Genomic DNA, 55,185 nt, shown 5'->3' with positions numbered 1-55,185 from the left:
GTGATTGACACCATCACGTCCTCCGGAGCTATAGAACAGCGGTCCTGCAGGTTATTGGCAATTTTTTTATACAGCTGTTTTTTCTGCTCTGCTGTACGTGTTTTACTGATCACCTGAATAACTACAATATTATTTGTCCGTTCAAAGCCGAGCCCGGTATCTTCAATATACATTTCATACGGCTTATGCTGATTAATTATCTGATAGCGGTCTCGTTCCGGAACTTCAAAGCTTTCTACGACTGCATCATGTATGGCGTCTGCGACCAATTTTAATTCTTCTTCCGTGCGTCCCTCGATAACATCCATTCGTATTAACGGCATCGTAACCCTCCTTCAGGAAATTTCATTTTATTTTGACTTCAGAAGCTTTGCCTGCGCTGCCAAAAATATTCCTATGCTTTAAAACGTTCGCTTTGGCTCCCTTCATCTCGCCCTAATGCAGGTCAAATAGTTTTGATAGACTCTCTTCGAGGTGCACGTATCGTTTACCTGCACCGTTATCTTATTGAATGTCGATGCTCACTTTTTCGTTTGTGCAGCTGATACCGCTTTCACAAAATTATAAAAATATAGTTAAGCGCTTAACTAATTATAAACACATTCAACTGGCTATTCAATACTTCCCTGCATATAAAAAGACTCCGAAGGGGATCTTCGGAGTCCAGGCATTATTCTCTTGCCGATTTGTTAATATCTTCATCCATGTTTCCGGTAGATCCGATCGTTGGAAGATCGCTGTCGCTGTACTTGGAAGCATCGGTAGCGCTCTGATACTCTTTTGTTTTAGTATCATTATTATCGTCAGAACCTGCAACTTCGTCTTTAGCTTCTTTTACCTGGCTGCCGGCTTCTTTTAATTCTTCCCCGGCATCCTTTGCCGTGTCGCCTACGCCTTTCAACTCTTCGCCAGCTTCTTTCGCTGTCGATACTACTTCTTCTGAGTCATCCTTCACTTTTTGCACCTGGGCGATCAGATCTTTGCCGTAATTATTATATACCTCCTGAAGCTGGGTACCAATTGTTTTTGCCAGCTCTGTAGCGTTCTGGATACGTTCCATGAAGTCATCCTTATTCACTGCATCACTGTTTTTGGCATTTTCCTTGTACTGACTGGCCGTTTCTTTTGCCTCTGAAGACTTTTCCTTCACCGTGTCACGGGCTGAACGATTTAGAAATACTGCCCCGATCCCTGCAATGATTACAGAAGCTATAATAATTGGTAATTTACTGTTTTGCTGCTCTGGCATATGTTTCTCCCCTTTATTCTCAGTATCCTTCGTTAATAGAACCTATCTATTCCTTACCTTTATCTTTTCTTTAGTAAACGTGAATTTCTGCGGAAATGTACACTTATTCATACGCCCTGAGAAATGTTTAGCTTTTGGTTACAGGTGAAATATGAAAGAGTGTGCTGAAATTACAAAGGAGTGACGTTTAAATGGCAATGAATCGTGTAACACTTGGAAAATCTGAAGTCACTGTAAACCCTCTTGGCCTTGGAACCAACGCAGTAGGTGGACATAATATTTATCCTGACATGCTCGATGAGGAGCAGGGAAAAGCGTTAACCGCGACTGCCATCGATAACGGCGTGGCTCTCCTGGATACAGCTTTTATTTACGGACCGCGCCGTTCAGAAGAACTTGTCGGTGAAGTAGTAAAAGAAAAAAACGCCCGTGAAAAAGTAGTTATCGCGACAAAAGCAGCCCATAAATTTCTCGATAATGGGGACACTGTGATGGACAACTCTCCGGAATTTTTAAAACAATCCGTAGATGACGCACTCCGCCGCCTTCAAACGGATTATATTGATTTGTTTTATATTCATTTTCCGGATGAAGATACACCGAAAGATGAAGCCGTCGGTGCTCTGCAGGAAATGAAGGAAGCCGGAAAAATCCGTTCCATCGGCGTATCAAATTTCACTCTGGACCAGCTGAAGGAAGCAAATAAGAATGGGTATGTGGACGTAGTACAGTCCGAATATAACCTATTGAACCGTGAAGTGGAAAAAGACATTCTTCCATACACTGCAGAAAACAACATCACCTTCGTTCCTTATTTTCCACTTGAATCCGGGCTGTTAGCCGGAAAATATGATGAAAATACGACATTTAACGATATCCGTGCCCAAAAGCCTAATTTCCAGGGAGAAACATTCAAAGAAAATCTCCGTAAAGTCAATGAAGTGAAAAAAATCGCTGATCAAAAAGGCGAAGAAACAGCCCACGTCGTTCTCGCCTGGTATCTGCATCAGCCTTCGGTTGACGTTTTGATTCCAGGAGCCAAAACCTCTGATCAAGTAGTCAATAACCTGAAAACCTCCGATGTGGAACTGACGAAAGAAGAAGTAGAACACATCAGCAGTATTTTTTCCTAAAAAAAGAAGCTGGAGCCAAAATGGCCCCAGCTTCTTTTTTTCATCAGGAAAGCTTTTCGAGAGTCGCCTCTCCGGCCACCCCGTCTGCAGTTAGTTCTTCATACTTCTGGAAAGCTTTCACCGACGAGGTGGTGACTGAACCGTAAACCCCGTCTGTTTTCCCGCTGTGAAACCCTTCCTGCTGGAGAGCCTCCTGAAGCTCCTCCACCTCTTCTCCCCGGTCTCCTGGATGCAGCGTTTCACTCCCCAGAGAGGCATCGGCCTGTGCAGGTACAAATAATAATAAAGCAGCGAGCATGAACGCTGATATTCCTCTTTTCATTACAATCCCACGCTTTCTATCGTCTGATCCTATTTTATTGTAAGCACGGGGCCCGGACAGAACAATGGCTATTACAGAGTTGTAAACAATACGTAACCCTCTGTTCATACGTGTAATTTTATAAACTTTCCCTGCCGGACTGAATTAGAGCACACCGTTTCTGCTGAACGGTGTGCTCTAAGTATAATTTAGAAGCTCCCGGCCCCGATGTAGCGCGGAGCCCAGTATGAATTACTCATGCTGCTGATGGTGACGCCTGTCGAGGATCCTGCGTGAATGAATTGATTATTTCCAATATATATTCCATTGTGCGAGGCTCCCGCTTTGTAGGTAGTGAAAAATACCATGTCGCCTACCTGCGGGCTTGACACTTTTTTACTCGCAGCATACTGCTGGGCCACCGTACGTGGAAGGCTCGTTCCATTTTGCCTGTATACATACTGGGTGAATCCGCTGCAATCGAACCCCCTTGTCGTCGTACCTCCCCATACATAAGGCACACCTATAAACTGTTTCGCTGCATTTATCAGTCCCGATACACTGCCTGAAGAGCCTGAGCTTACTTTTTCCGGAGAGGAGCTCGTGCCGCTTTTCACCGAAGAATCGCTTAATGCTTTCCATGTATTAGAACCAACGATGCCATCAGCGCTCAAACCAGCTGCCCGCTGCAGGGCCTTTACTGCCCCTGCTGTCTGCGGACCAAACTGGCCGTCCGCTGTGCCCGAAAGAAATCCTTTGCTTTTAAGCGTCTGCTGCATACTTTTTACATTGCTTCCCGTATCTCCCTGACGGAGCGTTTTAGATGAGGTGCCGGAAGAAGATGTATCCGGTTTGGCAGCACTTGAATTATTATTTTTATCCGAGGCTTTAAAGCTGCTTAACGCTTTGAACGTATTCGGGCCGGCTACACCGTCAACGCCGATCCCGGCTGCCTTTTGAAACGCAATGACTGAAGACTTCGTGGCCGGGCCGAACTCTCCGTCGAGCGATCCAGCATGAAAGCCTTTACTTTTCAATTTTGTCTGGAGATCCCGGACATCGCTTCCTGAAGCACCTGCCTTTAATACACTTGAAGATGAACTGGAGGAACTGCCAGTATCTTTCGAGCTTTTTTCGGGCGAAGCTTGGTTTTTGTTTAAGCTCATTTTGGAAAATGTATTCGATCCGGCTATACCATCAGAGGTGATACCCGCTGAACGCTGAAAGGCCTGCACGGATCCTGCGGTCGCCGGTCCGTATATCCCATCCACCGAACCGTTATGATAGCCATTTCCCTTTAACCAGTCCTGCAGTTCTTTAACTTCCGAACCCTTCGAGCCCTGACGTAGTGTTTGATCACCTAACGCAGCATCTGCTGCAGTCGGAGCTGCAAAAACTACTGTTGCCGCAGCAACAATCGCTGCTGGATATGCATATTTTTTCATACATTTTCGCTATAAACTTTTGTACCGCTGCTCTGAATAAGCGCAATGCGAAAAGCCCGAGCGAATCCACCCCCCATTTGATCATGTGCTGCGATGCCTGACTCTACTGTTGTGTATAAAGTAGTATATAAGTGCCAGGGGGCATAGACAATATACTCAATACATTTGTATTGAAACTGTAACATTGGGATAAATAATCATAATATGGAAATTTAAAGTGTCTTTAGTATCAAAATTAGTTAACTATCAAGGAATTTCATGATTAGCATGCTGCGAAGGCACATTTGAATTATTATTAAGTGCCTATTAGTTAATTCCTATTTTTCTTTTTCTGATGTTAAATATTCTTCCACTGCTTTTACTACCTCTTCCGTAGAAGCCCTGCCTCCAAGATCTTTCGTAACCGTTCCTTCTTTGATGACATATTCCATAGCGTTCATTAATGTTTGCGCTGCCTTGTTTTCTCCGAGATGCTCAAGCATCATTTGAGCTGTCCACAGCTGGCCGATTGGATTTGCCAGTCCCTGCCCTTCAATATCCGGGGCGGATCCATGCACCGGCTCAAACATAGATGGATATTTTCCATTTATATTAATATTGGCGGCCGGCGCAATACCAATGCTCCCCATCAAAGCGGCGCCAATGTCTGTCAAAATATCTCCGAATAAGTTGCTTCCGACAATAACATCCATTGTCTCCGGCTTGGTAACAAAGGCTGCTGCCAGAGCGTCAATGTGCTCTGCCCTGGTCTTTATTTCAGGATGGCTTTCCTTCACCTCGTTAAACACTTCATCCCAAAATGGCATCGAAAACACAATCCCATTGGATTTCGTTGCAGAAGTTACATGCCCGCTGCGGTCTTTTGCCAGCTGAAAGGCATATTCCATGGCTGCCTTTACTGCTTTTTTGGAAAATACGTTGTTTTGAATCGCAATTTCGTCTTCCCCTCTGTACATTCGTCCTCCGACTTCGCTGTACTCACCCTCGCTGTTCTCTCTGACCACCATTAGATTGAACTGGTTCGGATTCGCAAGCGGAGAAGCAAGCCCTTCAAACTGGCGGGACGGCCGGACATTGATCTGCTGCTCGAAGCCGCGGCGAATATTAATTAAAAGCCCCCACAGAGAAATATGATCCGGAACGAGATCCGGATGACCGACCGCTCCTAAAAACACGGCGTCAAAAACTTCAAGCTGCTCCAGCCCATCCTCTGGCATCATTCTTCCATGCTCAATATAGTAATCGCAGCTCCATGGAAATTCTGTGACACGAAGCTCAAAGTCTCCCTGCACTCTCTCAAGCGTTTTTAACACTCTCCATGCAGCCGGTACAACTTCTTTGCCTATTCCATCTCCTGCAATTGACGCAATCGTATATGTATTCATTTCTTCATCTCCTTTTTAGTGTATGCACTTTCATTTTTCCATTTCTTTATACGTTTGTCATCTTTTCTTTCTATGTCTACTTATGCTTTTAGTAGCAAATGCCTTTTTTGATTAAAAACAAACTTCTAATTTAGAAATTATTTCTAAATTCAGAAACGACATTCCTCCTATTACTTACATAGGACTTTTCAGCCATTCAAACGTAAAAAAGAGCCTTTTATCAGGCTCTTTCACGTACAAGATGAATAACATCTTTCCATGCTGCAGCGGCTGCTCCTGTTGGAGAGGACGCGCCTCCGGAAACGAGGAGCCTTCCCATCGTATCTGTGGAAAAAAGCACTGCTTTCTCGGCACCGTCAACGTTGAAAAAAGGATGCTCCACTGGAAGCAGCCTGGGTTCGATGGAAACCGTGGCTCCATCCGCTGTCTTTTGCGCTTTCCCAACTAGTTTCCACTTTGATTTCCCCTGCTCCGCCTGCTTCCATTCAGCCTCGGAGAGCTGGTCCAGACCACGCACCGCAATACTTTTCCAGGTTACTTCCTTCGCAAGGCAGGCTTTGGTCAGAAAATACATCTTCAGCGCCGTATCTTTTCCCCCGATGTCCTCAGAGGGGTCTGCCTCGGCTTTACCTTCCTTTTTTGCTGTTTCCCACGCCTCCTGCAGCGTAATATTTTCAGCCGCGATCCTTGTCGCAATCATATTGCTGGTTCCGTTCAGCAGTCCTTCGATTGTATGTATTTCCGCTCCGGCTAAGCTGTACAGAGCTGTGTCCACAGTCGGGAGAGCAGCAGCTGCCGCTCCGCTGTATTTTATTGATCTTCCGGACGCTTCAGCAAGCTCGTGCAGATCGTCCCAGGCATAGGCAAGCGCTCCTTTACTGACGCAGACCACGTCCACCCCATGCTTTAACGATGACTGTATGAGCGGCAGGCCCGATCCTCCGGTTAATATATCAGTTTCTGCTGCATCAATGAATATATCAGCCTGGCTGTCCGCCCACAGCTGGTCTACATTTCTTGGCGGCAGCGAGCCGTCATCCACACGGCCGGTTTCCTCTTTTACTTCCAGCAGTTGTTTTAGATCCAGTCCGCCGCTATGCACTACAGCCCCGCTTCGGTCGAGCACAGCAGTAATTTTTATATGTACCCCGTACATGCGCTCCCATTCTTTTTCTTTATTCATCAATACACGGACCGCTGCTTGTCCAACAGCCCCAAACCCGGATAAAACAATATTCATGCATTTTCGCCCTCCCCCTGGCTTTAAAGCCCAGATGACTTTATTATACTAGAGAATTTTTCAGTAATGAGCACCTTTTTTGAATAACAATACGCAGGAGGTGTATAATTTTCTATGACCCAATTACCAGCAGGACGTGTCATATAAAGGAGAGATTTTCATGCCAGCATTTAAAGATATGCCTCTTTCAGTATTAAATTTATCCCCGGTAAACGAAGGGGAAACAGCGGGAGATTCATTTGCAAAAAGCCTCGAGCTGACTCAGCATGCCGAAAAACTCGGCTACAACCGCTTATGGGTCGCTGAGCACCATAACATGGAAGGGATCGCGAGCTCGGCTACTTCTGTACTACTCAGCTACCTGGCCGGAGGAACGTCAAGCATCCGTCTTGGCTCGGGAGGTATTATGCTTCCGAACCACGCCCCGCTCGCGATTGCTGAACAGTTCGGCACACTCGAAAGCCTGTATCCGGGACGCATTGATTTAGGTCTCGGACGGGCGCCGGGGACAGATCAAACGACAGCTGCAGCCCTCCGCCGTCATGTAAACAGCGGAGAAGACTTTCCAGCCCGTCTTGAAGAGCTGCAGAGGTATTTCCAGGATCCAGCTAATATGGCCATCCCTCCGCAGGTAAAAGCCGTGCCGGGCGCAGGCCTGGATATTCCAATCTGGCTGCTTGGCTCCAGCGGATTCAGTGCCCAGCTTGCCGGACAGTTGGGGCTTCCGTATGCATTCGCCGGCCACTTTGCAGCCGAGAATATGAAAGCAGCCCTGCAGCTGTATTTGGATTCTTTCCAGCCGTCTGAGGTACTGGATGAACCCTATGCCATGACCGGGATCAATGTGATCGCCGGGGAAACAGATGAGGAAGCCGACTACCTTGGTACTACAATGAAACAGCAGTTTCTCAGCTTAATACGCAATCGTCCGGGGAAAATACAGCCACCGGTAGAAGATATGGACGCACTCTGGACGTCCCAGGAAAAAGCGATGATGGCACGCTGGGACGCCGGCACGATCCAGGGCGGACCAGAATCCGTACGCCAGCAGCTCGAAGATTTTTCTTCGAGCGTTCCGGTTCATGAAATTATGATCAGCGGCAGTGTGTACGATCAGACGAAACGCCTTCGTTCCTATGAGCTCATTAAAGAGGTACAAAAACAATCAACCGCCACTACAGCTTCGATTTAATAAAAAAGGCCGCGCCTGTTCGCTTTACGGCAACAGGTGCGGCCTTTTTTTATTTCGGGCGTTCAAGCGTAAACAATTCCCCAAGCTTGGAATAATCATTTCCTGCCAGACGTGCGACCGGCTTCAGCTTATCGGGAAGAATATAATTGTGTTCACTGTCATATACGCCCTCGGAAACATGGATACATATAATTTCTGCAAATATGACATCCTGAGTAATTTTTCCTTCAGCATTTTGAAGCGGTACGTGCTTATGCAGCCGGCATTCAAAGCGGATATTTGCTTCTTCGATACCCGGTACTTCCACCATTCTGCTCGGCACCGTATGTAGAACAGTGTGCTCGAGTTCATTTTCCTCCGGCGGGAGCGTGGCTGCTGTAATGTTTAAATCCTCTACAATACCTTCATCGCTTATGTGTACCACCAATTCCCCGCGATCTAAAATATTTTTTGCACTGTCCTTTGGTTTCCCTTCTTTTCTCGTAATAGATATCATTAATACCGGCGGGTCCGGACTTACCGCATTAAAAAAGCTGAACGGTGCTGCGTTTAATGTTTCGTCTTCTGCCATTGTGGTGACAAAGGCTATCGGGCGGGGGATGACCGAACCGGTCAATAGCTTATACACTTCTTTTACCGGCAGATCATCTGGATGCAGTTCATGCATAGTATACAGTCTCCTTTTTTCGAATATTTTATACGTATTCCCCGCCAGAGTCCATTTCAAAAGAACTGCCGGAAATAATTTCCCTTGGAATTTTGCATGCAGTTGGTATAATAAAACAGTGCGTCTAAAGGAGAGTATAAACATGATAGGAAAAATTGCCTCTACGGCTGTATATGTAGAAGATCAGCAGCGGGCAAAAGAATTTTGGACAGAAAAAATAGGATTTGAGGTCCGGCGCGAAGACCCGCTTGGGCCAAACGCGTACCGGCTCGAGGTAGCAGCCCCTGGAGCGGAAACAGCACTGGCTATCTACCCTAAATCCTACGTTATGAACTGGCAGGAGCTGAAGCCATCAATTGTTTTTGAATGCGACAACGTGCACGCCTCCTACCAGTGGATGAAAGCCCAAAATATTGTTTTTGATGAAGAACCAACAGAGATAAATGGAATTACTTATGCAAGCTTTCGCGATGAAGACGATAATGTGTTTCTGTTAAAAAGCTGACAAGCGCTGCCGATACGGCAGTGCTTGTTTTATGCTTCCTTCCAGTCATCAGCAGTCATACCGTACACATCGACATCCTCGTAGCGGCTCCATTTCCAGACGTCCTGGCGCAGCGTGCCTTCATAACGCATGCCGATTCGCTTTAACACTCCGGCCGAAGCCTGATTTTTACTCATAACAGGAGCTGTCAGCCGGTTCGTTTTTAATGTGTGGAAGCTGAAGTCGCGTACCAGCGCCGCTGCTTCACTCATATAACCGTTCCCCCAGTAATCCGCCCCGAGCCAGTACCCAAGCTCGCCGCGGCGGTATTCAGGCTGCACGCGCACCGTAATGTTTCCCATTAATTCATCTTCATCTTTTTTAGTAACAGCAAACGGGAAACGGGAGCCTTCTTCCATCCAGGCTGGATGATGTCCGATCCACCACCGTGCATCTTCCTCTGTATACGGGTAGGGGAGCTCCAGGGTCGTTTTTGCAATACGGTAGTTGTTGGCAAGCTCTGCTAATACATCTATATCTTTTTCCGAAAAAGGCCTTAAAAGCAGCCGGCTGCTTTCTAGCTGCACGATGGTCCCTCCCTCTATGATTTTCTCATGGTCATCTCAGCCTGGCCCCGGTCAAAACGAAGGTTTGCAAATGCCCCGTTAATAAACGTCCACTGCGGGGGCATGTGGCCAATATCAGCGTCATACCAGACAGGAAGGCGGCCGCCGAACAGCTCCTTCAGGCTGTCCTCCATGGTAAAACCTTCTGTATCATTGTATCCTTCGGGCCGGCCCAGAAGTATGCCGGCAGCGTTGTCCAGCCACCCGGCCTGCTGCAGCTGCCAGAGGGAGCGGTGCATTTCTGCTGCATCCATGCCTGTAGATTCCAGGTACCAAATGACTTTTTCTGAACGCCACTCCTGTACCCGGTCCAGAGGAGTGCCGACAAGACGCGGGAGCGTATTCAGGCAACCGCCGAGCAGACGACCACTCAATTCATCCGTATTCGCCCCTTCAAGATGCTTCCAGGACGTCTTTGTATCGAGCACAAATCCTGAGCCGGGCTGCTCAAACGCCTTCTTCCAGGACGACTGATAATACGAGCTTGAGTGCTGATAAATGGCTTCGCCCAGCGGAGCTTTTAAAGCCCGTTCCCATTTTTTTGTCACGTCGTCCCAGATAGGCGCAGCCAGATCAAACAGATTCGTGCCATGAGCCGAAGCCGTTCCGGTCATCATCGTGTAGGCAAAGGCAAGTGTACTCGTATCAGAGTATCCTAGTATCCAGGTGGGCGGCAGTTCACGAAGCCATTCCCATTCCAGCAGGGGCAGAATATCTATAATTCTTTCCCCTCCCCACGGAGGCATCACTACTTGTACCTCCGGGTCTGCCAGTGCCATCATCAACTCCTCAGCTCTTTGAAAACGATCTGTACTTGCTGCCTTTTGCTGCCTCCAGGCCGTTTCTCCCACCCGTACGTGAAACCCTCTCGTACGGACTTTTTCTACTGCCTGCTGAAGCACCCCGTGTAAAGACGCAGGTACTCCGCTCGACGGAGCTGTTACATAAATGGTATCTCCCTTTTTTAGAGCTTCAGGGTACTTCATACTCCACCTGCTTTCTTTACCTGATTTTTTTCATAAGCACAGTGTGCCGCCATTTTTATTCAACAGAATATTGGGAAAAATTTTTAGCTGTGGTACAATAACCAAATATTATATTGAAGGTGGTCCTCATAAATGAAAGCTATTTTGCTGGGCCTTACAGCAGCCCTCTTTTTTTCTGTCACATTTGTTTTGAACCGTTCGATGGAGCTTTCCGGCGGCCACTGGACCTGGAGCGCGTCGCTTCGTTATTTTTTTATGCTGCCCATGCTTATCGCAATCGTCGGAGCACAGAAACGGCTTCGCCCCGTCTTTCATCATCTCCGCGCCCGTCCTTCCGAGTGGCTTCTTTGGAGCACAGTCGGTTTTGGACTCTTTTACGCCCCCATAGCCTTTTCCACCGTCTATGGTCCTGGCTGGCTTGTCGCCGCCACTTTTCAAATTACCATCATTGCCGGGTCGCTGCTTGTGCCTTTTTTACATAAAACATCCGGATCGAAGCAGCGCATCCCGCTCCAGAGCGTACTAATCTCTTTAGTGATTCTTGCGGGAGTGTTTATTATGCAGGCTGAACATGCTTCAGCGGTGCCGCTACTGAATGTCTGGCTCTGTGTTCTTCCCCTTCTGCTGGCTGCCTTTGCCTATCCGCTTGGCAACCGGAAAATGATGCACGTGGCCGGAAACGGACTCACTACTTTCCAGCGGGTGCTTGGCATGACTATTGCGAGCATGCCCTTTTGGATTATTTTAGCATTGTATGGAGCTTCCGTACACGGACTTCCCGGCAGGTCTCAGATTTCCCAGTCCTTCATCGTTGCTGTTTCCTCCGGAATCATTGCTACTGTCCTGTTTTTTTACGCCACAGAACTAGTGAAAAACGATACTGCTAAATTAGCTGGAGTCGAAGCGACTCAGTCTGGGGAAGTGCTGTTTGCCCTTATCGGTGAAATGCTTCTGCTTCATACAGCAGCACCTTCGGCCTTGACGTTCTCCGGCATTGCGCTCGTGCTCGCAGGCATGATTCTTCACAGCCTCCGCGCCGCCTTGGCAGCGAGGAAAATGAAAACTGCAGATATATAAGAAGCTCCGCCTGTTTCCAGGTGAAGCTTCTTTGTTTAATACAGCCTGATTTTTTTCAGATCAAAGGAAGGGATTAATTCTTCTTCCATCGCTCGTCCAAGCAGGGTTTCCACAGCGGCGTACCCGTCCTCACCAAGCTTGCGGGTGAATTCGTTAACATACAGCTCGATGTGGGACTGAGCCACCTCCGGTGACATCTCCTGAGCGTTTTCCATGACAAAATCACTTGATGCCTCCGGGTGCTCCCAGGCGTATTCCACAGAGCGCCGGGCATTATCTGCGAGCGCCTGCGTATCTAAATGGCGGCGGGCAATGATCGCTCCAAGCGGAATTGGGAATCCCGTGTCCCTTTCCCACCAGCTGCCCATATCCTCTACAAGCGACAGGCCATAATTATGGTACGTGAATCTGGCTTCATGAATGACAAGGCCGGCATCTATTTCGCCGTCCCGGACTGCCGGCATAATATCATCGAAAGGCATCACTTTAATTTCTCCAACACCTTCAGGAATCACTTTGGATGCCCATAAACGAAACAGCAGATAAGCTGTGGACCGTTCACTCGGAACCGCTACCGTTTTTCCGATCAAATGCTCGGGCGTTTTTTCGCCTTTTGTTAATACTAAAGGGCCGCAGCCGTACCCAAGGGCACCACCGCTCGGAAGAAGAGCATAATCTTCAAGCACCCACGGAAGAGCCGCGTAGGAAATTTTCATCACTTCCGGCCCTTCTTTGTTTGCAGCCCAATGGTTAGTGATATCAATGTCTGCAAATGTGACCTCCGGAGCTTCTGTATCTTTTAACAATCCATGCGTCCAGGCATGGAACACGAACGTGTCGTTCGGACACGGGGAAAAAGCTATTTTCATGATGATGTAACCTCCTGCAATATAAGTACAGCCGATCGCAGAGAATCCAGTGCTCCCGGTATGTTCCAGGCGTCCCTGTCTCTTGGCCCGACTTCATTTGATATGGCGCGTAATTCCATTACCGGAATTCCGAAATAGCTGGCGGCCACTGCCACGCCGTAGCCCTCCATTGCTTCTGCCGCAGCATCTTCATATAAAAACGCCCGCTGATTCACCGTTGCCTGTGTACCGGTTACGGTTGACACAGAAAGCACCGGGGCTTCAACAGCTGAAATCCCCTGTTCCGCAAGACGCCGGACTAACTCAGGCGTGTATTTTTTTTCTGCCTGGAAACGTGTCGGCCCCAGCCCAAGCTTTTCCAGCGGAGCAAATCCTTCCTCTGTTTCTGCCCCCATATCCGCGGCGACGATTTCGCTGGCTGCCACAATATCACCCAGCCAGGCTTTATCCGGAAATGCACCCGCAATACCGGCGTTTATAACTAGATCATAGTCTTGTTCAGCAAGCAGCAGCGATGTCCGGACACTCATCTGTGCTGCTCCGACACCGCCTACCTGCACCTCCCAGGCGTCTTCTGCCTCCACTGCTGCCTGCAGGGCTTCTTTTTCTGCCTCTACAGAAACCATTACCAGTACAGATGGTTTTTTCTCCATGCGCTTCCCTCCAAGCCATAATCAAGCTTCTGCTGCCCGCCTATAAAAAAGACACGAGCGCAGATGGCTCCTGTCATTTTATTATGAACCTTTTACCGCAAAATTTCCAGAAATGCGGTAACCACCGGCAGGGGAATTAACGCAGCTTCTCCCACTCCTCTTCGAGCATGCTCATCTCCACAAGAGACCAATAGGTGTTTCCTACAAGACGAAGATCCCGTTTTACCCCCTCGCGCTGAAAGCCGGCACGCTCATAGCAGCGCAAAGCGGAAGCGTTAAAATCAAAAACTCCGAGCGCCACCCGGTGCAGCTGCAATTCGTCAAAAGCGATCCGGCACACCTCCCGGACCATCCACTGCCCGAGACCCACACCGCGCATCGTTTCCTCTCCCACGAGCACCTTGCCTATCCGCCCGGAACGATCGTGGTAGTTAATGGCCCCAAGCGATATGTGACCGACGGGGACACCTGTCGTTTGATGCAGGGCAGTATAGACAAGCCGTTTAGGATTATCTCCCTCCTGCTGTCTGCGGTAATCATCGAGCTGCTCTGCATTCAGCGGGTATGTAAAAGCTTCTCCGCTCCACTGCTTTAAAAAATCGGCCGACGGCACCCACTCGATTAACCTGTCATAATGCTCCCGCTTAAAGGGTACCAGTTTCACCTCAGCAATCGCGTTATTCAATCCAGACACCTGCCCTGTGTTAATATTGTCTGTCTATCATATGCGATACAGATAACCGCCCGCAACCGTCTTCAAACAAAAAAACCGGCGCAGACAGCGCCGGTTTCACTTAAGATGCTTCTTCTTTATTTAAGGAGGCGAATACGTCTATCCCTTTAGCTTCGAGATATTCGATCGCTTTTCGCACAGGCAGCTTTCCGAGTCCGAATTCATGCTGAACCACTTCTTCGATTTCTTCAATCGACTGCAGATCTCTTTTTTCCGTAGTTCCGTCTGGATGATAAATGCGCATCCGGTTATTTTTCAGCGTAATGTTTCGCGTTGGCTGCCACATCTGCAGTCTCAACAGCGACATAAACATAGCGTCTTCCCGGTGGGAATGCTCTACCATATCGTTAAGATATTTCTGGCTTCTCGGCTGGTCAGCGTTAAATACCCACTGATCTTTTGTCAGCGTCCCTTTTATATATCGTTTAAATTCATACAACTGGTTTTCTTTATCCACCGGACTGATGACAATTTTTTCATCATGATACATATAAATATTCCGGTCGGACCTCTCCAGGCGCACCGGTGAAAAAATCGGTGCCGAAACGGCACAGTCCACGAGAATACGCTCGCCCTGCAGCCTGACAACAGTCGCAATGTGTTCCGGACCCATGTTAATGTTGTAAGCATCAAAGCCTAAATCCTGAAGTATAGCCGCCACCTTCTGATTAATGGTAAAACACGTTCCGCCGAACTTGTATTTTTCGAAATTATCGACAAAGCTCTGCGTGTCCGGCGTGTAATTTTTCCAGGAATTTTCCCGGTGGTATATTAGTTTGCTCGCATTTTCAAATGGAAAAGTAAACAAGTGAGCGTTCATAATTTTGGCCAGATAAGAAAAAGAAGGTTCCTCCACCGTCAAACGTAGGGATTTCAAATAGCGCTTCGTACTGCTTTTAACCATGTTCACCACTCCTATTTATCTGGATTATCTAAATATATCTTTTATTGTGTTCCTGCTTGGATTTTTATCATATCATTATTTTCTGAAAATTTCGAGTAATTAGAGGGTGATATAGAAATTACTTTGTCATATTTTCTATCATTACCCTTTCTTGTTTATATTATTCCTACGTATTTTTTCGATAAAACCTATTCAGAAGAAAAAATATGTTAAATAAATTCACATAAAATGAAAAAGAAGCCGTTTAACGACTTCTTTACTGCTTTGGCACACGTATTCCTAAAGCTGTTACAAAGCTGGCAGTGTAAATCAAAGCGAGAACACCGAAGGCCCATTCGACAGACACAGCCTGGCTTACTGCGGTGCTGAGCACCGGCCCGATACTGGCACCGATAAATAAAATAAATGTATACAGCGACGTTGCAACCCCTCTCACTTCAGCACCCACCTGGTTGATGAGCGCAATAATCGCAGGAACGATTAAACCAGCTCCGACCGTAAACAGTACGCTCCATGTTACAAGCAGCCATAAGCTGTCGGTCGCGATCATCAGCAAAAGTGAGAGCGCTCCGATACCGAGACCGGCGCGAAGGATAAACGGAGTGCCGACATGCCTGCTCCATTTCCCTGTGAAAAAAGCAACACTGATGCCTAGCAGCCCCGTGGCCCGGACGTATAAAATGTCGCCCTGGCTTAGTTGGAATGCGCTCTGCAGGTACTGCCCGAGCGAAGAATACATCCCCACAAAAACCATCAGCACCGAAAAAGTGACGATAAAGCAGAGCAGCAGGCTCTTGTTTCTGGCCGCCGTCTGCAGCTGCGAGAAAAAAGACGGCTTACTGCCCGTTTTTCCTTTCGACGGATCTACCGGAAGCAGACGCCACATTAAAATAAAGGTGAGCACATACACAACACCGAGCAGCAAAAAGGCCCAGTGCCAGCTGGCTGCCTGAATGGCGGCACTGCTCCACGTCTGCCCGAAAATCCCGGCAATTAAAAAGCCGGCGCTGATAAACCCGATAACCGAACCTCTCTTAGCCGGTGCAAACATATCTCCAATGTAAGCGAGAGCCACTGGAGAAAATGAAGCCGCCGCGAGTCCCTGGAGAGCCCGGCCGATAAGCAGAGCAGAAAAGGTCGGCACCCAACCGATCAGCAGGGTGACAACAGCGAGCACAAGCAGACCCGTTACGATCGTACGTTTTCTCCCCGCCCGTTCCGATAACGGTCCGTACAGCAGGCAGCCAGCTGCAAAAAAGATGGAAAAAACACTCCCTGCCCAGGCAGCTTCCCCGGCAGAAATGCGAAATGCTTCCGAAAAAGTTGGTATCAGCGGTATTGTCATGTACAAACTCGACATCACAATCAGCCCTGACCAGAACAAAAGCCCGGTCGTCAATCGTTCGGAGCGGAGTTCACTTGTTTCGTACTGCATATGCTTTTCCTTCTTTCAAGTGATATTTTTCCATTTTGGAATTTCGTTTCATTTCTTCCGGCAAAAGGAATAGAAACGAAGAAATTAAAGGAGGTAAATACTATGTATGACGCGATCGTAATCGGGAGCGGTTCGGCGGGCATGACCGCTGCAGGAAACTTAAACGGAGCCGGATGGAATACAGCAATAGTGGATGAACGTCCCTACGGCGGCACCTGCGCCCTGCGTGGATGCGACCCGAAGAAGGTGCTCATCCATGCTTCAGAGGTTCTCGACCAGGCCCAGCGCCTGCAAGGCCTTGGTCTTGAAGGCAATTTATCCATCCACTGGGAAGATTTAATGAATTTCAAGCGCACGTTCGTCCAGGGCGTGCCGGAAACTATCGAACAAAGCTTAAAAGACAGCGGGATCGACACCCTGCACGGACGCGCCCGTTTTATCGACCGGGAAACGATAGAAGTAGGTGGCCGCCATATTAAGAGTAAAAAATTCGTGCTCGCCACCGGCGCAAGCCCTGCCACTCTTCCGATTAAAGGATCTGAACATATGCTCAGCAGCGATGATTTTCTCGAACTCGATCAGCTGCCATCAAGCATTGTTTTTATCGGGGGCGGTTATATTTCCTTTGAATTTGCCCACCTTGCCAAACGGGCGGGAGCCGATGTTCATATTCTACAGCGCGGAGATCGTGCATTGAAAGGATTTGATACTGAGCTTGTCCAAAAGCTCATTGACTACTCCGAATCGATCGGTGTGCATGTACACCTGCATACCGAAGCAGACGAAATACGTCCCGAGAGTCAAGGCTATCAGGTTTATACGAATACAGAATACACCTTTTATGGCGATATTATCGTTCATGGCAGTGGCCGTACACCGAACGTACAAACGCTGGATCTGGAAAAAGCAGACGCTGCCTATAATAAAAAGCAGGGTGTGACTGTAAATGAATATCTGCAGAGCACGACCAATGAAAATATTTATGCTGCCGGCGACTGCGCCGATACAGCCGGCAGCCCGTTAACTCCATTAGCCGGCTTTGAGGCAGGCTGCGCATCCACCAACCTGCTCGAAAACAACAGTACGCCCATTCAATACGGACCGATCGCTTCTGCAGCATTCACCGTGCCCGGTTTAACAGCGGTAGGTCTGACAGGCGATGCTGCCTCCGCCCGCGGACTTTCTACAGTTACTGAAGACGTCAGCTCGTGGTTTACGTACAAGCATAAAAATGAAAAAACAGCTTTTGTAAAATTAATTATTGATAAAGAAAAAGATACCGTTGTTGGTGCCCACGCATTAAACAGCGATGCTGCCTCGTTCATTAACTATATGACGCTTGTCATCCAGCACGAAATCCCGGCGAGCTCTTTATCCCGGACGATGTTTGCTTACCCGACCAATGCTTCGGATCTTCAGTATTTCGTTTAGCTTTTCCTGGGAAAAAATACATGCCGGGCTTCAAAATGGTCATGACTGAGGTCGAGCAACCCGTATGAGAACATCGCCGCTTTACGCTTATCTGTCGGTGACCCCGGGTTAAACATCAATGTTTTTCCAGCATACCGCAGGTAAGGAATATGGGAATGACCGAAAATAATAATATCCTTTTGGCCGGGGGCAAACGCTTCTCCGGCCCTTTTTTCAGTTGTCCCTTTTTCGCCGTGCCCGTGCACGATACCTATACGCCACCCTTCAAGCACGACTTCCTCCTTTTCATTCACGATATCTTTCATATCGTCTCCGTCCACATTTCCATATACTCCCGTAAGCGGAGCATACTGTCTTAAATCTTCCCACACGCCCGGGTCCTGCCAGTCTCCGGCATGAATAATATAATCAGCCTCTGCAAACTCCTTATAAAGCTCCTCCGGCCACTTTTTTGCCTTTTTCGGCATATGGGTATCGGCAATCACCAGTATTCTCATCCAATCCTCCTCATAAAAAAGAGCTCCGAGTTTCTCGGAGCCCCGTCTCTGTTATTCCGGATATTCCTGTGCCTCTGTGGAATTATCGGCTGGCGTATTCGGCTTGCGCACAATTGCCATAATGCCTGCCACCACGAGCAGGACAAAATGAACAATTGCAAACAAGCTGACTGCTATAAAGCCCGCAATCGCCGCAAGGAAAAACAAAATGCCGGAAGCGACAGAGCGTTTATTGCGCTTCAACAGAAAGACGCCTATCACCGCCAGGATTGTTGCGACCGCTGAAAAGATAATCAGGCTGATTCCCAGATTTGTAGCCTGCGCAGCCACCTCCTGAGCATTCAGCGTCTCTCCTGTTCCTTCCTCCTGAATCATCTGATTTGCTTCCTCTATCGCAGAGACGTCCACAAATAGAAAAATAATTCCTAAAACGATGCCGAGGCCGCTTAAAACAGCCGCAATAATTCCAAGCACTTTTTCTGCCGTACGTTTCACCATAGGCGCACACTCCTCTTCATTTACTTTCAGTTATTTTGTTCCCTGTCTATACCGGGATTCAAACAACCTTCGTTAACCGGTTACGCTGATTTCTCTTTTTTTGAACATCCACACCGCAAACCCCATAAAAATCAGCCAGTACACAATCAGGACGACAACGGAAAAACCAAGCGTCATACTCTCCACCGGCGGTCCACCACTTGTAAAGTACTGATTCAGGTTCGTGTTTGCAAACAGCAGGTACTTCGGCCAGTCGTAGGCAATAGCCAGAGTACTTGTTACACCGGCGCCCACTACGTATAACAGAACACTGATGGCAATCGCCATCGCTTCACTCCGGAAAATGGCTGAAATGGCAAAAGCCAGTGTCGCAAGCATGACAAAATTCACTGAGCCGGTCAGGTAATCGATCGCAAGGGCAAGCACCTGCGGCCGTTGTTCGACCTCTCCGTCCGTGTAGATTAACTGGGTGGAAGGTTCACCAAATCCAAAGAAAAGAGCTCCCAGGATAAATGAGGCCCCGAAAAGCAGAGCGAGCATTGCAATAGCATAAAGGATCACTGTGAGGTATTTGGACGTTAGTATCTTAATCCTGGACGGCGGGCGGACCAGCAGCAGCTTAATAGTCCCGCTTTTAAACTCAGAGGAAATGATCGTAGCCGCTACAATAATAACAAAAATACTCAGCAGATCGAGCAGCCCTGCGTTCGTGCTCATGAACGACCAGACGCTTTCCCCTGTCGCGCTCTGCGGCGGGAGATCATTTTGAATACGGTATTCGTCTTCCGCAATTCTCTGCTCGTAGAACTCCGCTGCAGCCCCGCTGTCCTCGAGCGCCTGCTGATCTTCTTCAATCCGTTGCTCCAGCTGAGCTTTCCACTGCTCTTCAGACGGTAGCTCTTCCGCTGACGGCTGATTAGTGAGGGAATAAATAAGAACACCTACCACTCCGAGCAGCAGAATCGCCGTCATCACCCATGTACTGATACGCCAGAACAGCTTCATCCATTCGTTTTGAATCAGGCGGATCATGAGGAGCCCTCCTTCGACGTTGCTTGAAGAAACCGGTCTTCGAGCGTTTGTTTGTCTTCTTTTGCTTCGTAAAGGTCAAATCCGGCTTCTATGACATAGCGCAGCAGGGCAGGGACATTCTCTTTTTCTATGTAGATCGTCAGCCGTTGGTCTGCTTCTTCTATTTTCAGATCCGGATAAGCTTCTTTCACCACCTGCATGGCAGCCTCCAGCTTCTGCGGACCTACATCAATCTGGTAAGGAAGCTGGCGCCCTTCTTCTTCTGAGACGCGCTGATCTTCAATGTTAATCAGCTTACCGTCCTGGATAATTGCGAAACGGTCGCACATCAGCTCCATTTCTGAGAGCAAATGGCTCGAAACAAGCACAGCAAGCCCTTCCTCCTCGGCAAGCCGGCGCAGGTAAGCCCGAACCATTCGAATCCCTTCCGGGTCCAGGCCGTTAGTTGGCTCATCCAGAATCAGCAGCTTCGGCCGGTGCAAAAGCGCCTGGGCGATACCGAGCCGCTGCTTCATTCCTAACGAAAACGTCCGCACTTTTTTCTTTTTCACATGCTCCAGCTTTACAAGTCCGAGCAGTTCGTCAATGCGTTCGTGATCCACCTTGCCATTCATCCTGGCAAAATGGACCAGATTCTTTTCCGCTGTTAGATGATTGTACATTTCCGGGTTTTCCACGATGGCTCCAACCTGTTTAATCGCCTTCGCGTATGATTTTTGGATGCTGTACCCGTCGATAAGAATATCTCCGGACGAAATAGGGGCTAGTCCGACCATCATACGGATCGTCGTCGTTTTTCCCGCGCCGTTCGGTCCAAGAAAGCCAAAAACCTCTCCCGGCTCGACAGAGAATTTCAGATCTTGAATGATCTGTTTACCGTGAATACGCTTATGTACATCATTCACTTCTAAAATCGATGACATGGTTTCCTCTCCTTACTTATAGGCATTCAACCCGTTCATTTTCCTATTTTTGGAATGTATATGTCAATGTTTTCTTTCGTTTTTACGTAATACATGTCCTGGCGTTTCAAAAAGCCGGCGTCCGCTGTATACGGTACCGGCTTTAAGGGAAGCTTTCTTATTTACTGAATGTCAGCTGTTTTTTCCATCTGCGGCTGATCAGCTTGAAATTTTGATACCACTTCCGCGCTTCCTGCTCCTCGAGGTCCCATTCAGCCCCCGCTGCAAGAAACAGCTCAACTGCATCCTTCCAGCTGCTCCATCCTGCAGCATCGCTGTGAAAAAGCAGATAACCATCCGGCCGTACGAGCATAGATTCCCCCGGCCCAATTAATTGCCTGAATTCCCTGCTTAAATGCCTTTCACTCCAGCATAAAATATCATCAGGCTGTCCCATCGTCGGTGTCGGCGCGACTAACGCAGGCTGTACCATGCTGCCAAAATACGGCGCGGACTTACGAATCCACCTCTTAATAAACGCATATTCCTTATCAATCCGGCTGCCGCTTGTGCGCATCACAAATAAAAATTTTCCTTCCTGCAAATGCTCATATAACCTGGTTTTACGGTTCTCAAAATCCGTTAATGCTGCATCAGGCACTCTGTCTCCTGGATGCAGTACGCCTTCACGCCTGAGCTCTTCCTTCAACGGCGGTGCCGACGCCCGGTATCTCACAGACAAATGCGACAGTCGGCGGATAAAGGCCTCCGGGAGCTGTTCAATCATCTCCACCATTTTCAGCGTTCGGTTTCTTGCCTGCACAGCAATCGGCTTTTGCACAGTCAGGCTTCGAACCGTCCAATCCGTCGTCCGGTTAACTTTTCTTGCGACTGGAAGCCGTTCAGTCTCATATGACTTAAGCAGTGTTTCCGGGCAGGCCCTTGCACATACCATTCCAAGCTTCCAGCTTAAATTAATGCTGTCCTGGATGCCTAGATTCACACTCTGGCTTGTCATCGGGTGATGAGCATGTGCCGCTTCACCGACTAAAAACACGTCCCCTGCCCGAAACTCTTTTGCCTGATGAAACACAGCCTGCTTCGACTGCACCGTCACCGCCTTTTGCATTGACAACGGGCGGCCAGTGATTTTTTGATAGAGCCCCCGCAGAGAAGCTTCCGTATTTTTAAGGCGGGCGTCTGGGTTGTCGCGGTCGATCATCATGATTCTTGCCTGGTGACCGGGAAGGTCTGCGGCAAACATAATTCCTTTTTTATTAAACATCATGGACGGAGCATTGTTTGTCATCCGCTGCTCTGTATTAATATCTGCCATTATTAATTCAGAGCCGCCCTCCATTTTGCATTTAATGGAAGCAAGCTCCCTGACAACACTTTCAATCCCGTCGGCCCCGACGACATAATCAGCAATTATCCGCTCCTCCATATTATTTTTTTCGATTAACGCTTCTGTTTTTAAACCATTCTGCTTCAGCTGCGTAATGCGCGTGCCCCATTCCACAGATGTTTTCACTAACGCACGCTGCAGGACACGCTGTACATCACAGTTAGCGAGCGACAATACATATGGATACAAAGATTCTTCTTTCAAAAAATCGAAGGAGGGAGTAAAAATCTTTTTTCCTTCGTAATTGAATTCCAGTGAATGATAGGGTATACCTATCTCCAGCAATGGCTTTGTCAGTTTAATGCTTTCTAGCATTTCCAGCGTCCGCGCATATAGAAGCAGTGCTTTTGGTTCGTGGGCAGGGGACTTTTTAGCTTCAAGCAGTCGGACATTTACATCATAGCGTTCCAAAGCCCGTGCCAGCACAAGTCCTTCGATGCTTGTACCGGCGATAATAATATTCGTATGACTCGTAACCATCTCTCCAGCCCCCATCCTCTTAAAGCTCTTTATGCACTGTAACCCGTTTTGGTTCATACCCGATTTTTTTATAGAAGGCTTCTGCTATATAATTCTGTGCCAAATAGTCCAGCTCAAGCCTATCTGCCCCGTAGTCCCGCGCAGCATATTCCGCCTCTTTCATTAAAAAAGCTCCGACGCCCTGGCCCTGGTGTTGATCCTTCACTACAATCTGGTAAATGTAGCCGTAGTGCGAGGGACGTTTAAAATCGCTGCCTTTTTCTTTGCGAAGCTCAAGCCAGACGTACCCCAGCGGCTCTTCGTCTTCGACAGCGATAAAAAACATGTGGCAGTCGTCAGCGAGCTTTTTTTCAAAATATGATTGAGCCGACGGCTGATCATAAGGGAAGAAAAGTTCAGGATGAAGGTTTACGTGCCATTCGTGCAGTGACTGATTTAACTGGCTGAGCAGCACCGGGTCTTCTGTTCTTTTAATGTACATAACCACGCCCCCTATTCAATATCCTGCGCATTCTTTTTCCTTTGATACCTTCTTGTCTTACTTTTCCATATCCTTCTACGGCCATTAAAAAGATTCTCCGGACATGAGCAATCCAGGATTTTTACACATCTTCCGAACGAAGCTGTATAATCATGTTACCATTATTATACAAATTTTTGCGCGTAATTTCGTTGTTCACGATATTTTATGTTAAAGTATAAAAGGTTTATGCTTTTAACCTCGTCTAGTAATGGGAGGACACAACATGTTTTCAATGGTCGCAATTGACTTGGACGGCACTCTTTTAAACAGCGAAAACCAATTAGATGACAAAACGATACAAACACTTGAAACAGCGGCCGGAAATGGCCTTGATATCGTTATTGCTACAGGCAGAGCCCACTTTGACGTATGGAATATACTTAAAAACACTTCTCTTCACCCGTGGGTGATTTCTGCGAACGGGGCTGCTGTTCATTCTCCCGCCCGTGAGTTGTATATCTCTGTGCCACTTCCAAAGGAGACAGGGATGGAAGTACTTTCATGGCTGCATCAGCACGAATTCTATTATGAAGCGTTTACAGAAAAAGCAATCTACACTCCCCACAACAGCCGGGAGCTGCTTCAAATCGAGCAGGACCGTATTAAAAGCGCCAATCCTCATGCAGATACAGCTTCCATGCAGAAGGCAGCGGAACGGCAGTACAGCCAAACTGGATTTTCTTTTATTGAAAGCTATCTCGATCTGCATGATATGAACGTTTCCCTGTATAATATTTTGGCGGTCTCTTTCATCGAAGAAAAGCGCCAGACAGGCATTGACCACTTTAAAAACCGGGAAGATTTAACCCTCGTTACTTCAGGTGATCATAATTTTGAGGTTGAACATACGGGAGCTTCGAAGGGGCTTGCGCTTGAAAGACTTGCTACAGAGCTTGCTGTACCGTTAAAAGATACTGCCGCCATCGGAGACAATTACAATGATATCAGTATGCTAAAAACAGCCGGCTATGCCGTCGCTATCGGAAACGCTGTGGATGAAGTCAAAACCATTAGCGACCATATTGTTGGCACAAACGACGAGCACGGCGTTGCGGAAGCTATTACATACATGCTGAATTCTTAAACGATGCATTTTTTCATCTGTCTTTATCATACCACGTGCTGAAACATTTTCGTCTTTCTTTTCAAAATATAAACAGAGGCGCTGAAACTTCACTGCATAAGCCGGGTTCCGAAGAATTTCTTTGGATCCCGGCTTTTTTCATAAAAAAATCCCGTGCCTGAAAAGGCACGGGTGCAAGTTGTGAGTGGATGATGCATAAAATTAAAATTGGTGATTGCGCAAACGGTGATACTGCTTACGCTTCTTCTTGCGGTACTTTATAGCCGAGTCCTTCTGCAATGCGGCGTCCGTAGTCTGGATCCGCTTTGTAGAAGATTTCTAATTGACGTTTAATAATTTCATCCTTGCGGACTGGTTTCATGTGGCCCACAAATGCATCAACGAGACGCTGCTTTTCGTCCTCGCTCATCATGCGGTACAGGTCGCCTGCCTGCGTGTAGTGATCGTCGTCAGGATAAGGTGTGCTTGCAACCTTGCCTTCTACATCAAACGGGCTGATTTCTGCTGCCGCGTCTTCAGTAGGACCACCGTAGCTGTTCGGTTCATAGTTTTTCGAACCGCCGCCGTTGTCATCTGTACGCATAAAGCCGTCACGCTGATAGTTGTTTGTCCCGCTTACTGGTTTGTTAACCGGAATCTGCTCATGGTTCGCCCCTACGCGGTAACGGTGAGCGTCGGAGTAAGAGAAAAGACGTCCCTGCAGCATTTTATCTGGAGAAGCCTCAATGCCAGGTACGAAGTGTCCCGGAGAAAACGCAGCCTGCTCTACTTCTGCGAAGTAGTTCTCAGGATTTTTGTTTAATGTCATACGGCCGACTTCAATACGTGGATAGTCTTCCTTCGACCAGATTTTAGTTACATCAAACGGATCCCATTTGTACGTGAGTGCTTCTTCATAAGGCATGATCTGTACATACAGTGTCCAGGAAGGATAATCTCCTGCTTCAATAGCATTGAATAGATCTTCTGTATGATAGTCCGGGTTTTCCCCAGCTATTTGATTTGCTGTTGGCTCGTCAAGGTTTTTAACGCCCTGATCACTGACAAAGTGGTATTTTACCCAGAATGCTTCTCCCTGGTCGTTGACCCACTTAAATGTGTGACTGCCGTAGCCATTCATGTGGCGCCACGTTGCCGGAATACCACGGTCACCGTGCAGATACGTGATCTGGTGCAGCGACTCTGGAGAAAGGGACCAGAAGTCAAATGCCATATCCGGATCTTTCAGGTGCGTCTGCGGGTCGCGTTTTTGTGTGTGGATGAAATCCGGGAATTTAATAGCGTCACGAATAAAGAAGATTGGCGTATTGTTACCTACGAGGTCGTAGTTACCTTCTTCTGTATAGAATTTCACGGAGAAACCGCGCGGGTCACGTACTGTGTCCGCTGAACCGGATTCGCCCGCCACTGTGGAAAAGCGGATGAACATTGGTGTTTCTTTGCCTTTTTCGCTTAAGAAATCAGCTTTGGTATATTTAGAAATTTCATCGTTTGTCACTTCAAATACACCATGAGCACCGCCGCCTTTTGCGTGAACGACACGCTCAGGAATGCGCTCGCGGTTAAAGTGAGCAAGTTTTTCTAAAAGGTGTACGTCCTGAATAAGAGTGGGACCTCTGGTGCCTGCTGTCAACGAGTTCTGGTTATCTCCTACTGGAGCACCTGAACCGGTTGTTTGTACATTTTTACGATCAGCCATGCTTTCATCACCTCTTAATTATTTTCATATTCCATATGATAACATATCCCACATAAAAATCAATATTATTTTATAACAATTTTAATCTGGGAAATAGCTTTTCAAACCTTTCACACCTTAAAAACAGCTTAAACCCTTCAAAAACCATTATTTCTATCGACTCAATTGAATATCTGCCTCTTCAATTGAAAATCACAGCGGCTCTCCGGCGTTCTGAGCAAAAGAGCAGGCCGATTCGTTTAGTAAACGTGCTCTTGCTCTTTTTATCGGCTTTATTTCAAAAATTCTCTGACTTCTTCTACGAATCGTTCATGCTCTTCAACGTTTATGCCGTGACCCGAATGTTCATATTCCACAAACCGGCACGAAGGAATCAGATCAGCTATTTCCCTCCCGTATTCCGGCGGATTCAGGCCGTCGTATTTTCCGCTGATCACAAGTGAGTCCGCTTCTACAAAAGGAAGCTGGTCCCGGAAGTCAAACCCCTTTAAAGCATCAGACGCTGCCTGCTCTTCTTCGGCATTCAGCTCGACAGCACGGTCTTCGATCTGCTTTGACCAATCCTGTACCTTGCCAATATCATGATAGATATACATCGAGGCTTTATTTAGTTTTTCACGGTGGGAAAGACCGCTCAGCTCGGCTTCATGCTCAGCAAACAAGCGCGCCGTGGAAGACGTTTTTCCATGTGCTTTCGGTGCTGTTAACACAAGTTTCGCCACTCTTTTTGGAGCTTCAACAGCTACACCCTGAGCTATATAGCTCCCCATTGAAACACCGACCAGGTGAGCTGATTCAATACTGAGCTCATCCATCATGTGCAGTACGTCCTGTATATGATCTTCCAATGTATATGCTTCAGGCTTGTCTGACCTGCCGTGCCCTCTCATATCAAGTGCTATAACGCGAAATTGGTCTTTCAACTGATCCATTTCACGTTCAAACATCGTGTGATCTCCAGTCAGTCCGTGCAGAAAAATAACAGGATATCCCTGGCCCGCTTCTTTATAATACAAAGTGACTTTGTCCGCACTGCTCATCGTCGACATCTCTTCCATCCCTTCTAAATATCACATTGGGAAAATTGTACCATAAGATATTTCCGGGGTGTTAGTTGAACGTTGCTCTAGTCAATCCTCGCTTGTGAAATACCCCTCATTTAACGCTTCATGCCACCAATGAGCAAAAATTTCTTCTGCAGCAGGGCTGCTGTTTTTCCATGTCTGTGCCCGGTTCTCCACGTCCTGCGGCCGGACACCGTTTTTTCTCCAGGAAGCTCCGTTGGTAAAAATATTCTGTCCCATAGCCTGCATCCGGTCAAGCGAACGGGCAAAGTCTGCCTCGGTACTCTTTTCCTTTTCAAATTCACGCCATCTTTCCATGTACCAACGCCCGAGCTCAGTCGGAAGCCTGCTTTTTATCTTTTCCGCTGCCTGCCATTCCCTTTCTTCCTGATCTTTTTTACCCTCTTCGTTATACGCAAACGTATCGCCGGCATATATTTCCACCAGGTCGTGTATCAACAGCATTTCCACTACTTTCGCAATGTCCATATCCGGATCAACCTCCCGATACAAAAGCAGGGCATACATGCATAAATGCCAGCTGTGCTCTGCGTCGTTCTCCCGGTCGCCATCCTTCTTTAATGAAGCACGCTGAATGGATTTCATTTCGTCAAACAGTTCCAGTGTTTCTAAAATAGAAAATAGCCTGGCATTCACGGCCCAACCTCCTTATACAACCTGTTTTCTTTCTTCAAACTATTGTACACTAACATTAGATGGAAAAAAGATACATTAAGGAAAGCGGGGAATGATCATTATGAATCCCAGGCAGCTGTCAGCTTTGCTTACTGCACCCCGAAAAACGTACCGGCAATTAAGCGATCATCCAAAGCTTCACTCCACCGCCCTTTGGATCGTTATCATTGCCGGAATGTCTCAGGCCTTTGCACAAAACACCCGGGAAACGGCACCGCTTGAAACGGATTCCGCTTTTTTTACGTTTCTGGCAGCAACCGGTATTATCGCCGCGTTCCTTATATTTCAAATTGTCACTTTTTACTTGAATGGACTGATCCTAAAGCTCGTTATTTTGATATTCCAGGGCAGTATGAACGCCCGGGAAGCCCGGACTATTTACGGACTCTCCCTTTTTCCGCAGGCTATCATTTTCCCCCTCATTTGTTTACTATACATCGGACAACTTGCGGGCAATGATGACACGGCTACGATGCTTACAGCCATCGCCGGGGTTCTCACAGCCGCTGCTTCTATTTGGACTATTGTCACCCAGGTGAATTTAATTTCCGCCGCTGCCGGCTTCTCCGGCGGTAAAGCGTTCGGGGCATTTGTAGTGTTTGCCCTGTTACTGACGCTTCTCATTTTTATTATAGTTATGCTTTTAGCTTTGATAGCTATTTTCTTCTTCGGCGTCTTCTCCAGTTAATCAACTAAAACAGCTGCGTTTTAAAATAGACGCAGCTGTTCGTAATTAACTGTTTTGTAAACCTTGCCACGACCTCCCGTTACTTCTCCCGGACCGTAAAATTCCGAAGCTGTAACTCCCAGAAGCCGGACAGGATCTCCCCCGGAGACCCCTTCCTCGAGTAAAAGACGCAGAGCCTCGAGGAGCTCCGCACGATCATTGCTCGGGTGCTCGAGCGTGGACCGGCGGGTTATCTGCTGAAAATCAGCAAATTTTATTTTCAGCACAATACATTTGGCTCTTATGCCGTCCTTTTTCAGCCTGGCCAGCACCTGATCAAGCAGCTCTTCAATGACTGGAAGCATATCCTGCACAAGCAGAAGGTCCTGCGAAAGCGTCGTCTCTTTTCCGAGCGATTTCCGCTCCCTTTCCGGATTCACCAGACGTTCGTCGATTCCCCGGGCCTGACGGTAAAAAACATGACCCTGCTTATGAAACAATTCCACGAGCCTTGCTTCGCTCAGCTGCTGCAGGTCTTCCCCGGTTGCGATGCCGAGTGAATCAAATTTTCGTTTGGTTACCTTTCCCACTCCGCGAAAATCACCAATGGAAAGAGCCTTTACGAAAGCATCCGCCCGGTCTGGAGTAATAACTGTCAGACCATCCGGCTTATCATAATCCGAAGCCGTCTTTGCAAGAAATTTATTATATGAAACACCGGCAGAGGCAGTGAGACCGGTCTTTTGATAAATTCTTTTCCGTATCTCTTTAGCTGCGAGCGTAGCGGACGGGAGGTTCCAGTGGTTTTCTGTCACATCGAGATAAGCCTCATCCAGGGAAAGAGGCTCCACCAAATCTGTGCAGTCATGAAAGATGGCCATAATTTCACGCGAAACCTCTCTGTATTTCTCCATGTTCCCTTTAATAAAAATGGCCTCCGGGCACCTTCGGTAGGCTTCGTAGGAAGACATAGCGGAATGAATACCGTACGGCCTCGCTTCGTAGGAGCATGTAGCCACGACACCTCTTGACCAGGGAGAACCTCCGACTACTAGAGGCTTGTTCCGTAAACGGGGCTGGTCGCGCTGTTCAATGGCTGCAAAAAAAGCGTCCATATCAATATGAATAATCTTCCGGAGCTTTTGTTCCTCCTGCTTCATTTCCTACGCCCCCTTATACGCGCAGTTTTCTGTTCCTTCTATTATAGCGGACAATACCTCTTTTCACAAACGTACGTTCTTATTCAATAGTATTCTACGGCCTGGCCCTCTGTCCTCTCCATTGCGTTCTCCGGCACTTTGGTATACTATCATAATCGTATAAATACAAAGGCGCCGCGGTACACCCACACCCGATTGGAGGAATATATATGAATTATGAAGTTCAGATTTTTACCCAGCCAAACTGCTCCTCCTGTGCTAAAGTAAAAGGCTGGTTTCAGGAAAACCGTATTTCTTTTATTGAAAAAGATATCGTCAATGACCCACAGGCGAACCAGGAGTTCGGTGCATTAAACGAAAAATTCGTTCCCATTACTATTATTGTTACGGACGACAAAAGATATCAGGTCGTCGGTCCAAATCTGAAAAAAATAAAAACGCTTGTTACTACCGTCGGAATATCCGGCCAAAGCAATTAATGCTAACGGCATTCAGCACTGGTTTTAAGCCAGTGCTTTTTTATATTTATTGAACAAGATCCTTTAGGCCCCGCTGTTCAAATAAAGATGCTTGCGGTTATGCCTCCCGGGGTAAATACCTATAACAGCAGGAATTTGCAGCGAAGGGAGGAAGATTCGTGCCTACAGTGCTTTTTATCGTAACGATAATTATTGCCGGAATGGTTTTAGCTTCTATTGGGTTCTATTTCCTTCGTAAATTTTACGACAAATTATGAAGAAGGACCGTTCACCGCGTGAACCGTCCTTCTTTTGGCATTTCAATATTTTTGTTTTTCGCAGCCAGTTTCTCCAGAAACAATGCTTCGTCTTTCGGTGCAATATGCTGATGACGATTTCCCTCCTGGTAAATCACCTTCAGCCTTTCCGGGGTTGCCCCCTTAATCCATCCGGGCACCTCTTCCACCCGTTGAATAGAGTCATAAGGAATACGCAGCCGGATTAAAAGAGAGGCGTGGACTGCCAGATGCTCTTCGTGCAATTCATATTTTGTGAAAAATACAATCTGTGTCACTAAAATGATAATAACCGCATCAATTACAGCTCTCAGGATGGTCCCCGGCCCTCCATCATACATAAACAGAGCCTGAAAAATAGAATACCCCAGCAGCACAATAGCTATGACCGCAAAGGCGGACAGCAGTCTGCTTCCTTTCGCTCGAAACACCATTATCCGGTCTCCTCTAGTTTTTTTTATCAGAATCGTTTGGTTTCAACCCGTACTTATAAACAATAGGCATAAGAACCATTAAAAGCATCGAATTCGTAAACAGCGGAAGAAAGATTTCGTGAGCTTCCATTACGACCCCGATAAATGAAACAATCAATACCGGCGCCGTTGCCACCAGTATGGTAATTAGTTCGCGTTTTGCACTCCACAGCTGTCTGCTGTCCGCTATTGATAAAATGAGCATCCAGTACACCATGAACGCAAGCGGCATCATGGCATCGATAAGAGGCTGATCCAGCACAAAAAAGAAGACCAGACGCACAGCCGATAGTATAGCTAAAATAACAATAATTAATTGACGAAATGACGACTCCAAGATGTATTCGCTCCCTATTCCCTGCTTTTTGCCGTTCTCGGCTTTACTGTAAACAACGCAAACCCCAGAATCATCCCTATTACATATTTCATCATGCTGTTCTTCCTTCCATTAAGGACGGAATTCCAGATAGACACCGTTTGGATCCTGCACAGTCTCCGTCTCTTCCGCTCCCTGAATAACTACTTTTTCAAGTTCGAAGGCACGCTTTTCCTCCCAGGCAGGCACTAGCGCTTCTGCACCCAGAACGGTCAGCCAGTCGTGTGAATCATAAGGCTCGGGACTGGTAATGAGGACAGACTGCACCTTCTCTTTTCCTCCAATAGGAAGCTCTTCCGCCCAATCAAGCTGAATCTTCGGCCCGGTAGGCGGCTGTAGGAAGGTTCTTCTTTCTTTTTTGTTGATCCCCCATCCATGTTCCTTTGCACGCCGAAGAATACCGGCATGTTCTTCCCCATTTACACGATAGCCAAAGTAGCCGAACGTATCCATTCTTCCTGCGCCAAAGGTGACCCTCACCTGGCCGAGACTCATTTCTATCATCCGGAACGTTAACCCTTTATGGCGGAAGTCATCCCACCCAATAGGCGGGTCATACCGTTTAATACGATAATTTTCCAGGGCAAAGCGCCCTACTACTTCAAATCCATGACTGCTGTAAAAAGCTTCTGTTTCTTCTACCTCTGTTGTCCAAAAATGGTAATGGAATAGTTCCACATTGTTCACCTCTACTGCCCTTCTGCAGGCTGACTGCACTCGTGCCGAAAATAGCAATTGTGTTCTGCTTCTATGGCTGGTTTGCTTTTTTGGGCGTCCCCTGATGGAAAACAAGCTCCCAGCTGGAGGCCGTCTTCCGCCATATAGAACTGCGCAGCGAAGTCCCCAGCTCGCTCGTTACGGTATAGGTTGCCAGGTACAAATGCTCCGAAAGCGGTTTTGTTTTATAGTCAGCCACCGTTCTATGGACGGGACGCTCCTCCTCTAAACCACAAATCACATCTTCCCGGGTAAAAATCCGGCCGGATGCTCCGATTTCCTGGAAATCCTTTGCCAGCAGCCGGCTCACTTCCACAGCCGACCGCCGGATACTTGGCTTTAGCAGGTCTTCCTCGAGCTGGCGTATGTCTTCCATCAGTCTTCACCCTCCTTATGTATGCGACCTGACCATACGTAAAAACCCGTATCTACATCAAATGATACGGGTTTTTCCACAGGTTTTTCAACTTTTATTCATTAAATTTCTAATTTACTTTATTTTGCGATTCTACTTTATCATGCAATTGGGAATTAGGTCCGGCTTGAAGCATATAACTGCCTCCATCATGACCTATTATATTCTTCACTTCTTTGGCAGTCTGAATAATTTTTTCAAGGTTGATACCAGTTGCTATCCCCATCTCCTCCAGCATATGCACTACATCCTCTGTAGGGACATTTCCAGTAGCTCCCGGCGCATAGGGACATCCCCCCAGCCCTGCTATTGAGCTGTCAAAACGACGTATTCCCTGTTCCATGCCCGCAGCCATATTAGCTAACGCAAGCCCTCTTGTGTTGTGCAAGTGCATCGAAAATGTCATATCGGGAAAAGCAGCCTGCAAATCCTGAAGCATATGATGTACCTGTTTAGGATTTGCCATACCGGTTGTATCTGCCAGGGATACTTCCTGAACATTCATTTGTTGATACCTCTTGAGTATTGGATATAATTGCTTTTCAGTTACTCTTCCTTCATACGGACAGCCAAAAGCTACTGAAATCGATCCACCAACGGTTACTTTTTCTTTTTCTGCCAGCTCTGCGATTGGTTCCAATTTTTTTTGAGCTTCTTCCACCGTAGCATTTGCATTCGACAAGCTATGGGAATCCGTCGCTGACAGCATCAGCTTCAACTTTTTAATGCCTGCGCCAATGGCTCGTTCTGCCCCTTTTACATTAGGCACTAATGCCCTCATTTTCATCGTGGATATGTTCTGGACAGCCTGTACCACCTCTTCAGCGTCTTTTAATTGTGGAATCGCTTTAGGATGCACAAAAGAGGTCACTTCCATGGAGGAAACCCCCGTTTCGGCTAACTTACGGATTATCTCTATTTTTTTCTCTGTAGGAATCCATTCGTCTTCGGCCTGAAAACCATCCCGGGGAGCAACTTCACACAGTTCGATTGAGTCAGGGTATCTGGTCTCTGCCATTTAAATCACTCCTTCTTCTTTTAAGCTTTGAATATCCTCTTCAGACAACCCAAGACCTTCTCCCAGAATTTCTTCATTGTGCTCTCCCAAATCCGGGGCCCGGTGACGAATACTGCCGGGCGTTTTCGAAAATTTCGGTACTACTCCTGGAATCTTAACGCTGCCGAGGCGTGGATGTTCAATCTCCACAATATTTTCCCGGGCTTGATAGTGGGGGTCGTTGAAAATGTCTTCTATTGTATAAATAGGACTGACCGGCACACCATATTCATCCAACTTATCCATTAACTCTTTTTGAGTATGAATTTTTATCCAGCCCGAAACAATTTTTTGCACCTCATCGTCATGCTCGAGACGCACTGCGTTAGTATAATAACGATCATCCTCCAGCATATCTTTTCTGCCCATCGCTTCTGCAAGCCGGTCGAACGTAGAATCTGTGCTGCATACCAATACGACAAATTTATCGTCTTTGGTACCATACGTCCCTGCTGGGCTGGAATGACCGGACAGCCCCGGGCTGCGCTCGCGCACTTTATTATTCTGATCATACTCAGCTACCAGAAATTCCAGCATACGAAACATTGACTCGTATAAGCCCATATCAATCGACTGTCCTTCTCCGTCTTCGTTAACATCACGGTGGTAGAGAGCGCTTACAGTTGCCAGAGCAATATAAATCCCAGTAATGTAATCAAGCAGGGAATATGCAGGGCTTACCGGTGGACGGTCTGGGAAACCGGAAATGCCTGTATGTCCGCTGAAGGCCGTTCCTGGTGTTCCAAAACCAGCCTTTGAGCTGTAAGGGCCGGTCTGGCCGTATCCCGAAACCCGGGACAAAATAATTTCAGGGTTTTGTTTCTTCATTTCCTCGTAGCCAATCCCCCATTTTTCCAGCGTACCGGGACGGAAATTTTCTATAACTACATCGGATTTAGCAATTAACTTTTTTAATACTTCTTTTCCTTTTTCCGTACGGATATCAAGTGTTAATGATTTCTTATTCCGTGCAAGACCCGGCCAGCGCAGAGGTTCCTCGTCTTTCCAAGGCCCAACTGTACGAAGAGTGTCCCCTTTGCCAGGGATCTCCACCTTTGTCACTTCTGCGCCAAAGTCAGCCAGCAGCGTAGCACCGAAAGGCGCCGCAATCATCGTTGATAAATCCAAAATTTTAATTCCTTCTAATGGCCCACTCATGTTCATTTTTAACTCCTCCTATTAGATCGATCTAATAAATTAAAAAAAATATAACCTAATTTTCCTTAATATTTATTTTCAGGTACTGCAAATGATTCCGCATGGATTTTTCGGCTTTTTTTCCTTCTCCATTTTTTATATGACGGAATATTTCTTCGTGTTCTTGTTGGGCTTGTTTATATCTTTCTTTATTTTCCATCATTTTACTGCGCATCTTATAGATCATTTCTAAATTCGATTTCATCATTGTTACAAAAACAAAGTTTCCAGAGGCTTCTGCTATCGAAAGATGAAAGCTTTTATCCACATTAGTGTCTATTTGAATCGATTTCATGTTTTTCTCTATTTCCTCAAGTTGTTCTAATGTCGCTCTTTCACTGGCTAACCGGGCAATATTAGGCTCAAGTGTTTCTCTTGCCTCAATGAAATGCAGAATCGCTGTTTGTTCCATTGCTTTTACAGGATCATAATTGAAGTCCTGCTGCTGATAAATACTTTGTAAATATCGGCCTCCCCCTATTCGGGAAACGATAATACCCTTTGATTCAAGAACGCGAAAAGCTTCTCTCAGAGACGTCCTGCTGCAGCACAGTCTTTCGGCAAGCATCCTTTCAGCCGGCAGTTTGTCGCCTGGAAGCATAGTTCCTTCTTCTATCAGCCGCAACAGTTCTTCTTCAATAAACTCATACTTTCTTTTTTTAGTTTGGTTTTCGATTCTAACTCATACTCCCTGGAAAACATAATATTGGGCTAACCAATTTACTTAATTGTAAACGTTATCTTTTTATTAGTCAATAAAAACCGGCTTTCGCCGGTTCATTTATTATTAGACTTCAAAGGAGCTTCCATACTTTTAATCAATTCAATTGGCACCTGACCTGGAGCTGAACTTCCCTTCCCAATGCCGAAAGTAAATAAAGAGCCTGTTTTCCATCCGGCGAGTCTGGTTATTGCTCCGTCAGAGCCCATAGCCATAGTAACCACCGGAATAGCAAGTTCATCATTTGTTTTCTCTGTCACCTGCAAAACAGTCAAGACGTCAGTCATATTATTGGGCATCACTGCCAGCTTAGCTATGTCTGCTTTGTTATTACTCGCTTTATGAAGCTTAGCCAGCATTTCCTCTTCATTAGGAGTTTGATGAAAGTTGTGAAAAGATAATATTAATTTCACATTGTTTTTCGCCGCATTTTTTTGAACCTCTTCGATATACTCCTGATTATTTTCTAATTCATAATCTATGAAATCTATGTGGCGGGTAGCACAGACTTTTTTTATCAACTCAATTTTATCATTTTCATTTAATTCGATCTTTTGTCCACCCTCGTATATAGAACGAATCGTGAACAACAAAGGAACCTCTCCAATTTCTTTTCTTACCTGTTCAAGGACCTCTAATACTTTTTTAAAGTCACCAATATCTTCAAAAAAATCTGCCCGCCATTCAATCAGATCTGGTTCTTTTTGAATAATGTGCTTTGTTTCGTCAAGCAGCTCGTTTTCACTTATTCCTATAAGCGGAACACATACACATGGACGTTCGTTTGTTAACAACGTATTTCTCACTTTTAATTCTTTCACCATAGAAACCCCCTTCTTCTATTGTCCATTGTAGCCGATTGTAATTTTCATTACTATCAATGCCCGCACAATTTAAACAAGCCGGAGTGTCTGCTAGCTGCACTCCGGCTGAATTATTAACCCGGGAATCACTCTGTACCATTCCCTGCATATTAGCTTTCGCCGCTAAAAACAGTATTTTTGACGTATTGTTTAGCAGTTTGCAAGCATTTTTTTGCGTGATTTTCATACCCCAATTCTTTTGCCCGCCGGCTATGGGGAATTTCCAGAGAATACGGTACATTGGGCGTATTCCGGAGCAGCCCGGAAATATCTGCGGCACCTTCACCAACATACGGTCTTTCTTCCCGGAGAATCCTTGTCATTTCCTCTTGAGAAGAAGGCTCGACTCCCGGTGCATCACATAAATGCATGTAATGGAACCACTCTCTTGGCAACTCGCTTAATTCTTCCGCTTTATCTCCTGCTCTATAAAAGTGATGGGCATCAATCATCAGACCCGCATTTTTCTTATCTGCTTTTTTTAATATCTCTACCGTTTCTGAAAGGTTCGTTATGCTGGCTATCGGAACATATTCCAAATCTACAGTTAAATTGTACTGATTTGCGAGGTCACATATCTTTGAAAACTGCTCTAGGGCAAAGTCTTCGTCATCTACCCATATACTGCTTAATACATGCTTGCCACCAAGTTCAGCTGCAACTTCAAAGGCCGGTTCGTAATTTTTATAATCAATGCCTTTATCCACTTTCGCCAATTCGATATCCAACAGTTCGAGGCCTGTTTCCTGTAAAGCTTTTTTAGTCTTTTTGTACATTTCCCGATTGTTGGCTAAATCGTAGTTTTTCTCATCGGGCAGCCCCATATAGATAGGACGCATACTAACATAATCAAAACCGGCTTTTGCAGCTAAATATGTCAGTTCTGGCGGGCTATATTCTAAAGCTGTTAAATGTGCTAAAGAGAACTTCGGCTCCATATTATGCCTCCTATATTAAATTAGATCGATCTAATTTATAGTTCAAACACCCTCATGGTGAACTTTTTTTCCAGGCGAATAGATATCCATGATGTTCCAGTGTCCATCTGTCGGTACCGGCTCGTTAATCATAGCAACATCAATGACTACAGGCTTTTCACTGGCCAAAGCTTCCTTCAGAGCCGGTTTGAATTCTTCCGCTTTTTCAATTTTAATTCCTTCTATCCCGTATCCCCGGGCTATTGCTGCATAATCCGGCGTGTAGCTTTCGCCATCCCGCTCGAAAACGGTTCCGTAGGTAGTGCCAAAGTGTGCCTTTTCCAATCCTGCTATCGTTCCGTATGAAGAATTGTTCATTACTACCCATACCACCGGAATATTCTCTTCCACTGCTGTAGCCATAAGTGCAGGGTTTTGACCAAATCCTCCGTCTCCTACGAGAGAAATAACTTTTTTATCCGGAGCTGCCACCTTCGCTCCTAACGCTGCTGGTGCACCGAAGCCCATCGTGGCGTAACCTCCTGGGGTTAATACCGAACCTGCTTCATAAATTGGGAACTGTTGGCCCATGCCGTTTTTGTTCCAGCCTACATCTGTAGTAATATAAGCATCTTTAGGTACCACGTTTCTCACTTCAGCTAAAATCCGCTGAGGGACCATTGGGAAACGATCATCCTCTACGAGCTTTTGATTAGCTTCGTTAAACGAACGTTTATACTCTTTAATCTCTTTTTTCAATTCGGCGTTTTCTTTACCTTCCGGCAGTTCTTCCTTCGCTGCTTTAATTAATGCCTGCAATGCTTGTTTGAGATCAGCTACTGCCCCAATCTCCACCGGGTAGTTGCGACCGATTTCTGAAGAATCAATATCGATGTGTATCAATTTTGTTGGAGGAAACTGGAACGTATACTCTCCCTCCCAGGAACTGCTGTCAGCTTCAGCAAACCTTGTGCCAAGAGCCATTATCCAATCTGCATTTCTAGTTTTCTCATTAATAAATTGTGTTCCCCAGAATCCGGTCATGCCAAGTGTTAAATCGTCATCGTCTGACATAGCGCCTTTACCCATCAAAGAATGAGAAACTGGCAGGCCTAAATGATTGGCAAACTCCCGGAGTTCATCTGAGGCATCGGCTAGCATGATGCCGCCGCCAACGTGGAGCAACGGCTGTTCTGCCTGGATTAGCTTCTGCACAATTTCTCTTGCTGTATCTTCATCCAAAGAAGGCTTCTGGAGTTTTTTCGTATGGCGTTTTTGCTGTTCAAATAAAGACTCCTCAATTTCTTTAGAAAACATATCCATCGGTACAGACACTAAAACCGGACCAGGATTGCCGCTTTCTGCCAATTGGAAAGCTTTTTCCATAATTTCCGGGAGCAGATCCTCGCGATCTACTCTCCAGGCTCTTTTAACAAATGGACGGTAAACTTCATATTGAGAAGCATCGGCATGCATATTCATTTCCTGGTGCGGATGCTTACCATAGTAATGAGAAGGTACATCTCCTGCAATAACAACCATTGGAATCGAATCCAGAGCAGCATTTGCTACTCCGGTAGAGGCGTTGGTAAGTCCTGGCCCTACGTGGCTTAATAAAACAGAAGTCTCGTTCTTCGCACGGGCATAGCCGTCTGCCATATGAGCAGCAATTTGTTCATGGCGAACATTCACGAATTTCACCGACGTTTTCTCGAGTTCAGCCAGTACTGCGATATTTGTATGTCCGCATAAGCCAAATACGTGTTCAACTCCGCGGGTTTCCAGATATTTAGCTAACAGATTAGAAACTAATTTTTTCATTTTATTTTTCCTCCCCGAATTGAAGAATTATTTTCCCTTGTTTTCCTGAAAGAGCTTCGTCATAAGCCTGCTGATAGTCATGAAAAGGAAATATTTTAGAAATCACCGGTTCTACGTTCAAGGCTGAGGCTTTGAGATACTCCATCGTTTGCGTAAAATCATCAGGCACATTATAAATAATGGAGCCGTACAGGGTTATTTCTTTACGCACAAGTGTTGTAACGGACAATTGTGCTTCAGGAGTCATGCCTACGCAAACGATCTCACCCCCCGGCTTAACAATATCTATGCTTTGTTCAAACGACGACTTCGTCCCTGCCGCTTCGATAACAATATCGAAATAACTGTTTTTAACCTCTTCGGGATAGTTTACTTTTACCGATTCATAATTACTTTTTACTTTCCGAAGCTTGTCTTCGTTTATGTCAACAGCACTGACATTTCCGCCCAGATAATCAGCTAAAGCAAGTGCGAGCATTCCTTCTGTTCCACAGCCTATGACAGCTACCTTTTTCTTTTCATTTACTGTCACTTTTTTTAAAGCATGAACAATTACTGCCAGAGGCTCAATCAGTATCGCCCGTTTATCAGTAATGCCGGGGTCTACAGGCATGACATATTTACTGTCAATGACTACTTCCTCCGCAAATCCACCGTCCGCATTGATTCCAAGAGATTTTTTATATGGGCAGATATTGGTTTTCCCCTGCAGACAATATTCGCATTCTCCGCAATACGTATTAGGCTGTACGATTACACGTTCTCCTGTGGAGTAAGGACTTGTCGTTCCTGTTTCTTCAATAATTCCTAAAATTTCGTGCCCGGGGCGAACCGGATAATCAGCGTGCGGTAGTTTACCGTTATACACACTAAGATCCGAACCACAGATACCTCCGTAAATAATTTTCAGGCGCACATCATTTTCATTTAAAATCTCTTGATCATTTTCTACTATTTTTAGCCGGGAAGGACTCTCCAGTGTTAAACCATTCATATTTGCACCTCCACTCCATATCTTCTTTATTCATTGGCAGGCAGACGCAGGACCACCATCTTCATTTCAGTCATTTCTTCTATGGCAAACCTTGGGCCTTCTCTTCCAATACCACTATTTTTCACGCCGCCGTATGGCCAGTGATCCAGCCGGAAGTTCGAGGTCCCATTGATAATTACGCCGCCCGCTTCAATTTGATGGGCCACTTTATAAGCAAGATCGATATTTTTAGTAAACACCCCTGTTTGAAGACCAAATTCAGAGTCGTTAGACCAGGTGATCGCTTCATCGATATCGTCATAAGGAATAACGCTTATGAGCGGTCCGAAAACTTCTTCACACACCACTTTATCTTCATGCTTAGGATTCAACAGCACAGTTGGAGTGATCGTAGCCCCGTCCTGCACTCCCCCTGTTAAAAGTTCAGCCCCTCCATCTACAGCTTCATCTATCCAGGATTTCACCCGGTTTGCTGCATTTTCATCTACAAGAGAGCCTATATCAGTGGCAGCGTCCAAAGGATCCCCTAATTGAAGCTGTTCCACGTTCGTTTTTAGTGCTTCTGAAAATTCATTCATTGCCGAACGGTGCACATAAATACGCTGCACTGAAATACAGCTTTGACCCGAGTTACTATTACCGGTTTTAGCACTCATTTTTGCGGCTTCCTGAATGTCAGCGTCATGATGGACTATCGTAGCAGCATTGCCTCCAAGTTCAAGTAGAACCTTTTTCATTCCCGCTGTATCACAAATATTTCTACTCGCTTTGGTCCCTCCCGTGAAGGAAATAACATTCACCCGATTATCCTGCACAATTTTCTGCCCAATTTCGACGCCGCCTAAAAGCATATGAACCGCATTTCCCGGAAGCCCCGCCCGCAGCATCAAATCTAACAACGCTGTAGCGATCAACGCTGTCTGGGGAGCGGGCTTTAAAATAGTGACATTTCCCCCGGCGAACGCTGGGCCAATTTTATGACAGACAAGGTTGAGCGGAGCGTTAAATGGCGTAATAGCGGCGATGACTCCTACCGGAACCCGGTACGTGGATGCCATGGCCGTCGTTCCACGTTCTGATGCGTCCCCTGGTATAGTTTCCCCGTGCAGCCGTTTCGCTTCTTCCCCTGAAAGTTCCAGCGTTTCAATCGAGCGGGAAACTTCATCTCTAGTATTTTTAAGAGGCTTGCCCAGTTCTTCAGCAATTAGTTTGGCGAACGTTTCCTTCTCTTCTTCAAGCAGTAGTGCAGCTGCTTTTAAAATTTTCGCCCGCTTACCAGAAGGAATAGACTCAATTGCTTTTTTGTCTTTATAAGCTGCCTGGAGAGCTTTTTCAACATCTTCGAGGCTTGCGGTATATTGGCTTCCAATACTTTTTCCATTGTAAGGGTTATAAATCGTTTCTTTTGTAGTTTCATTCTTCAACCAATGGTTTTCAATAAAAGGCTGAGCTAATAATTCCTGCATCCCTTTCACCTCGTTTTATTAGATCGATCTAATAAACATTCATTTAAAAACAGCTTTCGCTGTTAGTATAGATCGATCTAAAATTATAATTTGTAAACATTATCATTATGATACGATAGATATATTAAAACATCAACCATTTTTTTAGCTTAAAAGGGGATCTACTCATGCGCCTTGTCATTTATTCACTATTAGTGATTCTTTATATTGCCTTTCAATTTGTTGATATACCGGGCGAAGTTATTATTTTAGGCGTTCTTGCCAATATTGTTATTTTGCTTTCATTTTTCTATGCCCGAGGTTTATTTTTTTATTCCGGACTCATTTTCTACACTATTGGTACACTGTTGTTTATATTAAATGACCTCTCCTTAAATGCTTATTTTTCCTCATTTACGACGATGATGAGTATTCTCGCATTTTTTTACATGCTTCCTTTTTTAAATTCCTTGATACAGGTGGGCAAATACGATAGAAATCTCCGAAAATTTATTGAGCAGGGCGTTAAAAACATAAAGCATTTATATAAGCGGAGTTTCTTTGTTTGCCATGTGCTTGGATTATTTTTAAACATAGCTACTTTTTCTGTTTTGATGCGTACACTTGATGGCACTTTTAAAAATACCTCGAAACGTGTAAAAAGCAAGTTCTATACCCAAAACTTGCTGCGAGCTTACGCCTTGTGCCTGGCATGGAGCCCGCTGGAAATTATGGTGATTACAGCTTTAAACATAACTGGCCAGGAATATATTCATGTATTTCCAGCCATTGCTTCCATTGTGATGGTCGTAATCGTATTTGATATTGCTGCTTCATCTCTTAAATTTCCTTCTGTTACTTTTCCTCAGAACCAGGAAAGTTCTTCCTCCGCTTCTCTCATCAGGCGAAAAATTTTTAGTTTAATACTTTTGCTGGCTCTGTTGGTTTCCTGTGTAAGTATTACAAGCGGATGGACTGGTTATGATTACTTGTTTACTTTAGTTTTATTCATTGCTCCTGTATCTTTTTTTTGGTCAATAATTATTCGAAGGCTGCGAAGATATACCATTTTTGCCGTAAAACAATGGCAGAACCGCACCAAAGGCATGGCCAATTTCTTTTTTATGTTTTTAAGTGCCGGTTTATTTGTTCAGATGCTTGCAGAAACTCCTGTTTTTGATACGTTGCAGTACGCCTTTACCGCTCTGCATGACCAGGTATTTTATTTCTATTTGGCGATAGGCATTTATTTCATCGTTTCAAGCTTTGTAGGCTTTCACCCGCTGGTTTCGGTAATTCTTCTCTCAGAAATTATCGCCCCCTCCCTGCCGGATTTAAGCCCTGTACCTTTAGCTTTAGTATTAATAGTGAGCAGCTTAAGTCCGGTTATGTACAGTCCCTTTAATATTTCGGTTTCCCTGGTGGGAAACTATTTAAATGTGAACCCTTACCGATTAGGCCTGTGGAACCTGCCGTTTGCTTCGGGCTATATTCTTTTCACTATCGTCATCGCTTACTGCTTACAGCTGTTTATATGATATAGTTGTAAGTGACAGCAAACATGTATTATAATCGCGGTACATTTTAAAACGAATTCAATACAAATGAAAGAGTGCAGATATTATGACAGAGCGATCTTTACGAGAAAAAAGCATAGTGTTCATCGGCTTTATGGGAGTGGGTAAAACTACTGTCGGAAGACTAGTCGCTAAGAAGCTTTACAGAAGCTTTGTTGATATCGACGAAGAAATAGAAAAGGAATATGGCATGCCTGTTCCTGAAGTATTTAAATTAATCGGCGAACCCGCTTTTCGTGAGAAGGAAAAAGAGTTGGTCCGCAAGTATTCCACACAAAGCTTAAAGGTGATTTCTTTAGGCGGGGGTGCTTTCATGCAGGAAGAAATCCGCAACCTCTGCCTAAACAACTGCACTGTCTTTTATTTAGATATGTCCTGGGACTCCTGGAAGGAAAGGCTGCACCTCATAATGGGCAACCGGCCGGTTCTGCAGGGAAAGAGCATAGAGGAAATAGAAGAATTATTTTATAAGCGGCAGGGCACTTACGCCGATCATAATTCTAAAATCACCATCGATCAGCTGCCGGCGGAAGATGTAGCTGATTATTTAACAGACTCACTAAAAATGGCCTGGGATATGTACGATTAAACGACTTCTCCATGAGAAGCCGTTTTTTATTTTGGGAGTGGAAATGTTGATTTTCTCACGATTAATTCTGGTTCAAGAATAATTCTTTTCCTGTCTCTTTCATCGCTTTCAAGCTGTTCTTTCAATAAGGCAGCTGCCCGGGCTCCTATTTCTTTTGGGTAGGAGGAAACTGTGGTTAAAGCAGGATAGGAAAGGGCCTCCGCTTCCGGCACGTCATCAAAACCTACTACTGCTACATCTTTACCTGGAGTTTTCCCCTGGTTCCTAAGTTCTTCAAGTACACCAAAAGCTACTGTGTCATTAAAGCAAAAAACCGCAGTAGGCTGTTTACCCTTATTGAATATGCTTTTAATTGCATGTACGCCTCCATTTCGATCTGTTGTTCCTGCTTCAATTAAAGAGGTATCAAGTTCTTTACCCCATTCTTTATAGGCTTTCATGTATCCATTTTCTCTATCCTTCCAGGCCAGTGACTCTGCTCCTCCCCCTACAAAAGCAATCTTTCTATGGCCTTCCTCGAGCAAATGTTTTGTAGCCAGGTAAGCCCCGCGCTCATAATCAACTCCAACGTAGTCGCTTACCAAACCATCAATTTCCCGAACTGCTAAAACCAACGGAAGCTGCCATTTATTCAGAGAATCGATATCAGTCATGGAAGTATCTGAAACCGGGCATAATATAACGCCTCCTACACGATTCTCCATCATTGTAGAAAGAAGCTTCCGCTGTTTTTCTTCAGAATCAAATGTTGTTCCAAGCAGGATTGTATATCCTTCTTTTTCCAGCGTTTCATGCACTCCTACTAAAAGCTCTGAATAAAATGGGTTTGAAATATCCGTAATAATTAAGCCTATAGTAGTTGACCGCTGCTCTCTTAAGTTTGCTGCTACCCGGTCGTAAACATAGCCTAATTCTTCCATGGATTGAAGAACTTTTTCTCTTGTTGGTTTAGATATACTCGGACTGTTCCGGACAATCAAAGAAGCCGTAGCCCGCGATACTCCCGCATGCTCTGCCACCTGCTTTAACGTGACTCGTTTTTTGTTCAATGCCTTCACCCTCTTACATCCGTCATTAACAATCTAACTATTATAATGAAGCAGGTGCTGAATACCTGTCAATTCAGCACCTGCTTCATTAGTAAAGGAAGGCAGGAAAACCTGCCTTCCTTTTACGATAAATACTCTTCTACGGCGTCCAGGGCTTTTTCTTTATCTTCACCTTCTGCTAAAAGATAAACTCTTTCCCCATTTTCCAAACGAGTTGACACAAGCCCTAAAAAGCTTTTCAAATTAATTTCCTGTACGTTACCTTCTGATGCTTTTCTTAAATAAACCTCCGCTTTGAACGGCTGCAGCAAATTACTTAATTCACTGATAGTCTGCTTGCTGTCAATGTTTACAATAACTTCTCTCATTATTTTGCTCCTTTACTCTCCGAGGAATACTGTGGTCAGCTGTGGAATAAAGATAATAATCATCAACGTTGCCAGCATGGCAACGAAAAACGGTAAGACCGCTTTGGATAATGACTGCATTGAAAGACCTGATATTCCTGAGCCTACAAATAAATTCACTCCTAAAGGCGGTGTAATAAAGCCAATCGCCAGATTGACGACCATAATAATACCGAAATGCACCGGATCGTAACCAATTTCTGTCGCGATAGGAAGCAATAACGGGGTTAGTATAATGATGGCGGCCAGAGTATCCATGAAACAGCCAATAATCAATAAAATCAGGGTGATAAGTAAAATAATAACTATAGTGTTATTAGATATACCCAGTAAGAAGTCAGCGATCTGTCCTGGTATTTGTGCGATAGTCATCAATTGGCCAAAAGCAGTAGCTGCTCCTACAATGATCAACACTGTAGCTGTAGTCAAGGCTGCATCAGCCATTACTTTAGGCATGTCTTTGATTTTCAATTCTTTATATAAGAACATTCCTGCAATAATACCATAAATGGCAGCTACCGCTGCAGCTTCTGTGGGAGTGAAAATACCACCGTATATTCCTCCGAGTATAATGATTGGAATTAAAAGAGCCCACTTGGCATCCCAAACTGACCTGCCAAACTCTTTTATGTCAAAGGGAACACCATTTCCCACGTACCCTTGTTTTTTGGAATAGTAAAAGGCATAGACCATTAAACCGGCTGCTACCACAATGCCCGGGATAATCCCCCCTATAAATAAGTCTCCTACCGAAGCTCCGCCAGTAACACCGTACATTACCATTGGAATACTTGGAGGGATAATCACCCCTAAAGAACCAGCTGCAGCTACTAACGCAGTAGCAAATTTTTTATCATATCCCATTCGTACCATCGAGGGGATCATGATTCCTCCAATAGCTGCTACAGTGGCAGGGCCCGAACCGGAAATAGCCGCAAAAAACATGCAGGTGATAATTGTGGCCATGGCAAAGCCACCGGTTTTATTACCAACAAGCGTTTCGGCTACATGAAACAGCCGCGCAGACACACCGCCTTTACTCATAACCTCTCCGGCCAGGATAAAAAACGGAACTGCCATTATGGCAAAGGAATCCACAGAAGTTATCAGTGATTGAGCAAGAAATTCTGGAGGCAGCACCTGGGTGCTTATTAGCACAATCAATGAAGCAATCGCCAATGCTATTCCGATCGGTACACTTAACGCCAGCAGGACTGCAAAGCTTCCAAAAAGTACTGTAGCTGTCATACTCCCTCTCCTTTCTTTTTATACTGACCTGATGCGGATCGTTGATCTGGCATTGCCTCTTCCTCTTCTATACCATAGTTATCCGTCATACGGTCACTTATGATTTCTCTTTCGTCTACATTGTGTCCCTTCAGATACTTTATTTGTTTAATAATCTGCTGCATAATACGAACAGCCGTAAGCAGCATCCCTACAGGAGCAGCCAGATATACCGCTCCCATTGGAGCACCTAATGAAGGCGAGAGCTGCCCCCACCCAAATATTTGAAAGGAAATGCCTAAACCGTATACTGCAATACTTACCGCAAAAAGCAAAAAGATGATATTTGATACCATGTTGAGTACAACTTTTCCTTTTTCCTTTAACAACAGCAATACTACATCTACTTTAATATGACGCTGTTTCTTTACTCCATAGCTTACTCCTACAAAAACCAGCCATATGAAGCAATACCGCGCCAGTTCCTCCGACCAGCCAAGCGAACTGCCCAGGATAAACCTCATGAAAATTTGAACACCAATTATTCCAAGCATTACTGTACTTAGAACTATTAGTAGAACTTCTTCGATATGGCGGTCCAGCCATTTGACTATTTTCATCCTGCTTCACCTCCTGCTCTGTTAATTTCCAGCTTCTTCAGCCCGGCTTCTAATACGATCTAATTCTTCACTTCCGTGCTCTTCCGTAAATGTGTCATATACCGGCTGGGCTGCTTCTGCAAAATTCTCTCTTTCACTATCCGATAATTCAGTCACCGTCACTCCCTGCTCTTCCAGAAAATCAATTCCTTCTTCGCTTTCTTCTTCATTCAAATCTCTTTGATATTCCTTTGCTTCGTCCGCCGCTTCCTCCACTATCGTTTTTTCTTCATCGGACAGTGAATCCCAAAAAGGCTTACTAAGGGCAAATAAGCTCGCATTATACACGTGATTAGTTTCCGTTAAATATGGCTGCACCTCATAAAAGTTGTCATTCACTACGTTTCCTACCGGGTTTTCCTGGCCATCTACCGTTCCCTGCTCCAGCCCAACGTAGAGCTCTGTGTAACTCATCGGTGTTGGATTCGCTCCGAGTTCACTCCAAAGCTGCAGGTGCAGATCATTTTCCAATGTCCGGATATCAAGCCCCTGTACATCTTCCAAAGAATCGATTTCGCGTTGACTGTTTGTTAATTGCCTGAAACCATTTTCCCAATAGTTAAGTCCAACGAGGTTCTGCTCCGGTAATTCTTCCAGTAGACCCTCCCCGATAGAACTATCCAGCGTTTCATGAGCTGTTTCACGGTCCTCGAATAAATAAGGCAGATCAAAAAGATTAAAAATAGGTGCAAACTGCGCTATCGGTCCAGTAGAGACCGTGGTTCCCTGAATTGTATTGAGCTGCATGCCCTCCAATACCTGCCGGTCGCCCCCAAGCACTCCACTCGGATAAACTTCAACGTCTATTTCGCCATTAGTTTCTTCTTCCACAATTTCTTGAAACTCATATAATCCCTGTGTTAACGATCTGTCTTCTGAAGTTGCTACAGCCAATCTCATTTTTTTTGGCTCATCACTTTGATTTCCAGAAACTTCTGGAGAACAGCCGGAAATTAAAAATGCTCCAGCGGCCACAGTTAAACCTAACCCCATTTTCTTCACATTTACGCCTCCCCATATTAGTAAGCGCATACATTATCGCCTTTTTATTAGATCGATCCAATAAGTAGATCGATCTAACTAATTAACAACAGTCTACAGGAAGCGCTTTCAAATTTCAATGCAAAATTTTATCAAATGTTTTTTCATATGTTTTGCAGCAATTAGAAAGATAAAAAACACCAACATCCTTAAATGCTGGTGTTTTCATATTATTCATCTGCATTAATCGTATTATCACGCTGCAGCTTCCACTCTTTAAAGTCATCGAGGTCTTTTTGTACCTGCTTGAACACAAACGAAATAACCGCTGCGTCATCAATCAGGCCGCCCGGGAGAAAGTCCGGAATCAAATCGATGGGAGAAACGAAATAGATCAGTCCTGCAATGATGGCTACAATCGATTTGTAGGGCGCATGCTGGTACTCTTTTTTCCACCAGGCACGAAGCATTTCAAGCATCAGCTGCAGCTCCTGCCACACGTTTTTCAGCGGACTCTGATTTTCGTCCGCTTTTTCTCTCGCCTGCCGCAGCAGTTTTTCCGTTTCTTTTGGGTCTTTCGCATATTTTTTCGCCCGCGGATTCAGGCGCTTTAATCGGTCCTTCAACGTTGATTCATCAATGTTTTTCTTCTTTAAAAAGCTCCGCCGCTTTTTATCTTTTGCCATGTGCCCAGCTCCTTTATTAATTAATACAGCTATGTACCGCTTCTCCGGAGAAAAACAGATGCCCCCGGAAAAGCTTTCACGCAGGACAGGATCTGTTATTCCAGACGATCCCTGTCCCGCTGCTTGATTTCTTTTCGGTATTCTTCCATTTCTTCCTTCGACGGAAGTGTTCTTGCTTTCATGTTATATTCCATCCGAAGCTTCGGTGCGTTTTCGCCTTTTCCAAACGTGCGCTCTTCTGTACGCTGAACCTGCGACTTGTCCTGATTCTGCAGGTCCCGTACCAGCTGGCCGATGTCTTTAGACAGGTCACGGAAAATCACGTGCGTTCACCTCACTTTTCGGCTTTGTTTTTATTCTGTGCTGTCGCCTGCTGCTCTTCACTTTCAGTCTGCTGCTTTTCTTCAAGCTGTTCTACCCGTTCAAGCAGCCGCTGATTTTCTTCTTCGAGCCCTTTTGCCTTGGACGAATAATGCGGGTCTGTTTCCCACCAGTCGATGCCCATTTCTTTAGCTTTATCTACTGAGGCGACGACCAGGCGGATTTTAATGGTCAGCAGTTCCACATCCGCAATATTTACTTTAATGTCTCCAGCAATGACGACACCTTTGTCCAATACTGTCTCCAGAATGTCAACAAGGCCGCCGGACGGTCTCTCCATGTGATCGGGTGCTGATCGTTGTACAGGTTGTTCAGCCATAATATATTCCCTTCTTTCAAGCCTATTTTGAAGCTTACAGTAAGTTCCCTAAAGGTCCAAGATCAATGTTCAGATCTTCCGCTGTAAGGCCAAAGATTTCCTTCATTTCTTCCATTTTATCTTCCAGCTGCATGAGCGCTACACCAAGCTGCTCGACTTGTTCCTCTGTTAAATCTCCGCCTTCAACTCTGCGCATTGCCTGGCGTTCCACCAGCTCACGCAGCAGCTCCACCACCGTCATCACCAGCTGGGTGAGCCCTTCTTCTGCTTTGTCGGGATCCAGTGATATGCGTCCGGTCGGCTGCTGGGCTTGTGTTACTTGCGGGTTACTATTTTCCATCAGTGTTCGGCCTCCTTTATTCGACTTGGGAAGGTTCTGAAGAATTAGAAACAAATTCTTTCTGCGTCTTCAATTCCGACTGTCGCAGGGTTTCGACAGAAGCGATCAGTACGCGTAAATCCAAATAAACAAGATCTATCCCTGCAATGGATATCGTTATATCGCCCTGGAGTACGACCCCTTTATCAAGTACGGAGTCCAAGACATCGAGCAGGGAAACTTCCCGGTTTTTAAGAGTGTCCTGGGGCATTTTGCTCCCTCCTGTCTGTCAGGCCTGAGAAATGAAATGCCGGCCACGGGCCTGTACACTCTAAATCCATTCCGGTCTCTTCTGCTTCTTCTTTTGCCTGGCGCTGTTCAATTAATTGAATAAACGCCTCCCGGTTTTTCGAGTGAATCAGGTATACGGCGTTCCAAGCCATTTCTTTTTCCCGGTCTGTGACACGCTTTTCCCAATTCTTTTTTATTTCTGTGCCTTCGCTCCAGGCAGCTAACTCATCATGAAATGATTGGCAGTGCTTCTCAATCTGCTCGTCTGCCTGCGCTTCAATGAACTGGTCCATTTTCTTTTTCTCAAAAAAGCGCCGGCCAGCCGGCATCGCTTCAAGCTCTGCTTCTTTCGCCTGAATTTCCTCGCTGTTCTGCACGACGGCTTCAGTGAACAATTGCTGATCAGCGTAAGTTTTGACGTTCCATTCTTCTTTGCCTTCCAAATAAGAAAGCTGAGCCGTTACGCTCTCCTGGTATTTTTCAATCATTTCCGCAAGATTTGCTTCCTGCTCGAAAATCGTGCCGAATTTTAACGGGATCGTGGTATAGCGATCATGCAGCTGGTTCATCGTTTCATGATGGTGAAAGGCTTTAGCCTGCAGCCATTCCATTTTTTCTACATTCTTCTGCAGTTGTTCCTGGGAAAATTCTTCTTCCGGAACATGAGTAACTACTGCAGTGATACTGCCATGTTCAATAAAGCTGATATTATTGTCCGGCTCCATACCTTCCATCGGCTCCATAGGATCTTCCTCATATTCGCTGGTGGGAATCAAGGCATACAAATACAAAAGAGCCGGAGCGCCCGAGTTTGTCTGCACTGCCGGTTCACTCCTTTAATCCTTTTCCTCTAACTCTTCCCGTAATTCTTCCTGTTCAATCTGCTTCGCTCTGCGATACCGCTGCAGCAGCTCTTCCTCCTGCTCTGTGAAGGCATCCTCAGAAATTTCTTCCATTTCGTACATGATCTGCAGATTGGCCAGTTTCTTTTGAATCTGGCGGACGTCAAAATATTCCTTATCCGCCTCTTCCTTTACTTTTTTACCAGCCCAGACGACAGTATCAAGCGGCCAGGTAAATAATTTATGAATCATACGCTGTTCCCCGCTTTTATTTTCAGGTCAATAAAGTTGTATGCCGGCCACGGGCCCGTATACTTGAAATCAGCGTGTTCATTCCATTCATTAAAAATCTCGTTTACTTTTGCATCAAAAGCTTCTTCGTTTTCCTTATCTATTAAAAAAGCGGCATTCAACAGCATCCGCTCATTGATTACTTCGTTACTTTTAGCTGCATTGGCAATCTCTGCGAGCGGCTGAAAAACCTCTTCCTCAAAGCGCTCGTGCAGCCTGATCATGAATTTTTGCGCTGATTCTCCGAGCTGCATACGCTCGTAATAGCTGGCGTTTTTGCCTTTCGTATCCGTTTTTTTGCGCAGGTCTTCCATTCCCGGTTCCTGGCGGATTTGTTCATTCAGCCATTCTTTTTTTCCGATGATTTTAAGTCCAACTTCCATTTTGCCGCGGATCTTCGGAAAAATTTCTTCAAACTGATCCTGCAGCTTTTCCATTAGAGCAAAGACTTCTTTCTGGTCCTCAAGGACGTTCCCAAAACTCATCGGAATGACATCGTATTCTTCCATTACTCTGGCCACTGTATCTTGATGAGCCCGCAGGTTTTTCCTCGTTGGATCATAAATCTGCATCGGAGCTTCCGCTACCACCATCGCTTCCTGCCCGCGCTGGAGGGTATAGATTTTTCGCTCTTTTCCCTCAAGTTCCACGGTGCCGAAGGTAGGCTTTTCAGTAGTTTCAATAACTCCAAACATATAAATTCCCACGGTTACTTGCCTCCTAGACCTTTTTCAACTCTTCCTTCATTCTTTTTTGTGCTTCGCTGACATCTTCTCCCTGAATATTTTCCAGGAAATAATGCCCCATCACATCAAAAAACAATTGTTGAAAATCGTCATTTTTTACATCTATTTTAACATCATGCTCCGAGCTTAACATCGCAGTCATAACAGCGAGCCGGAAGCTTGGGACATGCGTATCGTTTTCCCTGCTCGTGGATTTCGCCCAATCCAGTGCTTTAATAATGGTTTCAGCTTCTTTTTCACTGATGGAAGCTCTTTCTGTCAGGATAGAAACCTGGGCTTCCTTATTCGGATCCTCCACCGGAATTGTAATCATTCTATCAAGGAGAGCATCCTGGGATTTATGCACACCGGCATATTCTTCCGGATTGCTTGTGAAAATTGCTTTAAAATTCGGGTGCACGGTAATAAAGCTTTCGTTACGCTGAGTGCCGTAAAGCGGCAGTATACCTTCTTCAAGTACGGAAAGGAATAAATTGTTTGTAGACGGCAGCGAACGCGTAAATTCATCGTAAATGAGCGTGTGGCCATTTTTTACTGCTTCAAGCAGACGGCCGGTGCTCCACCGTTCTGTAATATGGTCTTCGCGTTTATACACTTTCCGGACGTAATTATCGATTAATTTGTCACTGGTATAACCGATTCTTCCGCCGAGAAGGTCCGTATTCGAGAGGCTTTCATTCCCGTTTAACAGCGTGACAGGCTGGTTAAACCGGCGTGCAAGCTGAAACGAAAGGGTGGTTTTACCTACTCCGGCTGCACCTGTAAAGTGTACAGGATATCCAGAGGTTAAATACTTTTCGGAACGTTCTAAAATCGACTGCATTTCTTCAGTTTCTACGATTTGATCAATCGTACGGATCTTTTGCTGCTTTGACTGTTGTTGTTCTTCAGAGGTCGTTTGCTTCGAATTCGCTGTGGCAGGAGCATTGATCTTTTTTGACTGCCCTCTGCTCTGAGAGCTCCCTTTTTGCTGATTTGTTCTGGAGCTCCCCGATGTGTTGGATGACTTTTTCTGAGTCTGCTGCTTTCTTTCGTTAGTAGTCGCCATATTTTTTACCTCTCTTTTTTCTCAAAAGGAGTACTTCTCGGACGAGTGTTCATCCTTTGATAGGAAGTTATTTTTTGATCCTTGTTCATCGTGGCTTCATAAATCCCAATCAACTGGTCTCTTCCGTATTTTTGCGTATACTCTTTTTCTTCTACTAGTTCTACTTCAATGTTCCAGCCGTCTCCCGCGTCCATAATAGCCGTGATACGGACTGGTGAGTTCATCGTTTCTTCGAAAAATGAACGGATGGTTTCAAACATATCACTTTTAATAGGTGCAAATGATGCCTCGTCTGACTCCTCCTGTTGAGCTGCTTCTTCATCGGCTTCTTTTTTTGTCTGTTTGGTTTTGGCTGTATTTTTCTTGCTGGCGGTCGTAGTATTATTCACTTCGTCACTTTCTCCTTTATCGTCCGTTTTTTCGTTCTGTCCGGATGATTTCTCTGAAGTTTCACTCGAAGAACCTGATTTCGCCGGGCCTTTAATCTGCTCTTTCGGCTGCTCTTCTCCTTCTTCTTCAGAGGAGAAAGGTTTATACGAGCCGCTTTTGCTGGTTTTCAGTTCCTGGCCCTGGTTCTCTTCAGTAGTTTCTTTTGATTTTGTCGTTGATTGTTTGGCCGCCATGGATACCTATCTCCTTTCTGCCGTTTCAACGTGAGCACTTCTCGGTCTCAGATTCACTCGCTCAAACGATCCTACCTGCTGATTGTTGTTAAGCTTCACTTCATAGACACCCAGAAGCTGGTCATGTCCGTACTTCTGCATATACTCATCTTCTTCGATAACTTCCACTTCTGCAAACCAGCCGTACTCTTCTTCGGAAACCGAAGTAATTCGAAATGGAGGTTTTAAATTTTCTTCAAAAAAATCGTTCAGTGATTTCATTACTTCCTTCATAGTGGTCCCCGCTTTCTTCTTCCAATAGAAATATATCCCGCCATGCAGTCATACGCATGACGGGATTAGAGAAATTTAAGCAAAGTTTAACTGCCCGGCACGCTCATTAGAGTCTGCATCTTCATCGATTTCGCCCTGGACATCGTCGCGGAGCAGTCCGACTGCTTCAGCGTAACGGAGCCAAGTGTCAACACTTGCAATAACGATACGTGCTTCAATTGTGATTAGTTCAATTCCTACCACAGAAATACGGGCGTACAGGTCGATAACGATACCTTTGTCGAGTATACGGTCAATAACCTCTGCCAAGCTGGAAGAATCTGTACTTTTTTCAATTGTTGCCATAATCTTTCACTCCTTAATCATAATGCTTAATATTTTCTGTTCCTTTAATGGCACTGATGCCTTTGATGTCATCGTAGCTTTTCAGCTTCGATTCCTTGTAGCTCTTGATGTCAGATAAGCCTTTCAGTTCGCTTATACCCTTAATATCATCAACGCCCTTGACCTCATCATAGCTTCTTAACCTGGACTCGCTGTAAGTCTTGATGTTCGACGGTCCCTTGATGTCTTCCATTCCCTTTAGATCGCTTAAGCCTTTTTCGGGCAGCGATCGAAGGATTTTACCGCCCCCTTTCCCGGACTTATTGGAGCCGCCCTGGACGTTGTCCTGCAGCTGCCCTGTAGCTTCACCCAGTTTTTCCTGGGCTTCCTGGCCTTTTTCTTTAGCCTGCTCTACAGCTTGCTGCAATTTTTCCTGGGCTTCTTCCCCTTTTCCTTCCAATGCCTTCTTTGTTTCCTCTACTTTTTCCTGCGCATGTTCTTTTGCCAGCCGGGCGCTCTCCAGGGTATTGAAAAACTTTTTGCCCATATAGGCTGCAGCTACGGCATTGGCAGCCTGAGGGTTATTTTTCACCCCTTTTGTAGCTGTTTTTACCAGTTCTTCTTTAGCATTGCCCTGAATCATGTTTTTCGTTGTTTCTACAGGGTTCAAGTCAGAGATTTCTTCTGCGGTGTCTTTAATAGGCTCAATGAACGTATCTTCTGTCTGCTCATCAAGGAATTCTTTCGTTTTATTAAAGGAAACCCATTTAGCAGCTTTTTGGCCACTGCTTTTCACCTTGTCCAAAAATGATTCATCATCCTCGGAGCTCTTTTCTTCATCAGTGGATTGCTTCCCGGATGATTTATCATCGGATGCTGCTTCTTTGGAATAAGAAGAAAAGTGCGTTTTTTTCCAGGCTTCGTCCGGTACGGAGAACGTTTTTCTTACCTTTGGCTTTGAGCCATCGACATATTTTCCGCCTTCAGTTAATAATATCTTTTTTGCCATAATTTGGTCTCCTCAAACCGAAGCATTATTTATTTCCATCTACCCGCTTATAGGAGGTCACCTCTAAATGATCATCTACCTGTACCTGATACGTTTCTTTTTTAGACTTTCTGCCTTCTTTATTCAACGCTTCGATTTCTACCAGCCAGCGGCCCTCCTGTTTTTCCGTAGAAGTAATCCGCTGTGGCTCGGCTACATAGTTTTTAAAGAAATCGTTCACGGTATCCATTACGTCCGTCAGGCTGTGGTTCATTTTACTTCCGTTTTGACTGCT

65 protein-coding genes (2 of these 65 running past the window's edge) are annotated in these 55,185 nt (G+C 45.6%); 10 read left to right on the top strand and 55 right to left on the bottom strand.

The features are described from left to right. Positions 1-323: the 5' portion of a tautomerase family protein gene (locus ACTRXF_RS05805; RefSeq protein WP_474260996.1), read on the bottom strand. Its footprint begins 67 nt before the window's first position; only the first 323 of its 390 coding nucleotides appear in the window; the start codon lies at positions 321-323; its stop codon lies off the left edge, out of view. Positions 324-670: 347 nt separating this feature from the next. Then, positions 671-1,249: a hypothetical protein gene (locus ACTRXF_RS05800; RefSeq protein ID WP_474260995.1), complete on the bottom strand. Its 579-nt coding sequence runs from the start codon at positions 1,247-1,249 to the stop codon at positions 671-673. Positions 1,250-1,446: 197 nt separating this feature from the next. On the opposite strand from ACTRXF_RS05800, the gene ACTRXF_RS05795 reads away from it, so the two are divergent. Continuing rightward, positions 1,447-2,382: an aldo/keto reductase gene (locus ACTRXF_RS05795; RefSeq protein WP_474278382.1), complete on the top strand. Its 936-nt coding sequence runs from the start codon at positions 1,447-1,449 to the stop codon at positions 2,380-2,382. Positions 2,383-2,425: 43 nt separating this feature from the next. Here the strand turns inward: ACTRXF_RS05795 and ACTRXF_RS05790 are convergent, their stop codons facing one another. From ACTRXF_RS05790 to ACTRXF_RS05775, 4 genes are all read right to left on the bottom strand, one after another. Continuing rightward, positions 2,426-2,704 (bottom strand): peptidoglycan-binding domain-containing protein, encoded by a 279-nt coding sequence (locus tag ACTRXF_RS05790; protein WP_474260994.1) that lies wholly within the window; start codon positions 2,702-2,704, stop codon positions 2,426-2,428. A 188-nt stretch (positions 2,705-2,892) separates the two neighbouring features. Beyond that, positions 2,893-4,128 (bottom strand): C40 family peptidase, encoded by a 1,236-nt coding sequence (locus ACTRXF_RS05785; RefSeq protein WP_474260993.1) that lies wholly within the window; start codon positions 4,126-4,128, stop codon positions 2,893-2,895. Positions 4,129-4,445: 317 nt separating this feature from the next. Then, the gene (locus ACTRXF_RS05780; RefSeq protein ID WP_474260992.1) at positions 4,446-5,513 is read right to left on the bottom strand and encodes a tartrate dehydrogenase; all 1,068 of its coding nucleotides are present in this window, start codon (positions 5,511-5,513) and stop codon (positions 4,446-4,448) included. Positions 5,514-5,733: 220 nt separating this feature from the next. Beyond that, positions 5,734-6,753: a hypothetical protein gene (locus tag ACTRXF_RS05775; RefSeq protein ID WP_474260991.1), complete on the bottom strand. Its 1,020-nt coding sequence runs from the start codon at positions 6,751-6,753 to the stop codon at positions 5,734-5,736. 160 nt (positions 6,754-6,913) lie between these two features. Here ACTRXF_RS05775 and ACTRXF_RS05770 point away from each other — a divergent pair, with 160 nt between their 5' ends. Further along, entirely contained in the window at positions 6,914-7,945 is a 1,032-nt protein-coding gene (locus tag ACTRXF_RS05770) for an LLM class flavin-dependent oxidoreductase (RefSeq protein WP_474260990.1), read from the top strand. 49 nt (positions 7,946-7,994) lie between these two features. On the opposite strand, the gene ACTRXF_RS05765 is transcribed toward ACTRXF_RS05770, so the two are convergent. Beyond that, the gene (locus tag ACTRXF_RS05765; RefSeq protein WP_474260989.1) at positions 7,995-8,612 is read right to left on the bottom strand and encodes a flavin reductase family protein; all 618 of its coding nucleotides are present in this window, start codon (positions 8,610-8,612) and stop codon (positions 7,995-7,997) included. Positions 8,613-8,754: 142 nt separating this feature from the next. On the opposite strand from ACTRXF_RS05765, the gene ACTRXF_RS05760 reads away from it, so the two are divergent. Continuing rightward, on the top strand, positions 8,755-9,117 hold the full coding sequence (locus tag ACTRXF_RS05760) for a VOC family protein (RefSeq protein ID WP_474260988.1): 363 nt from the start codon (positions 8,755-8,757) through the stop codon (positions 9,115-9,117). A gap of 29 nt (positions 9,118-9,146) precedes the next feature. Here ACTRXF_RS05760 and ACTRXF_RS05755 read toward each other — a convergent pair whose 3' ends face one another. Together ACTRXF_RS05755 and ACTRXF_RS05750 are read right to left on the bottom strand one after the other, a co-directional pair. After that, positions 9,147-9,683, bottom strand: a complete 537-nt coding sequence (locus ACTRXF_RS05755) for a GNAT family N-acetyltransferase (RefSeq protein ID WP_474278262.1) — start codon at positions 9,681-9,683, stop codon at positions 9,147-9,149. Positions 9,684-9,697: 14 nt separating this feature from the next. Then, positions 9,698-10,708: a S66 family peptidase gene (locus ACTRXF_RS05750; RefSeq protein WP_474260986.1), complete on the bottom strand. Its 1,011-nt coding sequence runs from the start codon at positions 10,706-10,708 to the stop codon at positions 9,698-9,700. 132 nt (positions 10,709-10,840) lie between these two features. Between ACTRXF_RS05750 and ACTRXF_RS05745 the strand changes: the two genes are divergently transcribed. Next, a complete protein-coding gene (locus tag ACTRXF_RS05745) occupies positions 10,841-11,785 on the top strand; it encodes a DMT family transporter (RefSeq protein WP_474260985.1) in 945 nt (314 codons plus the stop codon). A 35-nt stretch (positions 11,786-11,820) separates the two neighbouring features. On the opposite strand, the gene ACTRXF_RS05740 is transcribed toward ACTRXF_RS05745, so the two are convergent. The 5 genes from ACTRXF_RS05740 to ACTRXF_RS05720 form a co-directional block, all read right to left on the bottom strand. Then, entirely contained in the window at positions 11,821-12,654 is an 834-nt protein-coding gene (locus ACTRXF_RS05740; protein WP_474260984.1) for a 1,4-dihydroxy-6-naphthoate synthase, read from the bottom strand. After that, positions 12,651-13,307, bottom strand: a complete 657-nt coding sequence (locus tag ACTRXF_RS05735) for a futalosine hydrolase (RefSeq protein WP_474260983.1) — start codon at positions 13,305-13,307, stop codon at positions 12,651-12,653. Before ACTRXF_RS05735 ends, ACTRXF_RS05740 begins: the two co-directional genes overlap by 4 nt. Positions 13,308-13,443: 136 nt before the next feature. Continuing rightward, positions 13,444-13,992 (bottom strand): GNAT family N-acetyltransferase, encoded by a 549-nt coding sequence (locus ACTRXF_RS05730; protein WP_474260982.1) that lies wholly within the window; start codon positions 13,990-13,992, stop codon positions 13,444-13,446. Positions 13,993-14,101: 109 nt separating this feature from the next. Beyond that, positions 14,102-14,944, bottom strand: coding sequence for an arylamine N-acetyltransferase (locus ACTRXF_RS05725; protein WP_474278260.1), 843 nt, complete (start codon positions 14,942-14,944; stop codon positions 14,102-14,104). 256 nt (positions 14,945-15,200) lie between these two features. After that, on the bottom strand, positions 15,201-16,379 hold the full coding sequence (locus ACTRXF_RS05720) for an MFS transporter (RefSeq protein WP_474260980.1): 1,179 nt from the start codon (positions 16,377-16,379) through the stop codon (positions 15,201-15,203). Between the two features lie 102 nt (positions 16,380-16,481). Between ACTRXF_RS05720 and ACTRXF_RS05715 the strand changes: the two genes are divergently transcribed. Further along, positions 16,482-17,810 carry a dihydrolipoyl dehydrogenase family protein gene (locus tag ACTRXF_RS05715; RefSeq protein ID WP_474278257.1) on the top strand — a complete coding sequence of 443 codons (1,329 nt, stop codon included), beginning with the start codon at positions 16,482-16,484 and terminating at the stop codon, positions 17,808-17,810. Here ACTRXF_RS05715 and ACTRXF_RS05710 read toward each other — a convergent pair. The 6 genes from ACTRXF_RS05710 to ACTRXF_RS05685 form a co-directional block, all read right to left on the bottom strand. Next, positions 17,807-18,307 carry a metallophosphoesterase family protein gene (locus ACTRXF_RS05710; RefSeq protein WP_474260978.1) on the bottom strand — a complete coding sequence of 167 codons (501 nt, stop codon included), beginning with the start codon at positions 18,305-18,307 and terminating at the stop codon, positions 17,807-17,809. The genes ACTRXF_RS05715 and ACTRXF_RS05710 overlap by 4 nt on opposite strands. 51 nt (positions 18,308-18,358) lie before the next feature. Then, on the bottom strand, positions 18,359-18,805 hold the full coding sequence (locus tag ACTRXF_RS05705; protein ID WP_474260977.1) for a DUF4064 domain-containing protein: 447 nt from the start codon (positions 18,803-18,805) through the stop codon (positions 18,359-18,361). Positions 18,806-18,877: 72 nt separating this feature from the next. Then, positions 18,878-19,837: an ABC transporter permease gene (locus ACTRXF_RS05700; RefSeq protein WP_474260976.1), complete on the bottom strand. Its 960-nt coding sequence runs from the start codon at positions 19,835-19,837 to the stop codon at positions 18,878-18,880. Next, positions 19,834-20,760 (bottom strand): ABC transporter ATP-binding protein, encoded by a 927-nt coding sequence (locus ACTRXF_RS05695; protein ID WP_474260975.1) that lies wholly within the window; start codon positions 20,758-20,760, stop codon positions 19,834-19,836. Before ACTRXF_RS05695 ends, ACTRXF_RS05700 begins: the two co-directional genes overlap by 4 nt. 157 nt (positions 20,761-20,917) lie before the next feature. Beyond that, a complete protein-coding gene (locus ACTRXF_RS05690; RefSeq protein ID WP_474260974.1) occupies positions 20,918-22,627 on the bottom strand; it encodes an FAD-dependent oxidoreductase in 1,710 nt (569 codons plus the stop codon). A gap of 19 nt (positions 22,628-22,646) precedes the next feature. Next, on the bottom strand, positions 22,647-23,108 hold the full coding sequence (locus ACTRXF_RS05685) for a GNAT family N-acetyltransferase (protein ID WP_474260973.1): 462 nt from the start codon (positions 23,106-23,108) through the stop codon (positions 22,647-22,649). A 265-nt stretch (positions 23,109-23,373) separates the two neighbouring features. On the opposite strand from ACTRXF_RS05685, the gene ACTRXF_RS05680 reads away from it, so the two are divergent. Continuing rightward, complete coding sequence (locus tag ACTRXF_RS05680) at positions 23,374-24,234, top strand: Cof-type HAD-IIB family hydrolase (protein WP_474260972.1); 861 nt, start codon at positions 23,374-23,376, stop codon at positions 24,232-24,234. A gap of 235 nt (positions 24,235-24,469) precedes the next feature. On the opposite strand, the gene ACTRXF_RS05675 is transcribed toward ACTRXF_RS05680, so the two are convergent. The 3 genes from ACTRXF_RS05675 to ACTRXF_RS05665 form a co-directional block, all read right to left on the bottom strand. Then, the gene (locus ACTRXF_RS05675; protein ID WP_474260971.1) at positions 24,470-25,933 is read right to left on the bottom strand and encodes a catalase; all 1,464 of its coding nucleotides are present in this window, start codon (positions 25,931-25,933) and stop codon (positions 24,470-24,472) included. Between the two features lie 272 nt (positions 25,934-26,205). Continuing rightward, a complete protein-coding gene (locus ACTRXF_RS05670; RefSeq protein ID WP_474260970.1) occupies positions 26,206-26,982 on the bottom strand; it encodes an alpha/beta fold hydrolase in 777 nt (258 codons plus the stop codon). 81 nt (positions 26,983-27,063) lie between these two features. Next, a complete protein-coding gene (locus ACTRXF_RS05665) occupies positions 27,064-27,654 on the bottom strand; it encodes an HD domain-containing protein (RefSeq protein ID WP_474260969.1) in 591 nt (196 codons plus the stop codon). 91 nt (positions 27,655-27,745) lie between these two features. Here ACTRXF_RS05665 and ACTRXF_RS05660 point away from each other — a divergent pair, with 91 nt between their 5' ends. Then, positions 27,746-28,381: a YIP1 family protein gene (locus ACTRXF_RS05660; RefSeq protein ID WP_474260968.1), complete on the top strand. Its 636-nt coding sequence runs from the start codon at positions 27,746-27,748 to the stop codon at positions 28,379-28,381. 20 nt (positions 28,382-28,401) lie between these two features. Here the strand turns inward: ACTRXF_RS05660 and dinB are convergent, their stop codons facing one another. Then, complete coding sequence (gene dinB / locus ACTRXF_RS05655; protein WP_474260967.1) at positions 28,402-29,520, bottom strand: DNA polymerase IV; 1,119 nt, start codon at positions 29,518-29,520, stop codon at positions 28,402-28,404. A 209-nt stretch (positions 29,521-29,729) separates the two neighbouring features. On the opposite strand from dinB, the gene ACTRXF_RS05650 reads away from it, so the two are divergent. After that, positions 29,730-29,999, top strand: coding sequence for a glutaredoxin family protein (locus ACTRXF_RS05650; protein ID WP_474260966.1), 270 nt, complete (start codon positions 29,730-29,732; stop codon positions 29,997-29,999). Between the two features lie 268 nt (positions 30,000-30,267). Here the strand turns inward: ACTRXF_RS05650 and ACTRXF_RS05645 are convergent, their stop codons facing one another. The 12 genes from ACTRXF_RS05645 to ACTRXF_RS05590 form a co-directional block, all read right to left on the bottom strand. Beyond that, on the bottom strand, positions 30,268-30,708 hold the full coding sequence (locus ACTRXF_RS05645) for a PH domain-containing protein (RefSeq protein WP_474260965.1): 441 nt from the start codon (positions 30,706-30,708) through the stop codon (positions 30,268-30,270). A gap of 13 nt (positions 30,709-30,721) precedes the next feature. Beyond that, positions 30,722-31,084 (bottom strand): hypothetical protein, encoded by a 363-nt coding sequence (locus ACTRXF_RS05640; RefSeq protein WP_474278255.1) that lies wholly within the window; start codon positions 31,082-31,084, stop codon positions 30,722-30,724. Positions 31,085-31,195: 111 nt separating this feature from the next. Next, positions 31,196-31,810, bottom strand: coding sequence for a hypothetical protein (locus ACTRXF_RS05635; RefSeq protein ID WP_474278253.1), 615 nt, complete (start codon positions 31,808-31,810; stop codon positions 31,196-31,198). A gap of 61 nt (positions 31,811-31,871) precedes the next feature. After that, a complete protein-coding gene (locus ACTRXF_RS05630) occupies positions 31,872-32,216 on the bottom strand; it encodes a nuclear transport factor 2 family protein (RefSeq protein WP_474278251.1) in 345 nt (114 codons plus the stop codon). Between the two features lie 109 nt (positions 32,217-32,325). Continuing rightward, the gene (locus tag ACTRXF_RS05625) at positions 32,326-33,273 is read right to left on the bottom strand and encodes a hydroxymethylglutaryl-CoA lyase (protein WP_474278249.1); all 948 of its coding nucleotides are present in this window, start codon (positions 33,271-33,273) and stop codon (positions 32,326-32,328) included. After that, positions 33,274-34,476, bottom strand: a complete 1,203-nt coding sequence (locus ACTRXF_RS05620; RefSeq protein ID WP_474260959.1) for a CaiB/BaiF CoA transferase family protein — start codon at positions 34,474-34,476, stop codon at positions 33,274-33,276. It lies immediately after the preceding gene. Positions 34,477-34,525: 49 nt separating this feature from the next. Then, positions 34,526-35,149 carry a FadR/GntR family transcriptional regulator gene (locus ACTRXF_RS05615; RefSeq protein ID WP_474278380.1) on the bottom strand — a complete coding sequence of 208 codons (624 nt, stop codon included), beginning with the start codon at positions 35,147-35,149 and terminating at the stop codon, positions 34,526-34,528. A gap of 137 nt (positions 35,150-35,286) precedes the next feature. Further along, positions 35,287-36,051, bottom strand: a complete 765-nt coding sequence (gene aroD, locus ACTRXF_RS05610) for a type I 3-dehydroquinate dehydratase (protein ID WP_474278247.1) — start codon at positions 36,049-36,051, stop codon at positions 35,287-35,289. Between the two features lie 152 nt (positions 36,052-36,203). Beyond that, positions 36,204-37,031, bottom strand: a complete 828-nt coding sequence (locus ACTRXF_RS05605) for a sugar phosphate isomerase/epimerase family protein (RefSeq protein WP_474278245.1) — start codon at positions 37,029-37,031, stop codon at positions 36,204-36,206. Positions 37,032-37,073: 42 nt separating this feature from the next. Further along, complete coding sequence (locus tag ACTRXF_RS05600; protein ID WP_474278243.1) at positions 37,074-38,831, bottom strand: thiamine pyrophosphate-binding protein; 1,758 nt, start codon at positions 38,829-38,831, stop codon at positions 37,074-37,076. A 1-nt stretch (position 38,832) separates the two neighbouring features. Then, the gene (locus ACTRXF_RS05595; RefSeq protein WP_474260955.1) at positions 38,833-39,825 is read right to left on the bottom strand and encodes a zinc-dependent alcohol dehydrogenase; all 993 of its coding nucleotides are present in this window, start codon (positions 39,823-39,825) and stop codon (positions 38,833-38,835) included. A gap of 26 nt (positions 39,826-39,851) precedes the next feature. Beyond that, positions 39,852-41,291 (bottom strand): aldehyde dehydrogenase family protein, encoded by a 1,440-nt coding sequence (locus tag ACTRXF_RS05590; protein WP_474260954.1) that lies wholly within the window; start codon positions 41,289-41,291, stop codon positions 39,852-39,854. A 167-nt stretch (positions 41,292-41,458) separates the two neighbouring features. Between ACTRXF_RS05590 and ACTRXF_RS05585 the strand changes: the two genes are divergently transcribed. Together ACTRXF_RS05585 and ACTRXF_RS05580 are read left to right on the top strand one after the other, a co-directional pair. Then, positions 41,459-42,808, top strand: coding sequence for a hypothetical protein (locus ACTRXF_RS05585; protein WP_474278241.1), 1,350 nt, complete (start codon positions 41,459-41,461; stop codon positions 42,806-42,808). 85 nt (positions 42,809-42,893) lie between these two features. Then, entirely contained in the window at positions 42,894-43,436 is a 543-nt protein-coding gene (locus tag ACTRXF_RS05580; RefSeq protein ID WP_322526678.1) for a shikimate kinase, read from the top strand. A 26-nt stretch (positions 43,437-43,462) separates the two neighbouring features. Here the strand turns inward: ACTRXF_RS05580 and ACTRXF_RS05575 are convergent, their stop codons facing one another. The 19 genes from ACTRXF_RS05575 to ACTRXF_RS05485 all read right to left on the bottom strand — a co-directional run. Beyond that, entirely contained in the window at positions 43,463-44,494 is a 1,032-nt protein-coding gene (locus ACTRXF_RS05575) for a LacI family DNA-binding transcriptional regulator (RefSeq protein WP_474260952.1), read from the bottom strand. Between the two features lie 113 nt (positions 44,495-44,607). After that, positions 44,608-44,853, bottom strand: a complete 246-nt coding sequence (locus ACTRXF_RS05570) for an HPr family phosphocarrier protein (RefSeq protein ID WP_322526676.1) — start codon at positions 44,851-44,853, stop codon at positions 44,608-44,610. A gap of 12 nt (positions 44,854-44,865) precedes the next feature. Then, positions 44,866-46,140, bottom strand: coding sequence for a TRAP transporter large permease (locus ACTRXF_RS05565; RefSeq protein WP_474260951.1), 1,275 nt, complete (start codon positions 46,138-46,140; stop codon positions 44,866-44,868). Continuing rightward, complete coding sequence (locus ACTRXF_RS05560; protein WP_474278239.1) at positions 46,137-46,739, bottom strand: TRAP transporter small permease; 603 nt, start codon at positions 46,737-46,739, stop codon at positions 46,137-46,139. Before ACTRXF_RS05560 ends, ACTRXF_RS05565 begins: the two co-directional genes overlap by 4 nt. A gap of 21 nt (positions 46,740-46,760) precedes the next feature. Continuing rightward, the gene (locus ACTRXF_RS05555; RefSeq protein ID WP_474278378.1) at positions 46,761-47,771 is read right to left on the bottom strand and encodes a TRAP transporter substrate-binding protein; all 1,011 of its coding nucleotides are present in this window, start codon (positions 47,769-47,771) and stop codon (positions 46,761-46,763) included. A 218-nt stretch (positions 47,772-47,989) separates the two neighbouring features. After that, on the bottom strand, positions 47,990-48,445 hold the full coding sequence (locus ACTRXF_RS05550; RefSeq protein ID WP_474278237.1) for a YkvA family protein: 456 nt from the start codon (positions 48,443-48,445) through the stop codon (positions 47,990-47,992). A gap of 95 nt (positions 48,446-48,540) precedes the next feature. Beyond that, on the bottom strand, positions 48,541-48,768 hold the full coding sequence (locus ACTRXF_RS05545) for a hypothetical protein (RefSeq protein WP_091613997.1): 228 nt from the start codon (positions 48,766-48,768) through the stop codon (positions 48,541-48,543). Positions 48,769-48,779: 11 nt separating this feature from the next. Next, positions 48,780-49,106, bottom strand: a complete 327-nt coding sequence (locus ACTRXF_RS05540) for a gas vesicle protein (protein WP_474261139.1) — start codon at positions 49,104-49,106, stop codon at positions 48,780-48,782. 73 nt (positions 49,107-49,179) lie between these two features. Further along, the gene (locus ACTRXF_RS05535) at positions 49,180-49,485 is read right to left on the bottom strand and encodes a gas vesicle protein K (protein WP_474260948.1); all 306 of its coding nucleotides are present in this window, start codon (positions 49,483-49,485) and stop codon (positions 49,180-49,182) included. Positions 49,486-49,501: 16 nt separating this feature from the next. After that, positions 49,502-49,735, bottom strand: a complete 234-nt coding sequence (locus tag ACTRXF_RS05530; RefSeq protein WP_474278235.1) for a gas vesicle protein — start codon at positions 49,733-49,735, stop codon at positions 49,502-49,504. After that, positions 49,716-50,576, bottom strand: coding sequence for a GvpL/GvpF family gas vesicle protein (locus ACTRXF_RS05525; protein WP_474278233.1), 861 nt, complete (start codon positions 50,574-50,576; stop codon positions 49,716-49,718). Before ACTRXF_RS05525 ends, ACTRXF_RS05530 begins: the two co-directional genes overlap by 20 nt. A 15-nt stretch (positions 50,577-50,591) precedes the next feature. Beyond that, positions 50,592-50,849 (bottom strand): gas vesicle protein GvpG, encoded by a 258-nt coding sequence (locus ACTRXF_RS05520; RefSeq protein ID WP_079475234.1) that lies wholly within the window; start codon positions 50,847-50,849, stop codon positions 50,592-50,594. Next, positions 50,846-51,595 (bottom strand): GvpL/GvpF family gas vesicle protein, encoded by a 750-nt coding sequence (locus tag ACTRXF_RS05515; protein ID WP_322526667.1) that lies wholly within the window; start codon positions 51,593-51,595, stop codon positions 50,846-50,848. Before ACTRXF_RS05515 ends, ACTRXF_RS05520 begins: the two co-directional genes overlap by 4 nt. Before the next feature lie 13 nt (positions 51,596-51,608). After that, positions 51,609-52,682 (bottom strand): gas vesicle protein GvpN, encoded by a 1,074-nt coding sequence (gene gvpN, locus ACTRXF_RS05510; protein WP_474278231.1) that lies wholly within the window; start codon positions 52,680-52,682, stop codon positions 51,609-51,611. A 5-nt stretch (positions 52,683-52,687) separates the two neighbouring features. Next, positions 52,688-53,305, bottom strand: coding sequence for a gas vesicle protein GvpO (locus tag ACTRXF_RS05505; protein WP_474260945.1), 618 nt, complete (start codon positions 53,303-53,305; stop codon positions 52,688-52,690). Between the two features lie 6 nt (positions 53,306-53,311). Beyond that, entirely contained in the window at positions 53,312-53,614 is a 303-nt protein-coding gene (gene gvpO / locus ACTRXF_RS05500) for a gas vesicle protein GvpO (RefSeq protein WP_474261138.1), read from the bottom strand. 39 nt (positions 53,615-53,653) lie between these two features. Then, complete coding sequence (gene gvpA, locus ACTRXF_RS05495; protein ID WP_022794406.1) at positions 53,654-53,923, bottom strand: gas vesicle structural protein GvpA; 270 nt, start codon at positions 53,921-53,923, stop codon at positions 53,654-53,656. Between the two features lie 13 nt (positions 53,924-53,936). Further along, the gene (locus ACTRXF_RS05490) at positions 53,937-54,911 is read right to left on the bottom strand and encodes a hypothetical protein (RefSeq protein ID WP_474260944.1); all 975 of its coding nucleotides are present in this window, start codon (positions 54,909-54,911) and stop codon (positions 53,937-53,939) included. Positions 54,912-54,936: 25 nt separating this feature from the next. Further along, positions 54,937-55,185: the 3' end of a hypothetical protein gene (locus ACTRXF_RS05485; protein WP_474278229.1), read on the bottom strand. It continues 747 nt past the right edge of the window; the window shows 249 of its 996 coding nt (coding positions 748-996); its start codon lies beyond the right edge, outside the window — the gene reads right to left on this strand; it ends in the stop codon at positions 54,937-54,939.

This window comes from Marinococcus sp. LNHM3E3-2.2 (assembly GCF_056034385.1).
Note: the sequence above shows the minus strand (reverse complement) of the source record. Positions and strands in the feature narration are given on the sequence as shown.

Excerpts from the sequence above, each read along its gene's own strand:
- ACTRXF_RS05800 (WP_474260995.1), bottom strand. The coding sequence starts at position 1,249 with ATGCCAGAGCAGCAAAACAGTAAATTACCAATTATTATAGCTTCTGTA.
- ACTRXF_RS05795 (WP_474278382.1), top strand. The coding sequence starts at position 1,447 with ATGAATCGTGTAACACTTGGAAAATCTGAAGTCACTGTAAACCCTCTT.
- ACTRXF_RS05790 (WP_474260994.1), bottom strand. The coding sequence starts at position 2,704 with ATGAAAAGAGGAATATCAGCGTTCATGCTCGCTGCTTTATTATTATTT.
- ACTRXF_RS05785 (WP_474260993.1), bottom strand. The coding sequence starts at position 4,128 with ATGAAAAAATATGCATATCCAGCAGCGATTGTTGCTGCGGCAACAGTA.
- ACTRXF_RS05780 (WP_474260992.1), bottom strand. The coding sequence starts at position 5,513 with ATGAATACATATACGATTGCGTCAATTGCAGGAGATGGAATAGGCAAA.
- ACTRXF_RS05775 (WP_474260991.1), bottom strand. The coding sequence starts at position 6,753 with ATGAATATTGTTTTATCCGGGTTTGGGGCTGTTGGACAAGCAGCGGTC.
- ACTRXF_RS05770 (WP_474260990.1), top strand. The coding sequence starts at position 6,914 with ATGCCAGCATTTAAAGATATGCCTCTTTCAGTATTAAATTTATCCCCG.
- ACTRXF_RS05765 (WP_474260989.1), bottom strand. The coding sequence starts at position 8,612 with ATGCATGAACTGCATCCAGATGATCTGCCGGTAAAAGAAGTGTATAAG.
- ACTRXF_RS05760 (WP_474260988.1), top strand. The coding sequence starts at position 8,755 with ATGATAGGAAAAATTGCCTCTACGGCTGTATATGTAGAAGATCAGCAG.
- ACTRXF_RS05750 (WP_474260986.1), bottom strand. The coding sequence starts at position 10,708 with ATGAAGTACCCTGAAGCTCTAAAAAAGGGAGATACCATTTATGTAACA.
- ACTRXF_RS05745 (WP_474260985.1), top strand. The coding sequence starts at position 10,841 with ATGAAAGCTATTTTGCTGGGCCTTACAGCAGCCCTCTTTTTTTCTGTC.
- ACTRXF_RS05740 (WP_474260984.1), bottom strand. The coding sequence starts at position 12,654 with ATGAAAATAGCTTTTTCCCCGTGTCCGAACGACACGTTCGTGTTCCAT.
- ACTRXF_RS05735 (WP_474260983.1), bottom strand. The coding sequence starts at position 13,307 with ATGGAGAAAAAACCATCTGTACTGGTAATGGTTTCTGTAGAGGCAGAA.
- ACTRXF_RS05725 (WP_474278260.1), bottom strand. The coding sequence starts at position 14,944 with ATGGTTAAAAGCAGTACGAAGCGCTATTTGAAATCCCTACGTTTGACG.
- ACTRXF_RS05720 (WP_474260980.1), bottom strand. The coding sequence starts at position 16,379 with ATGCAGTACGAAACAAGTGAACTCCGCTCCGAACGATTGACGACCGGG.
- ACTRXF_RS05715 (WP_474278257.1), top strand. The coding sequence starts at position 16,482 with ATGTATGACGCGATCGTAATCGGGAGCGGTTCGGCGGGCATGACCGCT.
- ACTRXF_RS05710 (WP_474260978.1), bottom strand. The coding sequence starts at position 18,307 with ATGAGAATACTGGTGATTGCCGATACCCATATGCCGAAAAAGGCAAAA.
- ACTRXF_RS05705 (WP_474260977.1), bottom strand. The coding sequence starts at position 18,805 with ATGGTGAAACGTACGGCAGAAAAAGTGCTTGGAATTATTGCGGCTGTT.
- ACTRXF_RS05700 (WP_474260976.1), bottom strand. The coding sequence starts at position 19,837 with ATGATCCGCCTGATTCAAAACGAATGGATGAAGCTGTTCTGGCGTATC.
- ACTRXF_RS05695 (WP_474260975.1), bottom strand. The coding sequence starts at position 20,760 with ATGTCATCGATTTTAGAAGTGAATGATGTACATAAGCGTATTCACGGT.
- ACTRXF_RS05690 (WP_474260974.1), bottom strand. The coding sequence starts at position 22,627 with ATGGTTACGAGTCATACGAATATTATTATCGCCGGTACAAGCATCGAA.
- ACTRXF_RS05685 (WP_474260973.1), bottom strand. The coding sequence starts at position 23,108 with ATGTACATTAAAAGAACAGAAGACCCGGTGCTGCTCAGCCAGTTAAAT.
- ACTRXF_RS05680 (WP_474260972.1), top strand. The coding sequence starts at position 23,374 with ATGTTTTCAATGGTCGCAATTGACTTGGACGGCACTCTTTTAAACAGC.
- ACTRXF_RS05675 (WP_474260971.1), bottom strand. The coding sequence starts at position 25,933 with ATGGCTGATCGTAAAAATGTACAAACAACCGGTTCAGGTGCTCCAGTA.
- ACTRXF_RS05670 (WP_474260970.1), bottom strand. The coding sequence starts at position 26,982 with ATGTCGACGATGAGCAGTGCGGACAAAGTCACTTTGTATTATAAAGAA.
- ACTRXF_RS05660 (WP_474260968.1), top strand. The coding sequence starts at position 27,746 with ATGATCATTATGAATCCCAGGCAGCTGTCAGCTTTGCTTACTGCACCC.
- dinB (WP_474260967.1), bottom strand. The coding sequence starts at position 29,520 with ATGAAGCAGGAGGAACAAAAGCTCCGGAAGATTATTCATATTGATATG.
- ACTRXF_RS05650 (WP_474260966.1), top strand. The coding sequence starts at position 29,730 with ATGAATTATGAAGTTCAGATTTTTACCCAGCCAAACTGCTCCTCCTGT.
- ACTRXF_RS05645 (WP_474260965.1), bottom strand. The coding sequence starts at position 30,708 with ATGGTGTTTCGAGCGAAAGGAAGCAGACTGCTGTCCGCCTTTGCGGTC.
- ACTRXF_RS05630 (WP_474278251.1), bottom strand. The coding sequence starts at position 32,216 with ATGGAAGACATACGCCAGCTCGAGGAAGACCTGCTAAAGCCAAGTATC.
- ACTRXF_RS05625 (WP_474278249.1), bottom strand. The coding sequence starts at position 33,273 with ATGGCAGAGACCAGATACCCTGACTCAATCGAACTGTGTGAAGTTGCT.
- ACTRXF_RS05620 (WP_474260959.1), bottom strand. The coding sequence starts at position 34,476 with ATGAACATGAGTGGGCCATTAGAAGGAATTAAAATTTTGGATTTATCA.
- ACTRXF_RS05605 (WP_474278245.1), bottom strand. The coding sequence starts at position 37,031 with ATGGAGCCGAAGTTCTCTTTAGCACATTTAACAGCTTTAGAATATAGC.
- ACTRXF_RS05600 (WP_474278243.1), bottom strand. The coding sequence starts at position 38,831 with ATGAAAAAATTAGTTTCTAATCTGTTAGCTAAATATCTGGAAACCCGC.
- ACTRXF_RS05595 (WP_474260955.1), bottom strand. The coding sequence starts at position 39,825 with ATGAATGGTTTAACACTGGAGAGTCCTTCCCGGCTAAAAATAGTAGAA.
- ACTRXF_RS05590 (WP_474260954.1), bottom strand. The coding sequence starts at position 41,291 with ATGCAGGAATTATTAGCTCAGCCTTTTATTGAAAACCATTGGTTGAAG.
- ACTRXF_RS05585 (WP_474278241.1), top strand. The coding sequence starts at position 41,459 with ATGCGCCTTGTCATTTATTCACTATTAGTGATTCTTTATATTGCCTTT.
- ACTRXF_RS05580 (WP_322526678.1), top strand. The coding sequence starts at position 42,894 with ATGACAGAGCGATCTTTACGAGAAAAAAGCATAGTGTTCATCGGCTTT.
- ACTRXF_RS05570 (WP_322526676.1), bottom strand. The coding sequence starts at position 44,853 with ATGAGAGAAGTTATTGTAAACATTGACAGCAAGCAGACTATCAGTGAA.
- ACTRXF_RS05565 (WP_474260951.1), bottom strand. The coding sequence starts at position 46,140 with ATGACAGCTACAGTACTTTTTGGAAGCTTTGCAGTCCTGCTGGCGTTA.
- ACTRXF_RS05560 (WP_474278239.1), bottom strand. The coding sequence starts at position 46,739 with ATGAAAATAGTCAAATGGCTGGACCGCCATATCGAAGAAGTTCTACTA.
- ACTRXF_RS05555 (WP_474278378.1), bottom strand. The coding sequence starts at position 47,771 with ATGGGGTTAGGTTTAACTGTGGCCGCTGGAGCATTTTTAATTTCCGGC.
- ACTRXF_RS05550 (WP_474278237.1), bottom strand. The coding sequence starts at position 48,445 with ATGGCAAAAGATAAAAAGCGGCGGAGCTTTTTAAAGAAGAAAAACATT.
- ACTRXF_RS05540 (WP_474261139.1), bottom strand. The coding sequence starts at position 49,106 with ATGGAGAGACCGTCCGGCGGCCTTGTTGACATTCTGGAGACAGTATTG.
- ACTRXF_RS05535 (WP_474260948.1), bottom strand. The coding sequence starts at position 49,485 with ATGGAAAATAGTAACCCGCAAGTAACACAAGCCCAGCAGCCGACCGGA.
- ACTRXF_RS05530 (WP_474278235.1), bottom strand. The coding sequence starts at position 49,735 with ATGCCCCAGGACACTCTTAAAAACCGGGAAGTTTCCCTGCTCGATGTC.
- ACTRXF_RS05520 (WP_079475234.1), bottom strand. The coding sequence starts at position 50,849 with ATGATTCATAAATTATTTACCTGGCCGCTTGATACTGTCGTCTGGGCT.
- gvpN (WP_474278231.1), bottom strand. The coding sequence starts at position 52,682 with ATGGCGACTACTAACGAAAGAAAGCAGCAGACTCAGAAAAAGTCATCC.
- ACTRXF_RS05505 (WP_474260945.1), bottom strand. The coding sequence starts at position 53,305 with ATGGCGGCCAAACAATCAACGACAAAATCAAAAGAAACTACTGAAGAG.
- gvpA (WP_022794406.1), bottom strand. The coding sequence starts at position 53,923 with ATGGCAACAATTGAAAAAAGTACAGATTCTTCCAGCTTGGCAGAGGTT.
- ACTRXF_RS05490 (WP_474260944.1), bottom strand. The coding sequence starts at position 54,911 with ATGGCAAAAAAGATATTATTAACTGAAGGCGGAAAATATGTCGATGGC.